42 protein-coding genes and 1 pseudogene are annotated in these 47,364 nt (G+C 74.6%); 26 read left to right on the forward strand and 17 right to left on the reverse strand.

Going from position 1 to position 47,364, the window contains the following annotated elements; all coding sequences use genetic code 11:
• The first annotated feature begins 202 nt into the window (after window positions 1-202).
• The 4 genes from ABZ923_RS26780 to ABZ923_RS26795 all read left to right on the forward strand — a co-directional run bounded on the left by ABZ923_RS26780 (window position 203) and on the right by ABZ923_RS26795 (window position 3,767).
• Complete coding sequence (locus ABZ923_RS26780) at window positions 203-1,291, forward strand: S-(hydroxymethyl)mycothiol dehydrogenase (protein WP_361476247.1); 1,089 nt, start codon at window positions 203-205, stop codon at window positions 1,289-1,291.
• Window positions 1,291-1,920, forward strand: coding sequence for an MBL fold metallo-hydrolase (locus ABZ923_RS26785; protein WP_030348408.1), 630 nt, complete (start codon window positions 1,291-1,293; stop codon window positions 1,918-1,920). The genes ABZ923_RS26780 and ABZ923_RS26785 overlap by 1 nt, the downstream gene beginning before the upstream one ends.
• Window positions 1,921-2,029: 109 nt before the next feature.
• Window positions 2,030-2,944 carry an SDR family oxidoreductase gene (locus ABZ923_RS26790; protein ID WP_361476249.1) on the forward strand — a complete coding sequence of 305 codons (915 nt, stop codon included), beginning with the start codon at window positions 2,030-2,032 and terminating at the stop codon, window positions 2,942-2,944.
• Window positions 2,945-2,975: 31 nt separating this feature from the next.
• Window positions 2,976-3,767 carry an SDR family NAD(P)-dependent oxidoreductase gene (locus ABZ923_RS26795; RefSeq protein WP_361476251.1) on the forward strand — a complete coding sequence of 264 codons (792 nt, stop codon included), beginning with the start codon at window positions 2,976-2,978 and terminating at the stop codon, window positions 3,765-3,767.
• Between the two features lie 3 nt (window positions 3,768-3,770).
• Here the strand turns inward: ABZ923_RS26795 and ABZ923_RS26800 are convergent, their stop codons facing one another.
• The gene (locus tag ABZ923_RS26800) at window positions 3,771-5,159 is read right to left on the reverse strand and encodes an aminotransferase class I/II-fold pyridoxal phosphate-dependent enzyme (RefSeq protein ID WP_361476253.1); all 1,389 of its coding nucleotides are present in this window, start codon (window positions 5,157-5,159) and stop codon (window positions 3,771-3,773) included.
• A 76-nt stretch (window positions 5,160-5,235) separates the two neighbouring features.
• Here ABZ923_RS26800 and ABZ923_RS26805 point away from each other — a divergent pair, with 76 nt between their 5' ends.
• The 3 genes from ABZ923_RS26805 to ABZ923_RS26815 all read left to right on the forward strand — a co-directional run bounded on the left by ABZ923_RS26805 (window position 5,236) and on the right by ABZ923_RS26815 (window position 7,877).
• Window positions 5,236-6,624, forward strand: coding sequence for a PLP-dependent aminotransferase family protein (locus ABZ923_RS26805; protein WP_361476255.1), 1,389 nt, complete (start codon window positions 5,236-5,238; stop codon window positions 6,622-6,624).
• Between the two features lie 173 nt (window positions 6,625-6,797).
• On the forward strand, window positions 6,798-7,493 hold the full coding sequence (locus tag ABZ923_RS26810; protein WP_361476257.1) for a L,D-transpeptidase: 696 nt from the start codon (window positions 6,798-6,800) through the stop codon (window positions 7,491-7,493).
• Between the two features lie 198 nt (window positions 7,494-7,691).
• Complete coding sequence (locus ABZ923_RS26815) at window positions 7,692-7,877, forward strand: hypothetical protein (RefSeq protein ID WP_361476259.1); 186 nt, start codon at window positions 7,692-7,694, stop codon at window positions 7,875-7,877.
• 81 nt (window positions 7,878-7,958) lie between these two features.
• On the opposite strand, the gene ABZ923_RS26820 is transcribed toward ABZ923_RS26815, so the two are convergent.
• The 3 genes from ABZ923_RS26820 to ABZ923_RS26830 form a co-directional block, all read right to left on the reverse strand.
• Window positions 7,959-9,323: a S1 family peptidase gene (locus ABZ923_RS26820; RefSeq protein ID WP_361476261.1), complete on the reverse strand. Its 1,365-nt coding sequence runs from the start codon at window positions 9,321-9,323 to the stop codon at window positions 7,959-7,961.
• Window positions 9,324-9,447: 124 nt separating this feature from the next.
• Window positions 9,448-10,278, reverse strand: a complete 831-nt coding sequence (locus ABZ923_RS26825; protein ID WP_361476263.1) for an SAM-dependent methyltransferase — start codon at window positions 10,276-10,278, stop codon at window positions 9,448-9,450.
• Between the two features lie 56 nt (window positions 10,279-10,334).
• Window positions 10,335-11,591: an MFS transporter gene (locus tag ABZ923_RS26830; RefSeq protein WP_361476265.1), complete on the reverse strand. Its 1,257-nt coding sequence runs from the start codon at window positions 11,589-11,591 to the stop codon at window positions 10,335-10,337.
• Window positions 11,592-11,725: 134 nt separating this feature from the next.
• Here ABZ923_RS26830 and ABZ923_RS26835 point away from each other — a divergent pair, with 134 nt between their 5' ends.
• The 3 genes from ABZ923_RS26835 to ABZ923_RS26845 all read left to right on the forward strand — a co-directional run bounded on the left by ABZ923_RS26835 (window position 11,726) and on the right by ABZ923_RS26845 (window position 13,826).
• Window positions 11,726-12,667: a LysR family transcriptional regulator gene (locus tag ABZ923_RS26835; RefSeq protein WP_361476267.1), complete on the forward strand. Its 942-nt coding sequence runs from the start codon at window positions 11,726-11,728 to the stop codon at window positions 12,665-12,667.
• 123 nt (window positions 12,668-12,790) lie between these two features.
• Window positions 12,791-13,279, forward strand: coding sequence for a hypothetical protein (locus ABZ923_RS26840; RefSeq protein WP_361476269.1), 489 nt, complete (start codon window positions 12,791-12,793; stop codon window positions 13,277-13,279).
• 103 nt (window positions 13,280-13,382) lie between these two features.
• Window positions 13,383-13,826 (forward strand): NUDIX domain-containing protein, encoded by a 444-nt coding sequence (locus tag ABZ923_RS26845; RefSeq protein ID WP_361476271.1) that lies wholly within the window; start codon window positions 13,383-13,385, stop codon window positions 13,824-13,826.
• A gap of 9 nt (window positions 13,827-13,835) precedes the next feature.
• Here ABZ923_RS26845 and ABZ923_RS26850 read toward each other — a convergent pair whose 3' ends face one another.
• A complete protein-coding gene (locus ABZ923_RS26850) occupies window positions 13,836-14,753 on the reverse strand; it encodes an aminoglycoside phosphotransferase family protein (RefSeq protein WP_361476273.1) in 918 nt (305 codons plus the stop codon).
• Between the two features lie 252 nt (window positions 14,754-15,005).
• On the opposite strand from ABZ923_RS26850, the gene ABZ923_RS26855 reads away from it, so the two are divergent.
• Both ABZ923_RS26855 and ABZ923_RS26860 read left to right on the forward strand, forming a co-directional pair.
• A complete protein-coding gene (locus tag ABZ923_RS26855) occupies window positions 15,006-15,392 on the forward strand; it encodes a PPOX class F420-dependent oxidoreductase (protein WP_361476275.1) in 387 nt (128 codons plus the stop codon).
• Window positions 15,393-15,546: 154 nt separating this feature from the next.
• On the forward strand, window positions 15,547-16,356 hold the full coding sequence (locus tag ABZ923_RS26860; protein ID WP_361476277.1) for a hypothetical protein: 810 nt from the start codon (window positions 15,547-15,549) through the stop codon (window positions 16,354-16,356).
• A gap of 63 nt (window positions 16,357-16,419) precedes the next feature.
• Here ABZ923_RS26860 and ABZ923_RS26865 read toward each other — a convergent pair whose 3' ends face one another.
• The 3 genes from ABZ923_RS26865 to ABZ923_RS26875 form a co-directional block, all read right to left on the reverse strand.
• The gene (locus ABZ923_RS26865; RefSeq protein ID WP_361476279.1) at window positions 16,420-19,179 is read right to left on the reverse strand and encodes a hypothetical protein; all 2,760 of its coding nucleotides are present in this window, start codon (window positions 19,177-19,179) and stop codon (window positions 16,420-16,422) included.
• Between the two features lie 236 nt (window positions 19,180-19,415).
• Window positions 19,416-19,829 carry a zinc ribbon domain-containing protein gene (locus tag ABZ923_RS26870; protein WP_361476281.1) on the reverse strand — a complete coding sequence of 138 codons (414 nt, stop codon included), beginning with the start codon at window positions 19,827-19,829 and terminating at the stop codon, window positions 19,416-19,418.
• Window positions 19,830-19,993: 164 nt separating this feature from the next.
• The gene (locus tag ABZ923_RS26875; RefSeq protein ID WP_361476283.1) at window positions 19,994-20,767 is read right to left on the reverse strand and encodes a TetR family transcriptional regulator; all 774 of its coding nucleotides are present in this window, start codon (window positions 20,765-20,767) and stop codon (window positions 19,994-19,996) included.
• Window positions 20,768-20,976: 209 nt separating this feature from the next.
• Here ABZ923_RS26875 and ABZ923_RS26880 point away from each other — a divergent pair, with 209 nt between their 5' ends.
• Window positions 20,977-21,819, forward strand: a complete 843-nt coding sequence (locus tag ABZ923_RS26880) for a hypothetical protein (RefSeq protein WP_361476285.1) — start codon at window positions 20,977-20,979, stop codon at window positions 21,817-21,819.
• Window positions 21,820-21,888: 69 nt separating this feature from the next.
• Here ABZ923_RS26880 and ABZ923_RS26885 read toward each other — a convergent pair whose 3' ends face one another.
• Window positions 21,889-22,500 carry a TetR/AcrR family transcriptional regulator gene (locus tag ABZ923_RS26885; RefSeq protein WP_361476287.1) on the reverse strand — a complete coding sequence of 204 codons (612 nt, stop codon included), beginning with the start codon at window positions 22,498-22,500 and terminating at the stop codon, window positions 21,889-21,891.
• A gap of 125 nt (window positions 22,501-22,625) precedes the next feature.
• On the opposite strand from ABZ923_RS26885, the gene ABZ923_RS26890 reads away from it, so the two are divergent.
• The 6 genes from ABZ923_RS26890 (at window position 22,626) to ABZ923_RS26915 (ending at window position 29,988) form a co-directional block, all read left to right on the forward strand.
• A complete protein-coding gene (locus ABZ923_RS26890; protein ID WP_361476288.1) occupies window positions 22,626-23,417 on the forward strand; it encodes an alpha/beta fold hydrolase in 792 nt (263 codons plus the stop codon).
• 94 nt (window positions 23,418-23,511) lie between these two features.
• Entirely contained in the window at window positions 23,512-24,774 is a 1,263-nt protein-coding gene (locus ABZ923_RS26895) for a hypothetical protein (protein WP_361476290.1), read from the forward strand.
• Window positions 24,775-24,882: 108 nt separating this feature from the next.
• On the forward strand, window positions 24,883-27,315 hold the full coding sequence (locus ABZ923_RS26900; protein ID WP_361476291.1) for a SpoIIE family protein phosphatase: 2,433 nt from the start codon (window positions 24,883-24,885) through the stop codon (window positions 27,313-27,315).
• 84 nt (window positions 27,316-27,399) lie between these two features.
• Complete coding sequence (locus ABZ923_RS26905; protein WP_361476293.1) at window positions 27,400-28,560, forward strand: permease; 1,161 nt, start codon at window positions 27,400-27,402, stop codon at window positions 28,558-28,560.
• A 126-nt stretch (window positions 28,561-28,686) separates the two neighbouring features.
• Entirely contained in the window at window positions 28,687-29,421 is a 735-nt protein-coding gene (locus ABZ923_RS26910; RefSeq protein ID WP_361476295.1) for a peptidoglycan-binding domain-containing protein, read from the forward strand.
• 54 nt (window positions 29,422-29,475) lie between these two features.
• Window positions 29,476-29,988 (forward strand): flavin reductase family protein, encoded by a 513-nt coding sequence (locus ABZ923_RS26915; protein WP_361476297.1) that lies wholly within the window; start codon window positions 29,476-29,478, stop codon window positions 29,986-29,988.
• Window positions 29,989-30,104: 116 nt separating this feature from the next.
• Here the strand turns inward: ABZ923_RS26915 and ABZ923_RS26920 are convergent, their stop codons facing one another.
• The 6 genes and pseudogenes from ABZ923_RS26920 to ABZ923_RS26945 form a co-directional block, all read right to left on the reverse strand.
• The gene (locus tag ABZ923_RS26920) at window positions 30,105-32,408 is read right to left on the reverse strand and encodes a SpoIIE family protein phosphatase (RefSeq protein WP_361476323.1); all 2,304 of its coding nucleotides are present in this window, start codon (window positions 32,406-32,408) and stop codon (window positions 30,105-30,107) included.
• Between the two features lie 201 nt (window positions 32,409-32,609).
• Window positions 32,610-32,990 (reverse strand): hypothetical protein, encoded by a 381-nt coding sequence (locus ABZ923_RS26925; RefSeq protein WP_361476299.1) that lies wholly within the window; start codon window positions 32,988-32,990, stop codon window positions 32,610-32,612.
• Window positions 32,991-33,393: 403 nt separating this feature from the next.
• Complete coding sequence (locus tag ABZ923_RS26930; protein WP_361476301.1) at window positions 33,394-34,311, reverse strand: MurR/RpiR family transcriptional regulator; 918 nt, start codon at window positions 34,309-34,311, stop codon at window positions 33,394-33,396.
• A gap of 78 nt (window positions 34,312-34,389) precedes the next feature.
• Window positions 34,390-36,111, reverse strand: coding sequence for a phospholipid carrier-dependent glycosyltransferase (locus tag ABZ923_RS26935; RefSeq protein ID WP_361476325.1), 1,722 nt, complete (start codon window positions 36,109-36,111; stop codon window positions 34,390-34,392).
• A gap of 346 nt (window positions 36,112-36,457) precedes the next feature.
• Window positions 36,458-37,051, reverse strand: a pseudogene (locus tag ABZ923_RS26940) (twin-arginine translocation signal domain-containing protein); the annotation flags it as partial.
• A gap of 214 nt (window positions 37,052-37,265) precedes the next feature.
• Window positions 37,266-37,907, reverse strand: coding sequence for a nucleoside/nucleotide kinase family protein (locus ABZ923_RS26945; RefSeq protein WP_361476303.1), 642 nt, complete (start codon window positions 37,905-37,907; stop codon window positions 37,266-37,268).
• 85 nt (window positions 37,908-37,992) lie between these two features.
• On the opposite strand from ABZ923_RS26945, the gene ABZ923_RS26950 reads away from it, so the two are divergent.
• Window positions 37,993-38,733: a beta-phosphoglucomutase family hydrolase gene (locus ABZ923_RS26950; RefSeq protein WP_361476305.1), complete on the forward strand. Its 741-nt coding sequence runs from the start codon at window positions 37,993-37,995 to the stop codon at window positions 38,731-38,733.
• Complete coding sequence (locus ABZ923_RS26955) at window positions 38,730-41,084, forward strand: glycosyl hydrolase family 65 protein (RefSeq protein ID WP_361476307.1); 2,355 nt, start codon at window positions 38,730-38,732, stop codon at window positions 41,082-41,084. The genes ABZ923_RS26950 and ABZ923_RS26955 overlap by 4 nt, the downstream gene beginning before the upstream one ends.
• A 282-nt stretch (window positions 41,085-41,366) precedes the next feature.
• Here the strand turns inward: ABZ923_RS26955 and ABZ923_RS26960 are convergent, their stop codons facing one another.
• Together ABZ923_RS26960 and ABZ923_RS26965 are read right to left on the reverse strand one after the other, a co-directional pair.
• The gene (locus ABZ923_RS26960; protein ID WP_361476309.1) at window positions 41,367-42,260 is read right to left on the reverse strand and encodes a M48 family metalloprotease; all 894 of its coding nucleotides are present in this window, start codon (window positions 42,258-42,260) and stop codon (window positions 41,367-41,369) included.
• A gap of 41 nt (window positions 42,261-42,301) precedes the next feature.
• Window positions 42,302-42,685, reverse strand: coding sequence for a BlaI/MecI/CopY family transcriptional regulator (locus ABZ923_RS26965; protein WP_361476311.1), 384 nt, complete (start codon window positions 42,683-42,685; stop codon window positions 42,302-42,304).
• Window positions 42,686-42,846: 161 nt separating this feature from the next.
• On the opposite strand from ABZ923_RS26965, the gene ABZ923_RS26970 reads away from it, so the two are divergent.
• The 5 genes from ABZ923_RS26970 to ABZ923_RS26990 all read left to right on the forward strand — a co-directional run bounded on the left by ABZ923_RS26970 (window position 42,847) and on the right by ABZ923_RS26990 (window position 47,227).
• Window positions 42,847-44,415 carry a hypothetical protein gene (locus ABZ923_RS26970; protein WP_361476313.1) on the forward strand — a complete coding sequence of 523 codons (1,569 nt, stop codon included), beginning with the start codon at window positions 42,847-42,849 and terminating at the stop codon, window positions 44,413-44,415.
• A complete protein-coding gene (locus ABZ923_RS26975; protein WP_361476315.1) occupies window positions 44,412-45,359 on the forward strand; it encodes a lysylphosphatidylglycerol synthase domain-containing protein in 948 nt (315 codons plus the stop codon). The genes ABZ923_RS26970 and ABZ923_RS26975 overlap by 4 nt, the downstream gene beginning before the upstream one ends.
• A gap of 72 nt (window positions 45,360-45,431) precedes the next feature.
• Window positions 45,432-46,286, forward strand: a complete 855-nt coding sequence (prcB, locus tag ABZ923_RS26980; RefSeq protein WP_361476317.1) for a proteasome subunit beta — start codon at window positions 45,432-45,434, stop codon at window positions 46,284-46,286.
• Window positions 46,287-46,406: 120 nt separating this feature from the next.
• Window positions 46,407-46,592: a hypothetical protein gene (locus ABZ923_RS26985; protein ID WP_361476319.1), complete on the forward strand. Its 186-nt coding sequence runs from the start codon at window positions 46,407-46,409 to the stop codon at window positions 46,590-46,592.
• A gap of 146 nt (window positions 46,593-46,738) precedes the next feature.
• The gene (locus ABZ923_RS26990) at window positions 46,739-47,227 is read left to right on the forward strand and encodes a DUF5709 domain-containing protein (RefSeq protein ID WP_361476321.1); all 489 of its coding nucleotides are present in this window, start codon (window positions 46,739-46,741) and stop codon (window positions 47,225-47,227) included.
• Window positions 47,228-47,364: the final 137 nt, after the last annotated feature.

The following is a 47,364-nucleotide window of genomic DNA, read 5'->3' on the forward strand; positions in this document are numbered from 1 at the left end:
CGGGCGCGCTGGGTGTGGTTGTGTCGTTGCTCACCGAGCGCGCGGCCGGCCGCGGGTGGGGGGCGCGGGGGGGGGGGGGCCCCGGCCCGCGTCCGCCACCGGGGTGGCGCAAAGATCGACGATCACCCTCGTGGACCGTCCCGCCACCCCCCGGTCGCGCGTAGGGTCGGCGGCGAAGGCATTCGACGGAAGGGACCAGACCATGGCGCAGGAAGTACGCGGCGTGATCGCACCGGGCAGGAACGAGCCCGTACGGGTCGAGACGATCGTGGTGCCGGACCCGGGACCCGGCGAAGCCGTCGTACGCGTCCAGGCCTGCGGGGTCTGTCACACCGATCTGCACTACAAACAGGGCGGCATCTCGGACGACTTCCCGTTCCTGCTCGGCCACGAGGCCGCCGGCGTGGTGGAGTCGGTCGGCGACGGCGTCACCGACGTGGCCCCGGGCGACTTCGTCATCCTCAACTGGCGTGCGGTGTGCGGCCAGTGCCGGGCCTGTCTGCGCGGCCGGCCCTGGTACTGCTTCGACACCCACAACGCGCGCCAGAAGATGACCCTCGCCGCCACCGGCCAGGAGCTGTCCCCGGCCCTCGGGATCGGCGCGTTCGCGGAGAAGACGCTCGTCGCGGCCGGCCAGTGCACCAAGGTCGACCCGTCCGTCTCCCCGGCGGTCGCGGGCCTCCTCGGCTGCGGGGTGATGGCCGGCATCGGCGCCGCGATCAACACCGGGAACGTCGGCCGGGGCGACGCGGTCGCCGTCATCGGCTGCGGCGGTGTCGGCGGCGCGGCGGTCGCCGGGTCGAACCTGGCCGGCGCGGCGAAGATCATCGCGGTGGACATCGACGACCGCAAGCTGGAGAAGGCCCGCACGCTGGGCGCCACCCACACCGTCAACTCCAAGGAGACCGACCCGGTCGACGCGATCCGCGAGCTGACCGGCGGCTTCGGCGCCGACGTCGTCATCGAGGCCGTCGGCCGCCCCGAGACCTACCAGCAGGCCTTCTACGCCCGCGACCTCGCCGGCACCGTCGTCCTCGTCGGCGTCCCCACCCCCGAGATGAAGCTCGAACTGCCCCTGCTGGACGTCTTCGGCCGCGGCGGCGCCCTGAAGTCCAGCTGGTACGGCGACTGCCTGCCCACCCGGGACTTCCCCATGCTGATCGACCTGCACCTGCAGGGCCGCCTGCCGCTGGACGCGTTCGTCACCGAGACCGTCCAACTGGACCAGGTGGAGCAGGCGTTCGAGCGGATGCACCACGGCGACGTGCTGCGTTCGGTGGTGGTGCTGTGATGACCGTACGCATCGAACGCCTCGTCACCGCCGGGCAGTTCAGCCTCGACGGCGGCACCTGGGACGTGGAGAACAACGTGTGGATCGTCGGCGACGAGCGGGAGGTGATCGTTATCGACGCCGCCCACGACGCCGAGGCCATCGCCCGCGCGGTCGACGACCGGCGCCTGACCGCCATCGTGTGCACGCACGCCCACAACGACCACGTCAACGCCGCCCCGGCCCTCGCCGACCTCACCGGCGCCACCATCTGGCTGCACCCCGACGACCTGCCGCTGTGGAGGCAGACCCACCCGCACCGCGACCCCGACCGGCACCTGCTCGACGGCCAGGTCATCGAGGCCGCCGGTGCCGACCTCACCGTCCTGCACACGCCCGGCCACGCCCCGGGCGCCGTCTGCCTGTACGACCCGGGCCTCGGCACCGTCTTCACCGGCGACACCCTCTTCCAGGGCGGCCCCGGCGCCACCGGACGCTCCTACTCCCACTTCCCGACCATCATCGACTCGATCCGCGACCGCCTCCTCACCCTGCCACCGGAGACCAAGGTCCTCACCGGCCACGGCGACGGCACCACCATCGGCGCCGAGGCCCCCCACCTGGAGGAGTGGATCCGGCGCGGGCACTGAGCCCCGCGCCGCGCGCCACCCGACCGCGCGCGCAAAACCCGACAGGAGATGTCCGGCTTCCCGGGGACGGTGGACGACGACAGCAGTCGCACCGCACAGGAGGCCGGACATGTCAGGACCGCTCGAAGGCAAGGTGGCGCTGGTCGCCGGGGCGACCCGGGGCGCCGGACGCGGCATCGCCGTCGAACTCGGCGCGGCCGGCGCCACCGTCTACGTCACCGGCCGCAGCACCCGCGCCCACCGCTCCGAGTACGGCCGGCCCGAGACCGTCGAGGACACCGCCGACCTCGTCACCGCGGCCGGCGGACGGGGCATCGCCGTTCCGACCGACCACCTGGACCCGTCCGCGGTACGGCACCTGGTGGACCGTGTCGCGGCCGAGCAGGGCCGCCTCGACGTCCTCGTCAACGACATCTGGGGCGGCGAGAACCTCTTCGAGTGGGACACCCCCGTGTGGGAGCACGACCTCGACAACGGGCTGCGGTTGCTCCGCCTCGCCGTCGAGACCCACGCCGTCACCAGCCACCACGCCCTGCCGCTGCTGCTGCGCCACCCCGGCGGCCTGGTCGTGGAGGTCACCGACGGCACCGCCGAGTACAACCGCGACACCTACCGCGTGAACTTCTTCTACGACCTCGCCAAGACGTCCGTGCTGCGCATGGCCTTCGCCCTCGGCCACGAACTCGGCCCGCGCGGCGCCACCGCCGTCGCCCTCACCCCCGGCTGGATGCGCTCCGAGCACATGCTCGACGCGTACGGCGTCCGCGAGGAGAACTGGCGGGACGCCCTGCGTCGCGAACCCCACTTCGCCATCTCCGAGACCCCGCGCTACACCGGCCGGGCCGTCGCCGCCCTGGCCGCCGACCCCGACGTGGCCCGGTTCAACGGCCGGTCCCTCTCCAGCGGCGGCCTCGCCCGGGAGTACGGCTTCACCGACCTCGACGGCAGCCGGCCCGACGCCTGGCGGTACCTGGTCGACGTACAGGACGCGGGCAGACCGGCGGACGTCACCGGATACCGGTGAACCGGCGCCCGCGGAGCCGTACCGTCGGCCCATGACTGATCCGACTCGCTTCGCAGGACACGGAGTTCTCGTCACGGGCGGCGCCCGCGGCATCGGCGCGGCCGTCGCCCGGCGGCTCGCGCAGGAGGGCGGCAGGGTGCTGGTGACCGACCGTGACCTGCCCGAGGCCGAGCGGACCGCCGCCGCGCTGCGCCGGCAGGGCCTGGCCGCCGAGGCGTTCGCCTGCGACGTGGCCGACCGCACCGCCGTCGAGGCGGCCGTCGCCCGTGCCGTCACCGCGTTCGGCTCGCTCGACGTGCTGGTCAACAGCGCCGCCCACTGCACCCCGGACGTCCCGCGCTACGAGGACGACCCCGACGAGGCCTGGGCCCGCGACCTCGACGTCACCCTCACCGGCGCCCACCGCTGCTGCCGCGCCGCGCTGCCGTACCTCGCCGCCTCCGGACGCGGGGCGATCGTGAGCATCGGCTCCGTCAACGGCCTGCAGGACTTCGGCAACCACGCCTACAGCGCCGCCAAGGCCGGCCTCGGCTCGCTCACCCGGACCCTCGCCGGGCACGCGGCGGCCCGGGGCGTCCGGGTCAACCTCGTGGTGCCGGGCACGGTCCGCACCTCGGCCTGGGAAGGGCGCGACGACGACCTCGACGCCGTCCGCGCCCTGTACCCGCTGGGCCGGGTCGGCGAGCCGGAGGACATCGCCGCCGCGGTCGCCTTCCTCGCCTCCCGCGACGCCGCCTGGATCACCGGGACCAGTCTCGTCGTCGACGGCGGCCTGACCGCCGTCCACACCGGCTTCCGCGCGGCCGTACGACGCTCCGGCTGACCGTCAGCCCGAGGCCGCCGCCAGTACCCGCAGCACCCGGTCGGCGTCGGCCTCGGTGGTGCGCCAGTTGCTGAACGCCGCGCGCAGCCCGGGCACCCCGCCGTACACCGTCGGTGTCACGAACGCCTCCCCGGAGTCCGCGACCGCCCGGGCCAGCGCCGCCACCCGCTGCGGCGACGGCTCCCCGGCGAGCGTGAAGCAGACCACGTTGAGCCGGACCGGGGCCAGCAGGCGCAGGCCGGGCAGCGCGTCGACGCCCGCGCCGAGCCGGCGCGCCAGGGCCACACCGCGCTCCACGATCTCCCGGTGCCCGGCCCGCCCGTAGGCCACCAGCGAGAACCAGGCCGGCAGGGCCCGCAGCCGGCGCGAGTTCTCCGGGGTCAGGTGCAGGAAGTCCGGTTCGCCCTCGGGCCCGCCCAGATACGGCGAGGCGTTGTGGAACACCGCCACCTGCAGATCGCGCCGCCGGGTGAACTGGACGGCCGCGTCGTAGGGGACGTTGAGCCACTTGTGCAGGTCCACGCAGACCGAGTCGGCCGCGTCCAGCCCGTCGACCAGCGCGGCGTGCTCCGGGGAGAGCGCCGCGAAGGCACCGAACGCCGCGTCCACGTGCAGCCAGAAGTCGTACCGCTCCTTCAGCGCCGCGATCGCCCGCAGATCGTCGAAGTCGACGGTGTTCACGGTGCCCGCGTTCGCGACGACGATCACCGGCCGGCCGGCCCGCTCGGCCAGCGCCGCCTCCAGCGCGGCCACGTCGACGGCCTCCCGGTTGCCGGGCAGCAGCGGCACCTGCCGCAGCCGGTCCCGGCCCAGGCCCAGCACCGACATCGCCTTCGTGATGCTGGAGTGCGGGCTGCCGGACAGCACGTCGAGCGGCCCCAGCGCGGCGGCGCCGGCCCGGGAGACGTCCACGCCCAGCCGTTCGCCGGCCCACTCCCGGCCGATCGCCAGACCGACCGTGTTCGACATGGTCGCGCCCGTCACGAACGCCCCGCTGTGCGCCTCGCCCAGCCCGAACAGCTCGCGCAGCCACGCCACCGTCTCCCGCTCCAGCTCCTGCGCCCAGGACCCGCCCGCCCCGGACAGGTTCTGGTCGAACGCGGACGTCAGCCAGTCCCCGGCGACGGCCGCGGGCGTCGCGCCGCCGGTGACGAAGCCGAGGTAGCGCGGGCCGGCGGAGCCGGAGAAGCCGGGCGCCCACCGCTCGGCGAACCGCGCGAGGGCGCCGTCGCCGCCCGCGCCCGCGTCCGGGAGCGCGGCCCGCCCGGACGGGGGTGCGGGCGCGGCGACCGGCCGCTCGGCCAGCCCGGCCACCTCCCGCACGGCGAGATCGCGGGCAGCCTGCAGCAGGTCGGGGAGCCGGGAGAGATCATCGGCGAGAGTACGGTGCATGCGCCGCAGCGTAGACCGCGGCGGCCACCGCAGACCTGGTCCACTTCACCACAACTGGACCAGCGAAACTGGACCGGTGGACACAGGATTCGTCGCCGCGCTCGGCGACTGGCGCGACCGCCCCGGACCCCTCGCCCGCACCCTCGCCGCGGCGGTGCGCGACGCCGTGGTCGACGGCCGGCTCCCGGCCGGCACCCGGCTGCCCTCGGAACGGGAACTGGCCCGCACCCTGCGTCTCAGCCGCGGCACCGTGGTCACCGCGCTCGGCCTGCTGCGCGCCGACGGCTGGCTGCACACCCGGCACGGCAGCGGCAGCGCCGTACGCCTGCCCGCCCGCCTCACCGAGCGCACCACCCCCTGGTCCCTGGACCGGGGCGGCGCCCCCGACGCCGACCTGGACCTCACCCTCGCGGTGACCGCCGCGCCCCACGAGGCCTACCGCGCCGCCCTCGCCCGCGCCGTCGAACGCAGCGCGCCCCTGCTCGTCGACTCCGGCGTCGCCACGGCCGGCCTGCCCCGGCTCCGCGAGCTGATCGCGGACCGCTACACCCGCGCCGGCCTGGCCACCCGACCCGAACAGATCCTGGTCACCGCCGGCGCCCAGGCCGCCCTCACCCTGCTCCTGGACCACCTGCACACCGACCGCAGGGCACCCGTGGTGGTGGAGAACCCCGCCTACCCGGGCGCCCTCGCCGTGCTGCGCGCCCGCCGGGCCCGCCTGCTGCCGGTCCCCGTGTCCGCCCAGGCCGGCTGGGACCTGGAGCACCTCGCCGCCGCCGTACGCCGGCACCGCCCCCGGCTCGCCTACCTGGTCCCCGACTTCCACAACCCGACCGGCGCCCACATGGACCCGGCCGCCCGCCGGACGCTCGCCGCGCTCGCCGACCGCCACCGGCTGACCGTCCTCGCCGACGAGACCATGCGCGACCTGGACCTGAGAACACCGCCCGGCACCGAACCCCACCTCGCCGGGGCCCGGGTCGTCCAGATCGGCTCCGCGAGCAAGACCCTGTGGAGCGGCCTGAGGGTCGGCTGGATCCGGGCCACCGCGGACCTCGTACGACACCTGCAGCTCACCCCGCTGCAGGCCCAGCTGTCACCGCCGCCCCTGGAACAGCTCATCGCCGCCGAGCTCCTCGGCGCACCGCTGCCCGCCCTGCTCGCCGACCGGCGCGCCCGGCTGCGCGCCCAGCGCGACCATCTCGCCGCGCTGCTCGCCGGCACGGGATGGACGTACACCGTCCCGGCGGGCGGGCTGACCCTCTGGCTGCGCCTGGGCGACGCCGGCCCGCACGCCACCGACCTCGCCGCCAGGGCCGCCGCACGCGGCCTCGCGATCACCCCGGGCCCCCGCTTCGCCGCCGACCGCACCACCCTGGCCCGCCATCTGCGCCTGCCGTTCACCGCGACACCCGAGACCCTGACCCGGGTGGTCGGGCTGCTGCGGGAGTGCTGGACGCCCTGACGCCCCGAGTGCCGTACGGCCTGAAGTTCACCGTTTCGTCACAGCCTGACCGGAACCACAACCCTCGCCGGCCCGGCCGGGTCTAGTAGTCCGAGACCGCGGGAACCGCGCCGGGGAGGACCGGGGGAGGCCCGGGCGAACGACGGGACACAAGGGGAAGGGGACGAGGCCGCATGGGGGTCATAGGCAGACGAGGTGTGGTCGCGCTGGGTGTGACGGGACTGGTGGCGCCGCTCGCGCTCGCGCTGACCGCGACGCCGGCCCAGGCCGCGAGCTGCACCACGCGGACGGGGCCGTACCAGAAGCAGGTGGAGAAGTTCCTGGGCCGGCCGGTCGACGGCAGGCAGTCCGCCGCGGACTGCAAGGCCGTCCAGGCCTTCCAGACCAAGCACGGCATCATGCCGAACATCGGCTACGCCGGTCCGGTGACATGGGGCGTGATGGACCTCATGAACAAGCAGAAGGCCGTCGGGAACAAGCCGAACAAGGACGGCAAGTGCCCGGTGAACAAGGGCCGGATCGCCTGCGTGAACCTCACGCTCCAGCTCAGCTGGATCCAGGACGGCAACCGGCTCGTCTACGGCCCGGTGCCGGTGCGCACCGGACGCGACGGCTACGAGACCCGCACCGGCCTGAAGAAGATCTACTGGCGGGACATCGACCACCGCTCGACCATCTACGACGTGCCGATGCCCTACAGCCAGTTCTTCGACGGCGGCCAGGCCTTCCACTCGGTGGGCCTGAGCATGTGGAACCCGCCGGGTTCGCACGGCTGCGTCAACATGACCACCAAGGACGCCAGGAAGTACTGGTCGCTGCTGAGGACCGGGGACGACGTCTTCGTCTACGGCCGCAAGCCGGGCACCTGAGCCCGCACCCCGCCCTGCCGTGCCGACTCGCGCGCGAGGACGCCCGGCAGGGCGCGGCGGGCGGCGGGTACGGGCCCGAAGTGAACGCGCGCGGAATGAACTTCCCCCTCCGGTTGACACATTGACGTGATGAGTAACACGGTCCGGAATGTCCGTATCGCGGGTACTTACTCACAGTGTCTTCACGTCGGTCGGCATATGCTTCACAGCATGTCCACCACTGTTGCAACCGCCTCCGAGCGATCGGCCGCGGAGGTCAACGAGGAGATCCGGGCCCTGTGGCGCCGGTCGGGCGGGACACTGACCACCGAGCAGCGCGCGGAGTACCAGCGCCTCGTGATGGAGTGGGCCGCCGCGGCCCCGCGGGCGCGCCGGGCGGCCTGACCGACCCCGCGCCACGCCGAACCGTCCGGGGCACCCGTGAGCACACGGGTGCCCTTCTCGTCGTACCCCCGGCCGTTTCCGTCAGCCCCACGTCGCCGAGTAGTACCGCTGGTACGCCTTGCGGTCCTGCTCGGCCCGGATGAACCGGGTCGCCACCAGCGCGATCAGACTGCCCGCGATCACCAGCAGCCCGGGCCCGATGTTCCGGGTGTCCGTCAGCCGCGCCAGCAGGGTGCTGCCCTCCGACGCGCCCGTCACCGGAGCCGAGGAGCCCGGCGAGGCCGCGCTGGGGGCCGCCGCCCCCTGGTTCGCGGGCGCCGACGTCGCGGGGGAGGGGGCGCCGCCCGCGTTCTGCGCCGACACGATCAGCCGGACCCCGAGCGCCGTCAGCGCCTTGGTGACCGGCTGGAAGAACGTCGTCCCGCCCGTCGTGCAGTCGCCGTTCCCGCCCGAGGTGACACCGAGCGCGACCCCCTCGGAGAACAGCGGGCCTCCGCTGTCCCCGGGCTCGGCGCACACGTTCGTCTCGATGAGCCCGGTGACCGTCCCCTCCGGGTAGTTGACCGTCGCGTTCAGCGCGGTGACCTGGCCGTCGTGCAGGCCGCTGGTGCTGCCGCTGCGGAACACCCGCTGCCCGACCGCCGCATCGGCGGACCCCGTGATCCGCACGCCCTTGCCGCCGCCGATCGCGACGACGTCGGCGCCCGCACCGGCCTTGCCCGCGGCGTACTGCACGAGCGAGAAGTCACCGCCCGGGAAGGAGCTGTTCACCGTCCGGCCGAGCTGCCGATCGCCCTGGTTGTCGGCGAACCAGGTCGATCCGACCGGCCCGCAGTGCCCGGCCGTGAGAATGAAGTCCGACTGGCCGTTGGTGACGTTGAACCCGGCCGAGCAGCGACCGCCCGTCGACAGGATCGGCTGGGCGCCGTTCAGCCGGGTGGTGAACGTGCCCTTCGTCCGCTCCATGTGCACGAAGCCGCCGATCTTCGCGGCGACCCCGGTCAGCCGGGACCAGTCGCCGGCGGACACCGTGCGGTCCGCCCGCACCACGACCTGGTTGGTCCGGTAGTCCACGGCCCAGGCCGTGCCCGGCACCCGCGGCGCCGAACGCAGCGTCGCCGTCGCCGACTTCAGCTCGTTCATGCTGTGCGACACCATCTTCGCCTCGGCCCCGGCCCGCCGCACCGTCCGCGCCGCCGCCTCGTCGGTCACCGCGACGACCGGACGCCCGTCCGCACCGATCCAGTTGCCCGCCGTACGGGCCGTGCCGAGCCGCGCCACCAGCGCGGCACCGGGGTCGTCCGTGGCGGCGAACGGCCGGGCGGAGGCGGGCGGGGGCTCGCTCGCCATGGCCGCCTGGACGACCATCGCGCCCCCCAGGAGGAGTCCGCCGACCGCCGCCAGCCGTGTCACTCGCCGGACGACCCGTCGTCGTGCGTGCCGCATGCATGGCTCCCGAAGCCGAACCCGAACGCGCGCTGCCTCCACAGGCACCGCGGAGCCCTCGGATCGTCGGGGGCCCGCATCTCCATACGGGCCCCGGGGCGGCGGCGTTCACCGACGGCCGGGCTCAGATCTTCCGGGCCACCCCGCCGAACATGGCGACCTCCTCCGGCTCGGCGCCGGCCGCGTCCTCCGGGCGCCACCGGGAGCAGGACACCACACCCGGCTCCAGCAGCTCCAGACCGTCGAAGAACCGGGCCACGTCCGCGGGCGTGCGCTGCGTGAGCTTCGGAGTGCCGTGCTCGTTCCAGAACTTCACCGCCTCGTCCACGTCCGGCATCGACGGGCTGGTGACGGTGTGCGACAGCACCAGATGGCTGCCCGCCGGCAGCCGGTCCGTCAGCCGCCGCACCAGACCGTACGGGTCCTCCTCGTCGCCGATGAAGATGACCACGCCGAGCAGCATCAGCGCGACCGGCTCGCTGAAGTCCAGTGTCTTCGCCGCGTGTTCGAGGATCGCGTCGACATTGCGCAGGTCCTCGTCCAGATAGTCGGTACGGCCCTCCGGCGTGCTGGTCAGCAGGGCCCGCGCGTGCGCCAGGACCAGCGGGTCGTTGTCGACGTACACGATCCGGGACTCCGGCGCGATCCGCTGCGCCACCTCGTGCGTGTTGTCCGCGGTGGGCAACCCGGTACCGATGTCCAGGAACTGCCGGATGCCCACCTCGCCGACCAGGTGGCGCACGGCGCGGCCGAGGAAGAGCCGGTCGGCGCGCGCGTACTCCCCGATGCCCGGGTGCAGTTGGCGGATCTGGTCACCGGCCGCGCGGTCGACCTCGTAGTTGTCCTTGCCGCCGAGCCAGTAGTTCCAGATCCGGGCGGTGTGCGGCTGGCCGGTGTTGATACGGGCGCGCAGCGACACGGCCACGTCGTTGGTGGCTGCCGGGTTGTCGGTCACGTGGGTCAGCTCCTGGATACCTGATGAGTGAAGAGATGCACCGTGCAGGACGCAATCTAGACGCCCGAGTTGAGGTGCGCCGACCGCCCCGGGGTTTCCCCGGCCGGAGCGGGGGCGCGGCGGGGGAGCAGGAGCGGGGTGGCCAGCAGGAGCACCCCGGCCAGGGCGATGGCCGTGCGCGGGCCGAGCAGGCTGCCCAGCACGCCCCAGAGGGCCGTCAAGAGCGCGGTCGAGGCCCTGGTGGTCACCTGCCAGGCGGTGAGCGCGCGGGTGACCCGGTCCGGCGCGGTGCGTTCGAGGCGGTAGGTGGCGTAGACGGGATTGAAGACCCCGCAGCAGAAGATCAGCCCGAGTTCGACGCCCATCACCAACAACAGCCCTCCGGTGCCCGGCCCCAGGAAGGCCAGCCCGAGGGGCCAGAGCGCGCGCAGCGCCCCGGCCGCGACCAGGACCCGGTGCTGCCCGAACCGGGTGGCCAGCGGCCGGGCCAGCCGCGAACCGAGCAGTCCGCCGATCGAGGGCGCGGCGAAGGCGAGGCCGTACTGCCACGGCGCGAAGTGGAGCCGCCCGAGCATCAGGACGGCCAGCAGCGGCTCGGCGGCCATCACCAGACCGTTGAACGCAGCGGTGTTGAAGAACAGCGGACGCAGCGTCGCGTCGGCGAGGATGTACCGCCAGCCGTCGAGCAGGTCTCCGGCCCGCATGCGCGCCGCCCGCCGGTGCTCCGGCGGGGACTCCGGACCGGCCGTCGCGCGGATGCCCAGGGCGGAGAGCAGGTAGCTGACCGCGTCGGCCACCACCGTCACCACCGGCCCGAGCAGCCCGATCGCGGCGCCGCCCAGCGGGGGTCCGACGATCGTGGTGGACCAGGCCGTGGACTCGAACCGGGCGTTGGCGACGAGCAGGTCCCCGGCCGGCAGCAGCGTCTTCAGGTACGCGCCGGAGGCGGCACGGAAGATGATGTCGGCCGCCGCGACGACGACCGAGACCAGCAGGAGCTGAAGGAACGTGAGCGCGCCGAGCACGAACGCGGCGGGGATCGTCAGCAGCGCCGCGCACCGCACCAGGTCCATCGCGATCAGCACCGGCCGCTTGCGGCGGAACTCCACCCACGGGCCGAGCGGCACCGCCACGGCCGCGCCCACCGCGGTCCCCACGGCGGAGAGCGCGGCGACCTCCGCCGGCCCGGCGTGCAGCACCCGCAGGGCGATGAGCGGGAAGGCGCCGAAGGCGAGCCACGTGCCGAGCGCGCTGGTCCCATAGGCCGCCCACAGCCACCCGAACCGCCGCCCCAGCCGGTGCCCGCTCCTCATCTCCGACGCCCCCCGCCCCTCACCCGTACAACCGATCCGCGATCGGAGACATCCAAGCGAGCGCCGTACCCCGGGATCAAACAACCATGGAGCCGCCAGGCACAACCGATCGTTGTGGCCGTAGGCTGCCCGGCATGGACCTCGACGCCGTCCGCACCTTCGTCGCCGCCGCCGACGCGGGCCGGTTCCAGGAGGCCGCCGCCGAGCTGGCGATCACCCAGCAGGCCGTCTCCAAGCGCATCGCCGCGCTGGAGCGCCACCTCGGGGTGCGCCTGTTCACCCGCACGCCGCGCGGCGCCCGGCTCACCATCGACGGGCAGGCGTTCCTGCCCCACGCGCGCGAGCTGCTGCGCATCGCCGAACGCGCGGTCGCCTCCGTGCGCGCCGGCCGCCGTCCGCTGCGCGTCGACGTGATCGCCTCGCGCGGTGCGGGGTCGGGCCTGATGCGCGGCTTCCACCGCGCGCACCCCGACATCGACCTCGACGTGGTGTGGCTGTTCGACATCGAGACGGCCCTCGCCGCGATCCGCTCCGGTGAGATCGACGCGTCCTTCCGCGCCGTCGCCGCGCCCGGCCGCCCCCTCCCCGAGGACATCGAGTCCGTCCGGGCGCTCGACGAACCGCTCCAGCTCCTCACCGGCCCCGCCCACGCGCTGGCCGGCGCCCGGTCGGTGCGCCTCGCCCAGCTGGCCGGGCACCGGATCTGGATGCCCGGCATCGTCCCCGGTACCGAGTGGGCCGCCTACTACGACGACCTCGTCGCCGAGTTCGGCCTCACCATCGAGGCGACCGGCCCCAACTTCGGCTCCGACGCGCTCCTCGACACCATCGCCGACACCCCGGCCCTGGCCACCTTCATGGGGGAGCAGACCCGCCTCGTGTGGCCCGCCGGCCACGGCCTGCGCCGCATCCCGGTGACCGATCCGACGCCCGTCTACCCGCACTCGCTCCTCTGGCACCGCGACAACGCCCACCCGGCGCTGGCCGCCCTGCGCGCCCACCTCGCCGCCACCACGGCCGGCCACGACGCCGCCGGGACCTGGACACCGGACTGGGCGCTCCCGCGCCGAACGTGACGGCGAGGCGGGAACAGGCCGTCTGACATGCGGATCTGACGCTGCCGAGGGACACTGGAACCAGTGGTCCTGATCGACGCTGCTCCGGCGAGCACCCGGCCCAAAGTTGATGAGGGGGACCCCATGGGTGTGCTGGCCGTCCTGATCCTCGTCGCCGTCCTGGTCCTGGTCGGCCTCGTCATCTGGCTCCTGGTCCTGACGAAGAGGCGTCGCGGAGCCGCTCAGGGCGAGGAGCAGCCCGGCGCGGACGTGACGCGGTCGTGGACCGGACTCCTGGCCGTCATCGCCGGTGACGTCGCCATCGCCGTCGCGGGAATCTGGGGCATCACGAAGACGGGGAGCCAGGCACAGCAAGTGGTGCCCCTGCTCACCAGCGCGTTCACCGCGATCACCGCCATCACGACGGCGTACTTCGGGATCAAGGCGGTGGCCAACACGGCCAAGGAAGCCATCGAAAGCCCGTCGCCCCCGGGTCCGCAGGGCACTCAGGGCCCGGCAGGCCCCCCGGGACCGCCGGGGCCCCCGGGACCGCCGGGACCGGCGGCGGCCACGGACCGGCCCCCCGCGGTCGCGGCGGAGGGCCGGGGCGGGGCCCGCGCAGGGGGGCCTTGAGGGTTAGAGTCTGCGCTGTGACCGTCACATCGCACGACGAGGGGCCGGGGGCGGGCCGGACACACCTCGAACTGCCGCCGGAGATGCCCCCCGTCACGGAGACATGAGCGGACAGCCGGCAGCACCCGTCATCGACACCCACGTCATCGTCCGCGACGGCGACACGGTCCTGTTGTCCCGGCGGGGCAGCCCGTACGGCTACGGCCGGTGGCACCTGCCGTCCGGAAAGCTCGACCGGGGCGAGCCGCTGCATGCCGGCGCCGCTCGCGAACTGTTCGAGGAGACCGGGCTCACCGTCGACCCGGACGATCTCCGGCTCGTCCACGTCGTCCACCACCGCCAGGAGACCGAAGGGGAGCGGATCGGCTTCTTCTTCGAAGCCCTCGCCTGGGAGGGGGAGCCCGTCAACAGGGAACCGGACAAGTGCCTGGCGCTCACCTGGTTCCCCGTGCACGAACTCCCCGACGACATCATCGAGTACCCGAGGGCCGGCCTGTTCGGCTACCTCGACGGCTCCGGTCCGCTGACGATGCACAACTGGACGTAGCGCCGTCGCTCACCGGCGGACCGCTGCGGTGAGGCGGCGCAGTGCGGCGTGGGCGGGCGGGCCCCAGGTGGGCTTGCCCCCGGGCCGGCCGTGGACGCCGGCGTGTCCGATGTGGAGGCAGGCGAGGGCGCGCAGCACCGCCCAGCCGCGGGCGCGGCGCAGGGTCGCGGCGTCCGGGCTCGGCCGGTACGTCTCGTGGAAGCGGTCGATCGCGCCGTCCGGCAGCAGGATCCAGGCGGCGGCGAGGTCGCAGGCCGGATCGCCGGCGAAGAGGTCACCGAAGTCGATCACGCCGGAGAAGGTGCCGTCCGTGGTCAGGACGTTGGCCGGATGCAGGTCGCCGTGCAGCCACAGCCGCGGGCCCGTCCAGTCCGGCGCGGCGGCGGCGTCCTCCCAGACCGCGCGGACGGCGTCCGGGTCGTGAACCAGGCCCAGTTCGGTGGCCGAGGCGAGCCCGCCGGCGAAGTGTCCGGCGGTGCCGGCCAGCGGGCCACCGCGGTCCCGGCCCTCGGGCGCACCGTCGGGGGCGGGGCGGTGCAGGGCGGTCAGGAAGGCGGCCAGGGCGACGGCCGCCTCCGCGGCGCGCGTGGCGGGGGCGCGGTCGGCGGGCTCGCCCGGGACCCAGGTGGTCACCAGCCAGGGCCGGGGAAACCGCTCGGAGGGTTCACCGAGACGCTGCGGCACGGGAACCGGGAGAGGGAGGCGCGGGGCGAGGCGGGGGAGCCAGGCGTGTTCCTTGCGCAGCAGCGCGTCCGCGGACCGCGTCGCCCAGGGCAACCGGACGGCGAGGTCGTCGCCGAGCCGCCACACCTGGTTGTCCCAGCCGAGCGCTCCGAGCCTCAGGGGCCGATCCGCCAGGTCGGGGTGCTGCTCACGCAGCAGACCCCGGATCAGGTCCTCGGTGATGCCGTTCTCGGTGATCGTCATGCGGAGCAACGGTAGCCGGGCGGTGGCCCGCTTCGGTCACCGCGCCAAGTCCGCGCTCCGAGAAGGTGGTTCGCCCTGCGCCGCCGTCGGGGCGGCAGGCGTTCACGCCCACCGCTCGTCGGCGTGGGCGTTGTCGTACACCACGATTGTCTCCGCCGCGACGTGGCGCGGCAACTGCCCGCTGCCCGCCGACAGTCCGGTCGGCGTCGTCCGGCCCTCCTCCCGCGGCGCGTCGCCTCCTAGACTGCGGGTATGGACGACACGCGGCTCGACCGGCTCGGTTCCGGCAAGTACCTGCTGGTGACCAGCTACCGTCAGAACGGCACACCCGTCGCCACCCCGGTCTGGGTGGTCCGGGACGACGGCGCCCTCGGGGTGTGGACGGTCGCCGACAGCTGGAAGGTGAAGCGGATCCGGCGCCGCCCCGACGTCCTCGTCGGCCCCTGCGACGTGCGCGGCAACCCCACCGGCGACCAGACGCCGGCCACCGCCGAGATCACCGACGCGGCCACCACCGCCCGCTACCGCAAGCTGATCGCCCGCAAGTACGGCGTCGTCGGCCGCCTCACCCTGCTCGGCAGCCGGCTCCGGCGGGGCCTGGACGGCACGGTCGGGATCCGGGTGACCCTCGGGGAGTGAGCGCGTCGCCCCCTCCACGAGCGATGCGCACGGCCGGAGTTGCATCCCCCGCTCCCCGGTCACAGCCTGGAAGGGCGAGAGCGACTCCCCCCCCGAGGCGATCGCGGCTCCGGCAGGGGTTTCGCGCAGCGTCACCGCCGACCAAGGGGCAGCTATGGACAGGCACCAGGGACTTCATCACCACGGCGACGGCGACCCGACCCTCGGCTCGCACGGCATGCTGCTCCTCGGCGGAGAGTTCTTCCACATGTCGCACCTGCCGATGTTCCGGTCGCCGCACAACTTCCGGGTCGTCCTGGAGGTGGGCTTGGCCGACACCGCCGCCTCGGTGGTCCGCTCCCACCGGCATCTCGTGCCCGAGGAACCGTACGACACGTACGTCCCCGACGACTTCCCGATGAGCGAGCTGGATCCGCGGGGCTCCGGTCCCCGGCGCACGTCGATGACCGGCAAGCTCGTCTGCGGGCACTTCGAGCGGGAGGGCGGCCAACACCCGCCGCTCGCCGAGCGAACCGTCGTGACCGTGCAGAACGTCGTGCACTTCGCGGAACTCGATGTGCGGGCGAAGCACCGCGACGACGGCGAGCTCGGCTACCTCTGCTTCGGCCGCGGAGGGCGGCTGTACCTCGCCCACGTGATCACCGGGGCGCCCGACTTCGACCAGGTGCTCACGGTCCGAACCGTCCCCGGCACCGCGACCGACCCGCTCGGACAACGGCTGCCCGACGACGACGCCACCCTGGAGAAGTTCTTCGCGGAGCGCTTCGCCGTGGCCGAACGGGTCGGCATCCTCGGGCGGACCGACGAACCGGACCGCCGGGTGGTTCCCCCGCAAACCGTGGACGGGGCGTTCTCCGTCGCGCCCCCGAGCGGCGTCCACGGGTTCCGGGTCCGGCTGGAGGCGCAGCGGGAGGTGTACATGGAGACCGGCGACCTTCGCGAACCCGGCCATCACCACGGCTGATCGGGGGCGCCGGTCCGGATCCGGGCGGCCCTCGGGGAGTGAGGGCCACCCGGGGGACGCGTCCTACGACGCGTTCAGCACCGAACCCTTCAGCTCCAGGCCGCCGGTCCGCGGCTCACCGGTCCCCAGGTCGGCCTGCCGGAACCGCACCGACTCCGTGGACTCCCGCACCCCGTCCCTCACCGTCGGCAGGGTGATGTCCGCGGTGGTACGCCCCGCGGGGATGTCCACCCACAGGTAGAGCCCGTTCACCTTGGACAGCGGGCGCTCCGGGTCGGGCTTCTCGCCGCTCATCTCCCGCAGCCAGCTCGCCGGGACGTCCTTGGTGGACACCTCCGGCGCGGTGGCCGGTGCCACCACGAACAGCGCGCCCATGTCCACGTCGACCGCCTCGGACAGCGACACCCGCCACTTCAGCGACTGCCCCTCGGTCACCTCGCCGGCGACGGGCGTGACGGTCATCGTGGGCGCCGGGTCGTCGTCGTGGACGGTGACACCGCCCCGGTAGGAACCGACGACCGCACCGCGGACCGCCTTGACCAGCACGTCGTACGACACGTCGGTGCCGTACCGGGTGTTGCCTTTCACCTCGACCGGTACGTCGATGTCGTGACCGCCCGGACGCACCGTCACCAGCCGGTCGGTGGCCTTGCCGGTGACCGGGTTGATGACGTACACCCGGACCTGACCGCTGCCGCCCCGGCCCGTCACCCGCGCCGGGACCCGGTAGGTGCGCACACCCGAGTCGCCCTCGGCCACGGTCGTCCGGCCGATGTCGACCCGCGGCAGCGCCTCGGTCCGCACCGCCGGCGTCCCCGGCCGCCAGCCCCACGCGTCCATGAGCCAGGCCCGCCCCGACGACGAACGCGGTGTCAGCTGGAGCGACTTGACCGACCCCAGGTCCACCCCGGTGCGGCCGGCCGCCGGCAACGGCACCCGGATCTCGCGGGCCCAGTAGGAGGCGGTCCGCTGGCTGCCGGGCAGCCCGTCCAGGGCGACCCGGCCGAGCTTCGCCTTCTTGCCGGCGGTGTCGGTGAGGGACACGTCCAGCTGCGTACCCTTGGAGTTCGGCGGCACGAACATCCGGAGCGCGAGGGCCTTGGCGCCGGACAGGGACACCGGCTTGCGCACGGTCACCCGGGCCGGGGTGCCGGTGCGCGTCCAGTGCAGCGCGATCGCGTGCCGGCCCGCCTCCCGGCCGATCTCCCACTGCGCGAAGTGCGGCGAGGACCCCTTGGCCCCCTGCCCCAGACAGGCCTGGGCCGGGCTCGGGTCGACCGCGGCGCACAGCGTGCCGCCGGTCACCGACACCCCGCCGTCCGGCAGGAACCCGCCGGACCGCCGGGCACCCACCGCGTGGGTGAGGACCCGCGCCGGGTCCGCCGACGGCGCCCGCCTGCCGGAGCCGTCCAGCAGCGGCCGTACCCGGTCGTCCCCGGCGAGGAACAGCCGGGCCGCTGCGGCGATGTACGTCGAACCGGCCCGGTGCTGCCGGTCGGCGGTCAGCCGGGTCGCCGCCCGCTTGCCGCACACCTTGTCCGGGTGCTGCGGCTCGTCGTAGAAGTCGTCCTCGGCGGGCGCCGCGGCCTGGCCGGGCGTCCACTCCGAGTTGAAGAAGTTGTGGTTGGCGCCGATGACGTACACCGCGCTGTGCAGCGCGGCACCGTTGCCGACCCCGCGCGTGCCGTCGACGTACACCTCGCCCTGCAGGTCGGAGACGTCACCGTCGCAGCCCGGCAGGATGGTCACCGACGGCACGTCGGGCACCGGGTTCTGACCGAAGACGGTCGGGCCGATCAGGACGGTGCCCCGGACGGTCCAGCGCACCGGCCCGTGGTAGCCGTCCTGCTCGGCGGGCGGCGCGGCGAGGCTGTCCAGCGCGGCCCGGTTGACGCCCTCGCCGCCCCGCGAGTGCCCGACCAGCAGCACCCGGGACAGGTCGGCGCGGGGCGCCTCACGGACCACCTTCGGGGCGGCCCCGGGGTGTTCGGCCCAGTCGGCCCAGTGGGCCAGGTGCAGCCGCACCAGGGACGAACGGGCCTGCGCGCCGCCGTCCTCCGCCGCGAAGTCCTGACCGTTGATCCCGTTGGCCGAGACCGACACGGTCACATAGCCCTGGGAGGCGAGCAGCCTCTGGTCCCGCAGATAGCCGCGGTGGCTCGGGACCGGCTTGGTCCCGGCCGGGCAGGGCCAGGTGCCGCTGCTGTCCATGCGGCCCTTGTAACACGTGTAGTGGCGGCCGTGCAGGAACAGGGCCAGCGGCCGCTTGCCGGTGGCGCCGACCGGGGCGACGACCACCGCGCGCATCTCCACCGGCTTCGCAAAGCCCGGCAGCCGCACCGACTTCAGCCCGTACTCGCCGGTCCTGGTGCGGTACGCGCCGGGCTTGCCCGGGTCCACGCCGTTCGCCGGCAGCGGGGCCGGCAGCCGTGGCGCCGACGCGGCACCGGCCGTCTCCCGCGCGTCCAACCGCCGCCCGCCGGACCAGACTTGCAGCCCCTGGAGCCCGGTCGCCCGCCGTCCGTCGAGCGGGAGCCGGAAGGTGTGTCCGTCGGCGGCCGGCCGCGGCACACCCAACAGCTCGTCCCCCGCGCGGAACTCGACTCGCGCGTCGCCCATCGGCACCGGCTCGCGGGACCGCCACACCAGCTGCGGCGCCGAGCCGCCGCCGGCCAGCCGCCACCCCGGCGGCAGCGGCGCGTCACCCGTCGGCACGCCTGGTCTCGCGGGCGGTTGGGAGTGGGCGACCGCCACTCCCGGGGATGCTCCCGCCACCGCGAGCAACGCGGCGGCGGTCACCCATATGCGCCGGGCACGGACCACAGTTCCTCCTCGAACCCCGAGCACGGACGTCCCGGCCCTCCCGGGCGTCCCTCGTCCCGGGAGGATGAGAAGCGGAGGCTGTGGGTTGCTTGTGAAGGAAGGGTGATCGCTCACATCGGCGAGCGGGGTGTACCCCAACAGGGCCGAGCCGGCGCCGAGTTCGGCCCCGGACCCCGTGCGCGGCGGCCGAACGCGACGGACCGCTCGCCGGCCGGCCGCTCAGCGGAGTACGGCGGTCAGGTCCAGGCCCGGTACGGCTCGTCGATCAGCTGGAAGACCGGCTCACCGCGCACCGGGTCCTTGGCGGTGGACAACCGGACCCGGTCGCCGCTGTGGATCCCGACCGGCGGGCCCATGACCCTGCCGCGTACGACGAAGCCCTCGGCCATCTCTATCAGCGACACGTTGCGCGCCGCGGGCGTGTTGCGATGCACCACGGTGGAGTGGCGGACCGTGCCGACGCCCTCGCTGCGCTCGGTGCGCAGCTCGCTGCCCTGGCAGACCGGACAGAGCAGCCGGTGGTACATCGCGGTGCCGCACCAGGTGCAGCGCTGGAAGAGGATGGCGTCCTTGGAGTCCGCGGCGGGATCGAGAACACCCGCAGCGGAACCGGCCGCCGGATGCGAGGTGCTTGCTGAGTGGTGGTACACGCTGGTCAACTCCCTGCGCTCGGCCGGATCCCGTGTGCCCGGCGCAGACCGGGCACACGTGTGCGCGGTTGCCGTGCCACCGTGCACGCCGTCAGGGTATGGCACTCAGTGTCACTCGTAAAGGCACTCCGTACCCCAAATTTGCGTCGGCAGTGGCCCGCGGATCAGCCGCGGCCGAGCGCCGTCTCCAGTTCCTGCACCACCCGCCACAGCGGGGCGTCCCGGCGGGCCACCAGCACCACCACGTCGTCGGACTGCGCCGGTCCCGCCTCGGCGTCGCCGGCGCCGAGCCAGGCGGCGGCCACCGGAGTGGCCTTCGGCGGGGTGGCCGCCTGGGCGGCCGTCGTCCGGCCGAACGTGCGCTGCACGAGTCCCAGCGCGTGGTCCACCGCCGCACCCGGGTCGTCCTTGCCGTCCGACCGCAGCCAGGAGCGCAGCGCGTTGTTGTGCGCGGCGACGACCGCGGCCGCGATCACGTCGGCGTTCAGGGTCCCGTCGGGACGCCCCGCGAACCGCGCGCGCAGGTACTCGGCGAGCGCCCGTTCGTAGCGCCAGACCACCGAGAGCTCGTAGGCCCGCAGGCCCGGCACCTGCCGGGTGAGGCGGTAGCGCTGCACGGAGAAGGTCGGGTTCTCGGCGTACATCCTGAGCACCAGCCGGGCCGCGTCGCAGACCCGCCGCACCGGATCGTGCTCCGGGCCGCCCGCCGCGAGGAATGCGGTCATGTCGGCCAGGCAGCGCTCGTGGTCGGGGAAGACCACGTCCTCCTTGGAGGGGAAGTAGCGGAAGAACGAACGCCGGCCGACCCCGGCCAGGGCCACGATGTCGTCCACCGTGGTCTGCTCGTACCCGTGTTCCAGGAAGAGCCGGAAGGCCGCCCCCACCAGGGCGTCCCGGATCGGCGGCTTCGCGGCCGGCGCCGCGCTGCTGGAGCTCATGGACGGGAACGTAGCATCCTGGGCCGGTTTCGTGACACTCAGTGCAGAAAGAGCGGCCCTTTGAGGGAACTGAGTGCTTCCGAGATCACCCCGGTGGACGGGGCTGGCCGAAAACCGCCGTACTCTGCGGCGTAACCTTTCTCCGCCGTCGGCGACGACGACGACCCGTACCGCACTTCCCCGACCCCGCGCCGTCCCGAGGAGCCCCCATGCCGGCCGCCCGCCCCCGCCTGCTCTACGTCACGTACCTGGCGTACCAGGCCCGCGGGCGCCGCTACTGCGACGAGGACGTCCACCTCACCTCGCGGCTGCGCGACCACTTCGACCTCGCCCTGTGCCATCCGCTGGACGCGGCGGCCCTGATGGACGGCTTCGACGCCGTCGTCGTCCGCAACAGCGGTCCGGTCCTCGGCTACCAGCGGGAGTACGACGCCTTCCGCGCCCGCGCGCTCGCCACCGGCGCCCTGGTGTACAACCCGCTCACCGGAAAGGCGGACATGGCCGGCAAGCAGTACCTGCTGGACCTGACGGCCGCCGGCTACCCGGTGATACCGACCGTCGACCGCGTCGAGGACGTGGGCCGGCTGCCCGCCGCCGGGCAGTACGTGGTCAAGCCGAAGCTCGGCGCGGACTCCCTCGGCCTGCGCGTCGTTTCGGGCAGCCGGCTCGCCGGACTCACCGCCGGGGACATCCTGATCCAGCCCCGCGTCGACTTCGTCCACGAGGTGTCCTTCTACTTCGTCGACGACGACTTCCAGTACGCCCTGTACGCCCCCGACCCCCGGCGCCGCTGGGAGCTGGTGCCCTACGCGGCCACCGCCGCCGACCTGGAGTTCGCCCGCCGGTTCGTCGACTGGAACGACCTCGGCCACGGCATCCAGCGCGTCGACGCCTGCCGCACCCCGGACGGCGGTCTGCTCCTGGTGGAACTGGAGGACCTCAACCCCTACCTGTCCCTGGAGGCGCTCCCGGAGGAGGCCAGGGACGCCTTCGTCACCGCCTTCACGGCATCCCTGAGCCGGTTCGTGCAGGGGGCGCTCAGCCCCGCCTGACCGGGGAAGGATTCCTCCCAGGTCGGGTTGCCCCCCTGTACCTGGGCGTCACCGGGCTCGCCCCGGACGTCAGCCCGCCGGCCAGGCCGCCATCGCCGCGTCGGCCACGCGCTCCAGGGTCTCCCGGGTCGCCCCGTCGACCGCTTGCTGGTTCATCCCCTGGACGACCGCCGCGTAGAAGGCCGCCAGCCCGTCGGCGTCCGTGTCGGCGGGGAGCCGCCCCGCGTCGACGTCGGTGCGGATGCAGGCGGCGAGCGAAGCCTTGGTCTCCTCGCGCATCGCACGCAGCTTGTCCTTCACGTCCTGGGAACCGGGGGAGCAGTTGGCCGCCCCGGTGATGATGACGCAGCCGGGCGGGTGGCCCGGGTCGGTGTAGTCGGCGGCGAGCTGCCGCAGCAGCGTGCTGATCGCCGAGCGGGCGTCCGGACCCTGCGGCAGCCGGGCCCCGTAGGTGCGCCGGTACAACTGGACGGCCTCGTCGAACAGTTGCCGCTTGTCACCGAAGGCGGCGTACAGGCTCGGCGGGTTGATCCCCATCGCCTCGGTGAGGGAGGCGACGGACGTCGTCTCGTAGCCGTGCGTCCAGAACTCGCGCAGGGCGGCGGCCAGGGCCTGATCGCGGTCGAAGGCGCGCCGGCTCCGCCTGGAAGGGGCCTTGTCCCGGCTGTGTCCGGTGCTCATGGCCCCAGCCTACCGTCATCTGTAGCGACCGCTAAAGATGCTCTGCTATCGTCGCCGACGCCCTGGCTTTAGCGATCGCTAAAGTCGGCTGGCCGAGTCGCCCGACACCACGAAAGGCACCCGAGATGGCTGCGCCCACACCCCCCGCCTTCGCCCGCACCGTGCGCGGCTCCGGCCCCGGTCTCCTCCTCGCCCACGGCGCCGGCGGCGGCATCGAGGCCAACTACGGGCCGATCCTGGAGGAGCTCGCCGCACGGCACACCGTCGTGGGCGTCGACTACCCGGGCACCGGCGCCACCCCGAGGGCCGAAGGTCCCCTCGATCTCGACGAGTTGGCCGATCAGCTGGTCGCGGCGGCCGACGCCGAGGGCCTCGACACCTTCGCGGTCAGCGGGTACTCGCTGGGCGGCCCCGTCGCGATCCGCCTCGCCGCGCGTCACCCCGAACGGGTCGGCTCACTGGTGCTGAGCGCGACGTTCGCCCACGCCGACACGCGAACCGCCCTCGCCGCCTCCCTCTGGCAGCAGCTGTTCGCGAGCGGCCGGCACGACCTTCTCGCCGAGTACCTGACCCTGATGACGCTGGGCGAACCGGCCTTGAACGCCCTCACTCCCGCCCAGGTCCGCGCCTCCGCCGAGCAACTGGCCTCGTCCCTCCCCGCCGGCACCGGCGACCAGGTCGACCTGGTGCGCAGGGTCGACGTCCGCGGTGACCTCGCCGGGATCGCGGTACCGGTCCTCGTCGTCGTCACCACCGCCGACCCGCTCGTCTCCCCGTCCCTCCAGCGACGGCTCGCCGCCGGCCTGCCCGCCGCCGAGACCGCCGAACTCCCCACCGGGCACCTGCCGTTCGTCGAACGACCGCGGGACTGGTTCGGGCTCATCGACGATTTCCTCACGAAGCACCGGGGACGGTAGCGGGCCGCCGTCGATGCGCCGGTGCGCCCAGGCCGTCGACGGAGCGAGCTCCCGCCCGGGGCGCCGTCGGTGGTCGCCGGTACCGTCCTGCCGTATGAAGATCGAATCCCTTCTCGAAGACCTGGAGAGCGGCGACGCCGCGCGCGCGGAGGCCGCGGTCGAGCAGGCCGGCGGTGCGGTGCCGACGCTGCTGCGGGGGCTGGCCGGGGTGCGGCGAACCGCTGATCTCCAGCCGGTCATGCGGGTGTTGGCGCGCCTCGGTTCGCCGGCCTTCGACGCCGTGCTGGCGGCCTGGGACCGCCAGGAGGTGACGGACTGGCAGGCGGGCCGGCTCCTCGGCGTGTTCGACGAGCGCTGCGCCGACCGGTACGCGGCCCTGGCGGCCGATCCGGACCACGGCAGGTCGTCCCACGGCTTCCAGGGCCTCGTCCGGCTGCGCGCCGACTCCGAGGCCGGACTGCGGGCCCTGGTGGAAAGCCATGCCCGCGGCCGCCTCGTCCCGTACCGGGCCGCCGACTACGCCCGCCTGCTGCACGAGTCCTTCCGGCCCCGGCTGCGTTCCCTGCGCCGCGACCCGGCCGCGTCCCCGCGGACCCGGCGGGGCGCGATGGCGGCGCTGCTGGCGGGCGGCGGCGCCGACGCACTCGACGACCGCGACCGCGCGGCGATCGAGCGGCTGATCCGGGTGAAGCTCCCGCACGAGACGCCCAGGCTCCCGTCGCCGACCCTGAGCGGCTGGTGGATGGCCGTGCCCGGGGCGACGTACGAGGGTGTCTTCGAGGCACTGGGCCTGCACGACCGGCGGCCCGTCACGATCTCCGCCGGTCTCCACGCGGCGGAGGGCCGGGAGATCCGCGTGCCCGGACCGGACGGCGCCGACCGCACCGTGGGGCGGGCCTTCGTCACCCCGGAGCTGGACGGCTGGCGCTTGGTCTTCGGTCCGTTCGACCTGCTCGTCGGCGACCCCTGGGACGGCATGATCGAGACGGTCGAGCGGGTCAGCGACCACTGCGGCCAGGCCCAGTTCTTCTTCCTGGACGACGCCGGCGGCTCCGACGTGTGGATCGTCGCCGAGAACGGCCGGGTGATCCGCCAGTACGCCGCCGAGGGCGACCCCGAGTGGGAGGGCGACCCGCTGCCCTGGGAGACCCTCGCGGTCGACGACCCGGACTTCGACCCCGAGTACGACGAGGCCCCGCCCAACGCGGGCACCACGGGCGCCCGGTCCGCCTGCGGGTACCTCTCGGTCGACCCCGGCGAGGTCGGCCCGGACACCGGCGTACGCGGCCACGGCTGGCTGGCCGTCACCGCACCGGGTGTCGGCCACGGTGCGTTCCCCGGCACGCTCCCCGTCTGACCGGCGCCCATAGCACCCCCTCCCTTCGATAGCAAGACTCGACCTATGCGTGAAGTTTGAACTAGTTTCGTGGTACCTACCACATTCATCCGCAAAGGTGACGATCCGGTGACACGTAGGCAGGAGGCCCAGGGCGTGCCGTTCCGCGGCCCCGCCCTGGCCGCCGCGCGCACCCTGGCCCAGGGCGCGTCCCTGCTCACCGCCCTGCTCGGCGCGGTGGGACTGGCTGGATGGATCTTCGGCGTCGACCTCCTCAAGAGCGCACTGCCGGGCGGTGCCCCGGCGATGAAGACGAACGCCGCTGTGGCCTTGCTCGTGCTGGGCCTCGCACTGGTCGTGCTGGCGCGCCGGCCGGTGGCCGGGAAGGCGGTGGCCGGCGCCCGTGCGGGCGCGGTGCTGGCCACGGCGATCGGCGGACTGACCGTGGCGGAGTACGTCACCGGAGCCGGCCTGGGCATCGATCAGCTTCTGTTCCGGGACGACACCGTGGTGGCGGGGACCGGAACGGCCGGGCGGATGGCACCGAGCGCGGCCGCCGCGCTGACGCTCGCGGGGGTCGCCGTGCTGTGCATGAGCATGCGCCGGCTGCCCGCCTGGACGAGCCAGATCGCGGGCCTGGCCGTCCTCTGCCTGGGCCTGCTGCGGCTGTACGGCCTCGCCTACGCCGCACCCGAGCTCGAACGGTTCGGTGCCTACATGGCCCTGCCCACCGCGCTGGCCCTGGTGCTGCTGGGCGGCGCCGTCTTCCTGGCCCGCCCGGACGAAGGACCGGCCGGCCTGCTGATGAACGCGGGCACCATGGGGCCGCTCGGGCGCCGGCTGGTCGTCGCCAACCTGGTCGTCCCGCTGCTGCTGGGCTGGGCCGTCCTCGCCGGCCGGGACGCGGGGCTGTACGGCGGCCGGCTGGCCACGGCGCTGCTGGTGTGGGGACACGCCACCGTCTTCACCGTCCTCGTCCTCGCCGCCCTTCCCGTGGGCCGCCGCGTCGAGGTGGCGCACGCCCGGGCCGAGTGGCAGGTACGGCAGAACGAACTGCTGCAGGCGTTCATGGACCACACGCCCGCGGAGGTGTTCATCACGGACCTGGACGGTCGCTTCCTGGCGGTCAACACCCGCTTCGAGGAGAGCACCGGCCTGCCGTACGAACGGGTGGTGGACCGGCGGGCCCCGGACGTCCTGCCGCCCGCGCTCGCGCGGCACCTGGGGGCCGACGACCTCGGCGCACTGGCGCGCGGCAGCGCGGTGCAGCGCGAGGAACGCCTCCCCCTGCCGGGCGGGCCCCGGGACGTGCTGACCACGCTGTTCCCGTTCACCGACCCGTCCGGCCGGCCCTACGCCGCCTGCGGGGTCGTCCTCGACGTCACCGAACGCGTCGCCGCCCAGCGGGAGGTCCAGCGGGCCCACCGGCGCTTCCACGCGCTGCTGGAATCCGCACCCGACGCCACCCTGATCACGGACGGCGACGGCATCATCGTCATGGCCAACGCCCAGGTGGAAGGGCTCTTCGGCCACAAACCGGACGCCCTCGTCGGCACCAGGGTCGTCGACCTGGTGCCCGGTCCGCGGCACCGGCGGCACAGCGCGCTGCTGAACACCTACCTGCGGCGGCGCGACGGGAAGCCGATGGTCCTGGACCGGGACCTGTACGGGCTGCACGGCGACGGCGGCGAGTTCCCCGTCGAGGTCAGCATCAGCACCCTCCAGGCCGAACAGGAGACGCTGGTGTTCCTGACCGTCCGGGACATCACCGAGCGCAGACAGGCCGAGGCCGACCGCGCCCAGCGCTACGAACACCAGCGGCACATCGCCTACACCCTGCAGCACAGCCTCATGGGCGAGCCGCCCCGCCTGCCGCACCTGCCCAGCGCCCACCGGTACCTGGCGTCCGTCCAGGACCCCGGGGTCGGCGGCGACTGGTTCGACATCATCCCGCTGGACGCACACCGCACCGGCATCGTCATCGGCGACGTGATGGGCCGGGGCCTGGAGGCGGCGGCCGTCATGGGCCAGCTGCGCGCCGCCTCCCACGCGCTGGCCCGTACCGGCATACCGCCCGGCCGGCTGATGACCGGGCTGGACGCGTTCGTCGGCGACCTGGCGGACCAGCTCGTCACCTGCACCTACCTGGTCATCGACCAGGACGCCCGCGAGGTCACCCTGTGCTCGGCCGGACACATGCCGGTCATCGCCCTCCCCCCGGACGGGCCCGCCCACCGGCTGCGGACCCCGGTCGGCGTACCGCTGGGCGTCAACGGCCTGTCCGGCACCGCGGTCCCGTTCCGGGAGACGACCCAGCCACTGCCCTCGGGCAGCACGCTCGCGCTCTACACGGACGGACTGGTCGAGCGGCCCGGCACCGACATCGACGCCCAGATCGACGTCCTCGCCCGCACCCTCCACGGCGCGCTGAAGGACGATCCCGCCGGCCCCGACGCCCTGGACGAGGCCGCGTCCCTCCTGGTCGGCACCCTCATCCCGGACACGACCCTGCACGACGACGACGTGACGCTGCTCCTGGTCGGCCTGCCGGCCCCGGGCTGAGCACCGGCGCCCGCCCCCGGCCGGCAGCGGCGGCCACCGGTACGGCGGGGCCGCACACCGTGCCCCGGCGGGAAGGCTTCACAGATGCACGCCGTACTGCACGCACTGTCGATCACCGGATCCATGACCTGGGAGATCACCTGGGCCCTGATCCTGGGCTTCGCCCTGTCCGCCGTCGTCCAGGCCGTGGTCCGGAAATCCACCGTCGTCTCCCTGCTGGGCGACGACCGGCCCCGCACCCTCGCCGTCGCCGCGGGCCTGGGCGTGGCGTCCTCCTCCTGCTCCTACGCCGCGGTGGCGCTGGCCCGCTCGCTGTTCCGCAAGGGCGCGGACTTCACCGCCGCGATGGCCTTCGAGATCGCCTCCACCAACCTCGTCGTCGAGCTGGGCGTCATCCTGGCGCTGCTGATGGGCTGGCAGTTCACCGCCGCGGAGTTCGCCGGCGGCACCGTCATGATCGTCGTGCTGGCCGTCCTGTTCCGCCTGTTCCTGAGCGAAGGGCTGCTGCGTCAGGCCCGTGAACAGGCAGAAAAGGGGCTGGCCGGGTCGATGGAGGGCCATGCGGCGATGGACATGTCCGTGTCCCGCGAAGGCTCCTTCGCCTGCCGGCTGTTCTCCCGCGAGGGCTTCACCGCCACCAGTCACGTCTTCGTCATGGAATGGGCGGCGATCCTGCGCGACCTCGTCGTCGGACTGCTCGTCGCCGGTGCGATCGCCGCCTGGGTCCCGGACTCCTTCTGGCGTGCGTTCTTCTTCGACGGCCACCCGCTGGCGGCCAAGCTGTGGGGTCCCGTCGTCGGCCCGCTGGTGGCGATCGTCTCGTTCGTGTGCTCCATCGGCAACGTTCCGCTGGCGGTGGTGCTGTGGAAGGGAGGCATCAGCTTCGGCGGCGTGGTGGCGTTCGTCTTCGCCGACCTGCTGATCCTGCCGATCCTCAGCATCTACCGGAAGTACTACGGCGCGAAGACGGCCGCCTTCCTCCTCGGCACCTTCTACCTGGCGATGGTCGTGGCCGGATACCTCGTGGAGTTCGCCTTCGGCAGCCTCGGCCTGATCCCCGACCAGGCCGCCGCACGGCTCCCCACGGAGGGGATCGGCTGGAACTACACCACCTGGCTCGACATCGCCTTCCTCGTCCTCGCCGCCGTGCTCGTGGTGCGGTTCCTGCGCACCGGCGGGCTGCCCATGCTGCGCATGATGGGCGGCGCACCCGCGAGCGGCCACGGTCACGGCGACCACGGGTGACCGCCACCGCCCGACGCGCCCGGCGGGCCGGCGCGCGGGAGGTACCTGAACGGGGCCGCGGCGGGCGCCGTATCTCAGCTCGGGGCGTGACAGCCCCGTATCCGCGGGACGGAAGGAGAGAGCCAGGTGCCGACACCGCCCGACCCCGAACAGCCGCCGCCCGGAGGGGTGCTGGAGCCCGTCCGGGTCCTGCGGCCCCGCCGTTTCGACGCCCTCGCGGAGCTGATGCGGGAGTTCCGGCCCGACCCGGTGACGTTCGAGCCCCTCGGCGCGGCACCGCAGGCGCGGACGGCCCACCCGGCCGAGGCCGACACCCAGGAACTCCCGCCCGTCCCCCCGCCCCGGCCGGCTCGCTCCCGTCCCGCGGCCACCCCCGCCACGGGCACCCCCGGCTCCCGCCCCGGGCCGCGCCGGGCCGCCGTCGCCGTGGCCGTGGCCGCCGCGGCACTCGTCGGCTTCGGCGGTGCCCTGCTGCTCCCCGGCCGCCAGCAGGCCGCCGCCACCGCCGCCCCGTCCCCGCCGGCCACGACCGCACCGCCCGCCACCGCCCCGTCCCCGCCGGCCCCCGGCGCATCGGCCGCCGCCCCCACCGCGCCCACCGCCGCGACCGACCCGGACGGCCCCGGCACCCTCCGCCAGGGCGACACCGGCCCCGAGGTCACCGACCTCCAGCAACGCCTGCTGCGCATCCCGGACGTCTACCGCGACGGCACCGCCAGCGGCACCTACGACGTCACGCTCACCGAGGCCGTGGCCCGCTTCCAGCTCTGGTACGGCATCAGCGGTGACGAGACGGGTGTCTACGGGGACGACACGCGCCGCGCGCTGGAGTCCCGCACCGGCTTCGGAGACGATGCATGAGCGCGCGGGGTACGAGCACCCGTAACCCAGTGGCGGCGGACGGGAGCGGACGGCATGGCGGACGAGAGCGGCGCGCGGGACGAGACGGCGGAGCCGAGCGGCTTCTTCGACCGGCTGGACCCGGACATGTGCGTGGTCACCGTCTCGGCGAGTGGCGAGCGGGACGGCTGCCTGGTCGGCTTCGCCTCGCAGTGCTCCATGAAGCCGCCCCGGTTCGCCGTGTGGCTGTCCAAGGCCAACCGCACCTACCGGCTCGCCCGGGCCGCCCAGTTCCTCGCCGTCCACCTGCTCACCCGGGACCAGCGGGAGCTGGCGGAACTCCTCGGCGGGGAGACGGGCGACGAGACCGACAAGTTCGCCCGGCTGCGCTGGCGGGAGGGACACGGCGGCACCGCCGTCCTGACGGACGCGGCGGCCTGGTTCGTCGGCACCATCCTGCACCGCACCGACGGTGGCGACCACGTCGGCTTCGTGCTCGACCCGGTCCAGTGGGGCGAGGGGCGGGGCGGGCCGCTGCTGCGGCTCTCCGACGCCATCGGCATCGAGGCCGGCCACCCCGTGGACTGAGCGGGCCCCGCTCCCGGACGGCACCGCCAGGCCCCGTCGTGCGGATCGTCCCGGCGTCGCGGGGCCCGGTGCGGAGGCACCACAGCTCGCAGCCGGCCCGGTGCCGGCGACAGGCCCTAGCCGTCCGCGCCCGGCTCCTCCTCCAGGGGCATCCGGATGTCCACCACACACACGTCGTCCCGCCGCTCCTCGGCGAGCATCGAGGCGAGCAGTGCGTCCAGGGAGTCGGACTCGCCGCAGCCCTGGCTGCGCACCGCCTCGGCCAGCCGGGCGAAACCCGCGTCGAGACCTTCGCCGGGGCGCTCGACCAGGCCGTCGGTGTAGAGCAGCAGCCGGTCCCCGGGCTCCAGCCGCAGTTCCCGCGCATCGTAGGCGGGGGTCGACATCGCGCCGAGCAGCATGCCGCCGGGCCGGTCCAGGAAGCGCACCTCGCCCCGGCGCACCAGCAGCGGCGGCGGGTGCCCGGCCTGCGCCCAGGCCAGGACGTGCTGGTCGGGGTCGTAGCGGGCCAGCATCATGGTGGCGGTGATCTGGCCGTCCCGGGAGTGCAGCAGCAGCTGGTTCAGCCGCGCCAGGGCCCCGGTGAGCGAGGAGCCGGTGCTGACCATGCCCTTCGCGGTGAATCTGAGCTGGGCCATGGTGGCCACGGCGTCGATGCCGTGGCCCGCCACGTCGCCGACCACGAACAGCGCGTCGGAGTCGGGCAGTTCGATGGCGCTGAACCAGTCGCCGCCGACGTGGATGCCGGCCTGCGCGGGCAGGTAGGCGACCTCGACGCGCAGCCCGGCCAGCCGCACCGGCTTGCTGGGCAGCGGCAGCAGGGCGTGCTGCAGCCGGGCCGCCAGGGCCCGTTCGGCCTGGAGGATGCCGCGCTGGAGGAGCATCGCGCGTTCGCTCTCCACCAGTGCCAGTTCCGCGCTGCGCTGCGCGGTGAGGTCCTGGACGAAGCCGTGCACCTCGACCGGGGTGCCGTCGGGCGCCGTGACGGCCTCCGCGACCATCCGCAGGTGCCGGACGCCGGCGGGCGTGTCGATACGGAACGGCACGTTGAACGGCCGTCCCCGGGAGACGAGCTCGGCGATGGCGTGGGCCAGCGGGCCGGTGTCCTCCGGCAGCGCCAGGTCGGGCAGCTGCTCCAGCCGGACCGGTTCCTGGCCGGGGACCAGGCCCAGCACGGCGTACGTCTGCGCGGCCCAGGAGATCTCCTGGGTGACCAGGTTCCAGTTCGCCCAGCCCAGGTTGCCGAGCCGCTGCACGTCGGCGAGGCGCTGCTCCTGCCGGTCCACGGGGTCGTGCCGCAGCCAGGTCACCACCAGGCCCTCGCCCAGCGGGGCCGCCCGCACGGTGTAGGTGGCGGTCACGGGCACCCCGCCGATCACGTCCTGGTAGGCGAACGGGTCGCCCTCGAAGGGCACGCCGGTCTCCAGGGCCTGCAGATAGCCCTGCCACAGCGGTTCGCCCGCGACCGACGGGTAGCTTTCCAGGATGAGGCTGCCGACCATGTCCCGGCCGGTCCGGCCGAACACGTCGACCGCCTCCGGGGTGGCGGCGTCGATGCGGTAGTCCTCCACCTCGCCGGAGGGTCCGCGCAGCGGGGTCAGCAGGGTCGCCGCGCCCGGCAGCGCGTCGAACACCGCCTGCACGGTGGGGGAGAGGTCTCCGGGCGCGCCGTTCTGCGGGCTGTCGAAGGCCCGCAGCCGGCCCGCGCACAGCCGGCTGACGGCCCGCAGCAGCTCCCGCTCGCGCGACGTGAACGGTCCGTCCCGGCGGCGCAGCAGCCCGAGGACGATGTGGGCGGTCTCCCCGGCCGGCAGGGGCAGCCAGGCGCGGGTGGGCCACCGCTCCGGGGGATCCCCGATGAGCAGGTAGCGCGTGCGGTCGACGGCGAGGTCCTCCAGCCAGCGGGGCTCCCCGGACCGCAGGGCGTCCATCGCGGCCACGCTGGTCACCGGGGGCAGTTGGCGCCACTGGGCGGCGAGGGTGGGGTCGATGCCGGCGTAGGCGATCAATCTCAGGCCGCCCTCGGGCAGCCGCTCGTACAGCATCACCGCGTCGCCGCCCACCTCCTGCGCCAGGTGGTCCAGCAGGCATCCGGCCAGTTCGTGCGGCGAGCCGACCCGGACGAGGTCGCGGGCGATGTGCGCGAGGACTGCCGAGAGCTCCGCGGTGCCGGCGGGCGCGATCCCGGCGGAGCCGGTCTCGGCGGCCGGTGCCGTCGGGGTGGCGGCGGGCCGTTCCATGGGCGGCAGGGCACCCAGGGTGAGCCAGCACTGTTCGAGGAGGGTGCGGTTGCCGTCCTTGGCGCGCTGGGTCAGCTCCTCGTGGGCCGCGTCCGGCGTACAGCCGGTGAGAGCCATCAGCACGCCCTTGGCCCGCTCCAGGACGGCCGAGGTCGCGGCCAGGTCCCGCAGCCGTTCCATCTCCGCGCGCTGCCGGGCGACGACCTTGGCCAGCGCCGCCACATCGGCGCTGGGGTCGCGGTCCACCGGGGGCAGAGGCTCGCTCGTCACGCGACGAGCATTGCACACCTCGGGCCGTTCGATCACTCGTCTGCCGGGTCCGGATTCGTACGACCTTCAGGCAAGCTGTCCACAGGGTGGAAAGCGCAGGTCAGGAGGGGTTCAGCGGCCCGCGCCACGGGCCGCCAGGGCCTCGCTGACCGCACGGACACTGCGCGCGATGTGCTGCAGCTGGAGTACCTCGGCCGCGTACAGCTTGATCGTGTGTTCGATGACCGACTCGGGCAGTCCCAGCACCGGAAGCTCGGCCCGGGCGGTCTGCAGGGCGGTCCGCGCGACCCGGATCTCCTGCTGCACCTGGATCTGCGCGTGCCGGGCGAGCAGGACCGGGTGCCGGATGAGCGCCGGATAGCTGGCGTAGCGCGCGGGGATCAGTTCGCGCAGCCACTTGGCCGCGGAGCGTTCCCAGTCGTACGAGCCCGGCGTCTTGACCTGACAGGGCCAGTCGGGGCTGATGCGCGTGCTGGTCAGGGGCATGATCATCGCTTCCGGTGTGCGGCGTCGTGAGGGTGATCGACGGATTCGGGGCGGCCCCGGCCTAGGGGATGGCCGGGGGCGCCACGGGCGCGTCGCCGCGCAGACGGCGCGCCCCGGTACACCCCGGGCGCCGACGTGGGTAGGGGACGGCGGCAGGGGGTGTCCGTGCGGGGGCCCCGGGCGCGGGGAACCGGCGCTGCGTGCGGAGGTGCGTGCGCATGGGCGGTCCGTCGGCTTTCTCGGGGCGGTGTAGCGGGTGGTGCGCCGAGCAGTATTTATATATACCGACCAGTTTGCAAGACGTATGAAAACATTCATCCGCGATATGCGGTGAATCATCCCCGTCCAGGGGGGTGGAGGACCGCAGGATCTTCACGTCTCGCCCGGCGCGCGCGGGAGGATCGGCCGGTCAGTCCCGGAGGAAGAACTGGTGCTGCTCGGAAAGCTGTTCGTACTTCTCCAGCCGGGCCTGGGTGCGCTCCGGGTCGGCGTCGGTCATGGCCTGCAGCAGCGCGGCGGCCAGCACACCGGGCGCTGCATAGGAGTCGAACACCAGCCGGGAGCCGGTGCCGGTGGCGAAGGTGACGTCGGCTTCGTCGGCCAGCGGCCCCAGGGCCAGGTCGGTCACCAGGGCGACCTTCAGACCCGCCCCGCGCGCCACCCGGACCGCCTGGAGCGTCTCCTGGGAGTGCCGGGGCATCGCGAAGGCCAGCACCCAGCTGCCGCCCGCCTCGCGGGACTGCAGCAGCGCGTCGTACGCCACGCTGCCGCCGCGGGTCACCAGCCGCACGTCCGGGTGGATCCGGCGGGCGGCGTAACCGAAGTACTCGGCGAGCGACACCGAGATGCGCAGGCCCAGCACGGTCAGCGGGGTGGAGCGGGACAGCTCGCGGCCGACCCGGATGACCCGGTCGGGATCGGCGAGGTCGCGCCGCAGGTTCTCCAGGTTCTCGATCTCGGCGTCGACGGCCGCCTGCAGCTCGTTGGCCAGGTTCTCCTCGCCGGGCCCGCCGGCCAGGCTGCTGAGCGCGATCGCCTGGAGCCTCTCGCGCAGCGCGGGGTAACCGCTGAACCCCACGGCCGCGGCGAAGCGCGTGACGGAGGGCTGGCTGACCCCGACCCGGTCGGCCAGCTCGGTGATCGACAGGAACGCGGCCTCGGTGATGTGCTCGATCAGGTACTGGGCGATGCGCCGCTGCCCCGGCGACAGACGCGGGCCGTCGAAGAGTTCCCTGAGCCGCGAGGTCGGCGCGGCCTCGGCCTCGGGCACGGTCTTCCCCGACGTGATCGCTGATGCCTGTGCGCGTGCCTGCTGCGGCGAGGGCACCGGTCGGCCTCCTTTGTCTGCCACGAGCACTCAACATAGCTCACCGACCGTCGTGACCAGGGGGTTGGAGCAGGTGGCTCACCGGCGGTACAGGGTGATGGAATGGCCCACTTCGCCGACCGGGCGGCTGCCCGCGATCAGCTCGGCCAGCCGCCCGCGCGCCTTGGCGGCGGCGGAGTCCGACACCACCAGCAGCCCGTGCACCCGATCGGGTGGCACGGACCGCGGATCGGTGGCGTGGATGCCGTAGTACGACGGCACTCCGCTGCCCTTGTACACCAGCCACACCCGCTCGCCGGGGTACCGCTCCCGGAGCCGGTCGGCGAGCCGCCCCAGGTCCTGGCCCCAGTCCACGTTCGAGTCGTGCAGCAGCCGGTACGTGTGCGCCGGGCCGCCGAACGCCTCGTTCGCGTACGGCAGGTAGTACGGGAACGTCCGCGCCGAACTCACCGCCACCCACAGCACCAGCGCACCGGTCAGGAGCCCCGCCCCCCGCCGGCGCAGTGTGAGCACCCCGGCCGCCGCCACCGCCAGGAACACCGGCACGAACAGCGCGTACCGGGTGCCGAAGTCCCGCGACCCCGTCATCGCCGCCGCCAGCAGCACCGCCGGCGCCGCCAGCAGGTACGGCGCCGCGGGCCGCAGCCGGCGCCGCGCCACGACCGCCACGGCACCGGCCGCGCCCAGCGCCAGCAGCCCGAGCGGGGTCTTCACCAGCAGGGCGGCCGGCAGGTAGTACCAGAGCGAACCGGTGTACAGGTGCCCGAACAGATACCCCTGCCAGGGATAGTCCTCCAGCCCGAACTGCACCCGCATACCGGCCAGGTACGCCGGCGGCACCGGCAGCAGCTCCACCAGCCGCCCCCGCAGCCCGTGCACCCCGGGCACCGGCTCCGCGGGCACGAACCGCAGCCGCGGGTCGACGGCCAGGTACGCGGCCCACACGACGGCGACGGCCACGACCGCGACGACGACTGCGCCCACCAGCGCCGACACCGCCGGCCGCCGCGCCCCGGGCCAGGGGAGGGGCCGCCAGGAGACCGCCTCGGACCGGTGGGCCGCCACGGCGGACAGCGCCGCCAGTGCCATCAGCACCGGCACCGCCGGCAGGGCGCTCATCTTGGTCGCCGCGGCCGCGCCGAGCGCCGCGCCCGTGAGGGGCAGGTACCGGGCGGGGCGGCGGCGGGCCCGCCAGGCCAGCCAGCACGCCGTCAGGACGAGGGCGACGGCCGGCATGTCCAGCGTGGCCAGGGAACCGTGGGCGATCACGTCGGGGGAGAACGCGTACAGGGCCAGCGCGGTCAGGCCGCCCGCCGTGCCCGCCAGGTCCCGGGCGAACGCGAACACCACCAGCCCGCACAGCAGGGTCAGCGCGATCACCGGCAGCCGCGCCCACAGCAGCAGCCGCCCGGGGTCGTTGCCCGAGCCGTACAGCAGGTGCCGGCCCACCTCGCCCTGGTCGCCCGGGTACGACGGGTCGTAGCGCGGGTCCGCCACCGCCACCCCGGCCGCGATCAGCAGTTTCCCGAGCGGCGGATGCTCGGGGTTGTAGCGCAGCCGGTGCTCGCGCAGGTAGTCGGTGGCCGTGGCGACGTACACCGGCTCGTCGATCGTCGGGGTCTGCTGGACCGCCGTGGTGACCATCGCCGCGGCCATCTGCGCGAGCAGCAGCGCGACCAGGACCGGCGGCAGCCACCGCCGGTGCCGGCGCAGCCGGGCGAACCGGCCGGCCGGGGCCTGCCGTACCGGCCCCGTGGGGGCCTCGGGTGTGAGGACCGGGTGTTGTGCGCGCGCCATCATCCGCCCCGCGGCGGCACCGGCCGTGCGGCGGCGGGAGGGCGCGGAGGCCGGATCATGGCCCCACTGTCGCACCGCTCCCGCCGCCGCGGACGTCACCGCCGCTCGAGTCGTACCGACAGACCTTCTGCCGTGTACACGGGTACGGCCCGCAGCGCGTCGGAGTTCACCTCGATCCGGTCGAACCACCCGGTCAGCCGGGGCGCGTCCAGGACGGGCAGACGTGCCGCCCGCCGCCGGCGGCCGCTCGGGGTCCAGCCGCAGCGCCGGCGCCGCCGAGCACGACCCGGCGCCCGGCCGTCAGCGGGGCCTGGCCGCCGGCCCGCACGGTGACCGGTGCCCGCCTGCCGGCGTACTGGGCCGGGTTGCCCGAGGCGTACGGGCCGCGCACGGTGTCGACCAGCTCGGCGACCTTGCCCAGCCCCGAGTCGTGCGCGCCCGCGCCGAGGGCCGATCCCGCGGGGGCGCCTGCGGGCACCGCGTCGCCGACGGTGGTCGCGGGGGTGCCCTCGGGTGCGCTCGGGATCGACGTGACCGCCCTGGCGCCCGCCCGGTACACCTCGGCGAGCGGGCCGAGGCCGACGATCACGGCGTAGCTCTGCTGCCGGCGGTCGTACACGAACGCCTCCGCGGCCTGGGCGGCGGTGCGTCCGGCGGTGATCCGCGCGCAGTGGCGCAGGCCGGCGCGGAGGATGTCGGGCCGTAGCGGCATGCCGGTGTGCCACGCCGAGCCGGTCCTCCACAGCCGGCCGAAGCCCCAGGGTGTCGGTCCGGTAGTCGTCCACGAACGCGGCCGGCGCGGTCGCGGCCTTCGCGTCGGCCGCCGGCGGCCAGGCGGCGACGGCCGGCACGGCGAGCACCCCCCCACCGACGCGGCCGGCGAGGTGGTGAGGAACCCACGCCGGTTGAGAACGGGGGTGCGGTGCCCGGCGGTTGACGGCATGCCTGTGCCTCTCGGAGAGCGAGCCCGGGAACGGCCGTGCCGCTGTGCGAAGTTGTGCGGTCCCGGGGGAAACGGCGGGGCGGGAAGGTGAACGGGTGCAGGTCCAGGGCCGGTTCGTGTCCGGCCGCGGAGGACCCGGCGGCCGGCGGGTGCGGCGGGCGAACGCGCGGCCCGCGGCGCACAGAACCGGACGCCGCCCCCCGCACCCCGCGCGTCAGCGCAGCACGCCGGCCGGCACCACCAGGTCCGCGCGCTCCCGTGTCGTCGCGACCAGGTCGGCGTTGCGCTGGTCGGTGCCCAGCACCCAGGACACGGCCGCCGCGCGCTCCTTGCCGAACTCCTCGTGCCGGGCGACCAGCCGGCGGATCCGCTCGTCCTCGTCGGTCTCGCAGAACCACACCTCGTCCAGGCACGGCCGCACCCGTGCCCAGGAACCCTCCCGCAGCAGAAGGTAGTTGCCCTCGGTCACCACCAGCCGGACCTCGGGCGGCACCGGGATCATGCCGGCGAGCGGCTGCTCCAGCACCCGCTCGAACCCCGGCGCGTACACCACCTCGCCGGTCTCCTCGCGCAGTCGCCGCAGCAGTGCCGCGTACCCGCCCGCGTCGAAGGTGTCCGGCGCGCCCTTGCGCCCGCGGCGACCCAGCCGGTCCAGTTCGGCGTCGGCGAGGTGGAAGCCGTCCATGGGCACATGGGCCACCCAGGGCGGCCCGTCGCCGTTCAGGGCGGCCACCAGGCGCTCGGCCAGTGTCGTCTTGCCCGCGCCGGGGCTGCCCGCGATGCCGAGCAGGGCACGCCGGCCGCCGCGGGGCAGGGCGCGGGCGCGGTGGAGGAGGTCGTCGAAGGTCAGCGGCACACAGCAGAGTGTGTCACCGCCCGCCCGCGCGGCATGTGGCGTGCGCCACCCACTGGAGCGCTCCGGACGGGGAACAGTCCTGAGTATGACTCAGCTCGGTCTGCCCGACAGCATCCAGGCCTGTCTCTTCGACCTCGACGGGGTCGTCACCCGGACCGCCGTCGTGCACGCGGCGGCCTGGAAGGAGACGTTCGACGCGTTCCTGCGCGACTACCAGGGCGAACAGGGACGGCCGTTCGACGCCGGCGCCGACTACGACGAGTACGTCGACGGCCGCCCCCGCGCCGACGGCGTCCGCTCCTTCCTGGCCTCGCGCGGCATCCGGCTGCCCGAGGGCGACCCCGGCGACCCGCCGGACGCCCGGACCGTCCACGGCCTCGGCAACCGCAAGAACGAGCTGCTGCTGGAGAAGATCCGCACCGGGGGAGTGGAGGCGTACGAGGGCACCCTGCGGTACCTGGAGGCGGTGCGCGCCGCGGGGCTGCGCACCGCGATCGTCTCCTCCAGCGCCAACTGCCGGGACGTACTGCGCTCCGTCGGCGCCGAGCACTTCTTCGACGTCCGGATCGACGGTGTGGTGGCCGCCGAGCGGGACCTGCCGGGCAAGCCGCACCCCGACACCTTCCTCGCCGCCGCCCGCGACCTGGGCGTCGAGGCGTCCCGCGCGGCCGTCTTCGAGGACGCGCTGGCCGGCATGGACGCGGGCCGCGCGGGCGGCTTCGGGTACGTCGTCGGCGTGGACCGGGCCGGCCAGACCGACGCGCTGTACGCACACGGCGCCGACACCGTGGTGAAGGACCTCGCCGAACTGGGAGGCAAGCAGTGATCACCGACCGCTCGTACGCCGTCGAGCCGTGGACCGTCCGCGAGACCGCCCTCGACCTCGATGTCCTCGCCCAGAGCGAGTCGGTGTTCGCCCTGTCCAACGGGCACGTCGGCTGGCGCGGCAACCTCGACGAGGGTGAACCGCACGGCCTGCCCGGCAGCTACCTCAACGGCGTCCACGAGGTGCACCCGCTGCCGTACGCGGAGGCCGGCTACGGCTACCCGGAGTCCGGGCAGACCGTCATCGACGTCACCAACGGCAAGATCGTGCGTCTGCTCGTGGACGACGAGCCGTTCGACCTGCGCTACGGCCGGCTCGTCTCCCACGAACGCGTCCTGGACCTGCGCCGCGGGGTGCTGGAGCGGACCTGCGAGTGGACCTCGCCGGCCGGCTCGACGGTCCGGGTGCGCTCCACCCGGCTGGTGTCGCTGACCCAGCGGGCGGTGGCCGCCGTCGCCTACGAGGTGGAGGCCGTCGGCAGCCGCAGCCGGGTGGTGATCCAGTCGGAGCTGGTCGCCAACGAGAGCCTGCCCGAGCCCGACGGCGACCCGCGCGCGGCGCGGGCGCTGAAGTCCCCGCTGGAGCAGGAGGACCACTTCGCCTCCGGCACCCGGCTGCGGCTGGTCCACCGCACCCGGCGCAGCGGCCTGCGGGTCGCCGTGGCCGCCGACCACACCGTCACCGGTCCCGAGCGGACCACCACCCGCAGCGAGAGCGGCATCGACGTCGCCCGGCTGACCGTCACCTCCGTCCTGGAGCCCGGACAGAAATTGCGCCTAGAGAAGCTGGTCGCGCACGGCTGGTCCGGCACCCGGTCGCTGCCCGCGATGGCCGACCAGGTCGACGCCGCGCTCGCCGCCGCCGGCCACGACGGCTGGCAGGGCCTGGTCGACGACCAGCGGGCCTGCCTGGACGACTTCTGGGCCCGGGCGGACGTCGAGGTGGAGGGCGACGAGGAGATCCAGCAGGCCGTACGGTTCGCGCTGTTCCACGTCCTGCAGGCCGGCGCCCGCGCCGAGCAGCGCGCCATCCCGGCGAAGGGCCTGACCGGCTCCGGCTACGACGGGCACGCCTTCTGGGACACCGAGATGTTCGTGCTGCCCGTGCTCACCCACACCGCGCCCCAGGCCGTCGCCGAGGCGCTGCGCTGGCGGTACAACACCCTGGACGAGGCCCGGGAACGCGCGGCCCAGCTGGGGCTCGCCGGGGCCGCGTTCCCCTGGCGGACCATCGCCGGCCCGGAGGGCTCCGCGTACTGGCCGGCCGGCACCGCCGCCTTCCACGTGAACGCCGGCATAGCCGACGCCGTCGTCCGGTACGTCGAGGCCACCGGCGACACCGCCTTCGAGCGGGAGACCGGCGTGGAGCTGCTGGTGGAGACCGCCCGGCTGTGGCGGTCGCTGGGCCACCACGACCGGCACGGCGTCTTCCACCTCGACGGCGTCACCGGGCCCGACGAGTACAGCGCGGTCGCCGACGACAACACGTACACCAACCTGATGGCCCGGCAGAACCTGCTGGCCGCGGCCGACGCCGCGGAACGCCATCCGCGTGAGGCGCGGCGGCTGGGCGTGGACGAGGAGGAGAGCGCGGCCTGGCGGGACGCCGCCGGCGCGATGCACGTGCCCTACAACGAGGAGCTGGGCGTCCACGAGCAGCACGCCGGCTTCACCCGCTACCAGCGCTGGGACTTCGACGGCACCCGTCCCGACCAGTACCCGCTGCTGCTGCACTTCCCCTACTTCGACCTGTACCGCAAACAGGTCGTCAAGCAGGCCGACCTGGTGCTGGCCATGTACACCTGCGGCGACTGGTTCGAGCAGCGGTGCGACGAGGAGCAGATCGCCCGGAACTTCGCCTACTACGAGCCGCTGACCGTCCGCGACTCGTCCCTGTCCGCCTGCTGCCAGGCCGTCATGGCCGCCCGGACGGGCCACCTGGACCTCGCCTACGCCTACACGTCCGAGGCCGCCCTGATGGACCTCCAGGACCTGGAGCACAACACCCGCGACGGGCTGCACATCGCCTCGCTCGCCGGCACCTGGATGGCGCTGGTCGCGGGCTTCGGCGGGATGCGCCGCGACGGTGAGCGGTTGCGGTTCGCACCCCGCCTGCCCGAGCGGCTGCGCCGGCTCGCCTTCCACGTCCAGTTCCGCGGGCGCCGGCTGCGCGTGGACATCGGCGCGGACAAGGTGACGTACGCGCTGCTGGACGGCCCGCCGCTCCGGCTCAGCCACCACGGCGAGCCCCTCACCGTCGGCACCGACGAGCCCGCCGTACGGCCCATACCCCCGGCGCCCCGCCGCCCCGCCCCCGAACAGCCACCGCACCGCGTCCCGAACACCGCCTGAACGACCACCGCTCAGCCGGGGCTGCCCGGGAGGTCGCCGGTCGCGTCGGTGGCGGGTAGTGCCGGGAGGGCGCCGGGGGCGACGGCGGCGGGCCGCGGGCATGGGGGCGGGCCGCCGCGCTGGGTCCGAAGCGGCGGTGAGCGGCTGTCGTTCACTTGAGACGCCCAGAGGTCGCCGGTCGCGTCGGTCGCGAGCAGCGTCGGAAGGGCGCGAGGGGGCGGCGGCGGGCCACAGGTACGGAGGCGGGCCGCCGTGCCGGAACCGCGGCTGCGTGGCTGTCGTTCAGGCGAGGATGCCGGACAGCAGTCCCAGGAGGTCGCCGGTCGCGTCGGCGGCGAGCAATGTGGGGAGGGCGCCGAGGGCGAGGACGGTGACGGCGGCGGGCCACAGGCGCGGGGGCGGAGCGGTCTGCAGGGCCGCGATGCGGCGGGTGACGGCCCGGTCGGTGAACTGCAGGGCGCAGACCGGGGCGGCGCGGCCCGCGGTGAGCGCGGCCCGGGCCAGCGCACGCGCGGTCACCCGCCGGTCCCCGACCGCGGTCGCCGCCCGCTCGTCGGCCCAGCGCTCCACCAGGAAGAGGACCGCCGTGCGCACCGGGCCCAGCAGCGGGTCGGCCGCAGCGGCGAGCGTCACCGCCGTCACCACCAGCCCGTGCCGGTGCGTGAGATGGGCCCGCTCGTGCGCGAGGAGCACCCGCCGTTCGGCGGGTTCCAGCGCGCCCAGCATCGCCGAGGTCACCAGGATCCGCCCCGGCCGGCCGGGGATCGCGAACGCCCGCGGCACCTCGGAGGCGGCGACGATCAGCTCGGTGTCCCCCGGCTGCCCCGCGGCGAGCCGCCGCAGCGCCCGCCGCGTACCCCGCTCGGCCCGCACGGCCCGGCGTAGCCGCAGGGCGACGACCGCCAGCGCCAGGCACGCGGCGAGCCCGATCGCCTCCGGCACCGGATCGGTGAACGGACGCCCGTTCTCCCGGGCCTCGCGCACCAGCGGCGGCACGTCCCCCAGCAGCGCGGCGGCCAGAAGGACGAGCGACCACACGGTGGCCGCCGCCGTCAGCACGGCGGCCGGGGCCAGCACGCGCGCTGCGAGCGCCGGCTCGGCCCGCCGGGCGAGCACGGGAGCGAGCGCCGACAGCAGTGCCGACAGCACCAGCGGGGCGTACACGGCGAACCTCATGCGCCGTACCTCACGCGTCGCTTCCGTTCATGGGCCCGGCCTCACGCGCCGCCTCCGGCGAGCAACTCGCGCAGCGCCCGCTCCTCCTCGGTGCTCAGCCCGGTCACGAACTGCTGGAGCGCGGCGATCGGGTCCGGTCCCCGGTCCAGGGCCTCGTGCATCGCCTGCGCGGTCAGCTCCGCGGCGTTCTTGGCCGGCCGGTACGCGCCGCGCCGCCCGTCGGCGTCCCGCAGCACCAGCCCCTTGTCGTACAGGCGTTTGAGGATCGTGTGGACCGTGTTGTACGCGAGTCCGCCCCCGATCTCATGCTGGATCTCGGCCGGTGTCAGCGGCCGCTCGGTGCCCCAGAGCGCGGCCAGCACCTCGCTCTCCAGCGCCCCGGCGCTGCGCCGCTCCGCTCTGCCGCGGGACCCTGTGCCAGCCATGTCCCAACCTTACAGCGCGTAGGGCCGTCGGCCGGATGGCCCCGTCGGCCGGGCACCGCCGGGTGCTCCGGGTTAGGTTGGGCCGTGTTCCCCGGGCTCCGGCCCTACAGGCCGTAGGGTGACAGCGAGCCCTACAACCTGTAGGGGACAGAGGGGTGGTCATGGCCGGCAGTGCGCACGCGACACTCGACACGGCGAGCCGCGCGCGTGCGCGGCTCGCGTCCGCCGGTCCGTCACGCGCCGCCTGGCCGCTCGTGGCCGTCGCCGCGGCCTTCACCCTGGCCCAACTGCTCCTGGTCCGGCCGGGCATGGGCCTCGGCTGGGACGAGACGGTGTACGTCAGCCAGGTCAGCGGCCACGCCCCCGCGTCCTTCTTCAGCGCACCCCGCGCGCGGGGCATCTCCCTGCTGGTCGCCCCCGTCGCGGCCTGGTCGTCGTCCACCGCCCTGCTGCGGGTCTACCTCGCCCTGCTCTCCGGCCTCGCCCTCTACCTGGCCCTGCGCGCCTGGCGCGGACTGTTCCCCGCCCGCGTCCTCGCCCTCGGCGGCGCCCTGTTCGCCTCCCTGTGGGTGACCCTGTTCTACGGCCCCCAGGCCATGCCCAACTACTGGGTCGCCGTCGGCGCCCTGGCCGCCGCCGGCTGCTTCCTGCGCTCCCGCACCCGGCCCGGCGCCCTGTGGGGCCTGGCGGGCAGCGCGGCGCTCATGGCGTGGATGCGGCCGGTGGACGCGGTCTGGGCGACGCTTCCCCTGCTCGTCCTCGGCCTGGCGCGCCACCGCCGGCGCGCCCTGCCCGCCCTGCTCACCGGGCTCGCCGCCGGCGCCGCCGAGTGGGTGATCGAGGCGTACGTCAGCTACGGCGGCCTGGCGCGGCGGCTCGCCGACGGCTCGGCGATCCAGGGCGGCCTCGGCTGGCACATCGCCGTCGTGGACCAGCTGCGCAGCCTGGGCGGACGCACACTGTGCCGGCCCTGCACCGGCGCTCTGCCGCACCCGCTGCTCACCCTCTGGTGGTTCACCCTGCCCCTGCTCGCCGCGCTCGCCCTCGCCGTCGCCGTCCGCACCCGGCGCACGACGGCCACGGCACTCCCGCTCGGCTGCGCGGCGACCGCCGCCTTCCCCTACCTCTTCCTGATCGGCTACGCGGCCCCCCGCTTCCTCCTGCCGGCCTACGCCCTGCTCGCCCTCCCGGTCGCGGACGCCCTCCTCCACCTGATGACCGCCCCGCCCCGGGCACCCCGCCGGCCCCGGCGCTCCACCCCGCGCACCGCCCCCCTCCTGGCCCCGCACCTGCCCCGGCGCCCGGCCCTGCCCCCGGCCCCGCCCCGGGCCGTCCGGCCGGTCGCCGTGGTGCTGGTCTGCGCCGGGCTCGCCGCCCACCTCGCGGTGCAGCTCGCCGTGCTCCTGCACACCGTGGGCAACGCCACCGCCGCCCACCGGGAGTGGGCGCGCACCGCGGACGCCCTGCACCGCAACGGTGTACGCCCGCCCTGCCTGGTCGCCGGTCACGAGGCCCTGCCGACCGCGTTCGCCGCCGGCTGCGGCTCCGTCGCGACGACCGGGCCCAACGCCAACACCACCGAGGACGAGATCGCCGGGGCCGCGCGGCGCACACCGGTCGCCGTGCTGGTGCCGCCCGGCTCCGCGCCGCCCGGCTACGCCCGCGACTGGCCCTCCGTCCCCGCCGGAACGGTCCGGATCTACTACGCCGTACCGGGCGCCGGCTCATGACGGCGCCCGCCGAACTCACCACCTCCCTCGGCCGCCGGCACGCCCGCTGGCAGGCGGGCGTCTGCCTCGCCGTCCTGCTCGGCGCGGTGTACCTGGCCCGCCGGCACTGGCCCGCCGTCGAGAGCGGGGCCGGGCGGCTGGCGGTCGCCGACCAGGGCTGGCTGCTGGTCGGCGCGGCGGCGGCCATGGGCACCTGGGCGGCCTCCGCGCTCGCCCAGCAGGGCGCCGTCGTCCCGCGGCTGCCCGGGCCCCGGCTGGTCGCGGCCCAGTTCGCCGCCTCCGCCGCCAACCACCTGCTGCCCGCGGGGCTCGGCGCGGGCGCGGTGAACCTGCGGTTCCTGATGCGCTGCGGGCTGCCGGCCGGACGCGCGGCCGGCGCGCTCGCCGTCAAGGCCACCGCCGGCGCCACCGCCCGCCTGACGCTGATCGCGCTGCTCGCCCCGGCCTGCCCGGGCCTGCTGCGCGTCCCGCGCATCTCCCCGACGGCGGTCGCCGTCGCCGTGGGCGCCGCCGTCCTCGCGGCGGTCCTGCTCGCCAGCCCCCTGTGGCCGCGCTGCCGGCGGCCGCTCGCCGCCGTCCTGGCCGACATCCGCGCGCTGCACGCCTGCCCGGTGCGCGCGGCGGCCCTGTGGGGCGGTTCCGTGGCCTTCGCCCTGCTGCACGCCCTGGTCCTCGTCGCCGTCACCCGGGCCGTCGGCCTGCCTCTCGCCCCGCTCCAGGTCGCCCTGCTGTACCTCGCCGCCAGCAGCGCCGCCGCCCTGCTGCCCACCCCGGGCGGATTCGGCTCGCTGGACGCCGCGCTGGCCCTCGCGTTCACGGCCGCCGGCACCCCCGGCGCCGCCGCCGCGTCCGCGGTGCTCGGCTACCGGCTGCTGACCGTGTGGCTGCCGCTGCTCCCCGGCCTGCTGGTGCTCGGGGTGCTGGTGCGCCGCAAGGCCCTGTGAGCACCGGGGAGTTTCCCGCGCGCCCGGGTCAGGTAGGAGACGGGTACTGCCGGCGGCACCGGAGGGGGAGTCATGCAGGGGAACGACAGCGCGGGACTGCCGGACGCGGCCTTCTTCACACCGGGGTCGTCGTCCTTCACCGAGTTCCTGGCCGCGCACCGCCCCCGGCTGCTGCCGACCGCGCCCCCGCTGCCGGCCGGCGCCCGGGTCGCGCCCGACCGGTTCCCGCACGGCACCACCGTGCTCGCCCTGACCTACCGCGACGGCGTGCTGATCGCCGGGGACCGCCGGGCCACCATGGGCAACCTCATCGCCCAACGCGACCTGGAGAAGGTGCACCCCGCCGACGACCACACGGCCGTCGCCTTCGCCGGCACCGTCGGCCTCGCCCTGGACATGGTGCGGCTCTACCAGGTCGAACTGACCCACTTCGAGAAGGTGGAAGGCGTCCCGATGACCCTCGGGGCCAAGGCCGCCCGTCTGGCGGCCATGATCCGGCAGAACCTCGCCCAGGCCATGCAGGGTCTCGTCGTCGTCCCCCTGCTCGTCGGCTACGACCTCACCGCACCCGGCGGCGGACGCGGCCGGATCTTCAGCTTCGACGCGGCCGGCGGGCTGTACGAGAAGCGGCACTTCCACGCCGAGGGCAGCGGCTCCCCGTACGCCCGCGGCGCGCTGAAGAAGCTGTACCGTCCGGACCTGACCCGCCGGGAGGCGGCCCTCGCCGCGCTCCAGGCGCTGTACGACGCGGCGGACGACGACTCGGCCACCGGCGGCCCCGACCTGAACCGCCGCATCTTCCCCGTCGTCTCCGTCATCACCGAGGACGGCTTCGAGCGGCTGCCGGAGCCGGAGACCGAGGAACTCAGCCGGGAGACGGTCCGGCAGCGCGCCGGCCGCCCGGACGGACCCCACGCCCCGGCCTGATCCGGCTTTCCCTGCTCATGGGGAAGGCCTGCCGCACCCTTTACTGCACACAGGTTGCAGGTACGCAGTGATGGCACAAGGCTGTGGAGGGCAGCCGCACCACCGAAGGAAACGCCCCCCGTGACGGCCGCCCCTGATTCCGCTCCGCCCCTCCCCGCTCGGACCGGGGCACCGCCCTCGGCCCGGCACCGCGTCCGCGGCTCCGTGACGCGGCAGGAGCGGATCAGGGCCGACGGGACGGCCGGCTCCGTGCCCGCCCCGCACGTCATCCGTCCCGCCGGCTGGGCCGTCGCCCTGCCGGTGTGAAGAGGCGCGCCGCATCGAGGAGCGGTGGAGGGCACCGGGGCGGCCGGGCGGCCCGCGGACCGATCCGGCCGGGCGCCGACGGGGTTAATGCTCCGGCCACGGGAAACGCGGACCTGGACCGTCCGAGAACCCCGCAGGAGGCGACCATGAGCGACCAGCAGTCCGAGCAGACCCCCATGGCGGACGACGTCTACCAGCCCACGGGCACCAACGAGGAACAGGAGGACGCCGGGCCCCTGGACCTGCAGGACGCGGTCGGCGAACGCACCTACGACGACATGCTCGACGAGGGCTACTCCCCACCCGAACGCCCCCTGGGCGTCACCCGGCACGGCACCACCGCCGCGGAGCAGCAGGCCGGCGAGACCCTGGACGAACGGCTCGGCCAGGAGGTCCCGGACGTGACCGCACCGCCCGGCGATGACGTCGGCGACCTGCCCGGCGGCGAGGGCGAGCCGGTCGACCCCGAGGCCGGCGGGTCCCGCGCCGGACGTCTCGTCGCCCCGGACGAGGGCGCCCACACCGACACCACCAAGGAAGAGGTCGCCCGGGACGTGGGCATCGACGGGGGAGCGGCCGGGGCGGAGGAGGCCGCGATGCACGTGGTACCGGACGAGACGGAACTGCCGGAGTAGGCGGACCACCGCGGGCGGCCGGCAGGGCGCCGCGCACACACCACCGGCCGGGCGTGGTCGCCGAGCCCCCCGAGGCCGCCTCCATGCCGACGCTGGCCCAGCTCACCACCGCCGAGCAGCGGTGGGCCGACCGGGAG

Origin of the sequence: Streptomyces sp. NPDC046881, from assembly GCF_040645015.1 — a bacterium.
Classification (GTDB): domain Bacteria; phylum Actinomycetota; class Actinomycetes; order Streptomycetales; family Streptomycetaceae; genus Streptomyces.

Coding starts and splice junctions, on each gene's coding strand:
- ABZ923_RS26830 (WP_361476265.1), bottom strand. CDS start 11,591: ATGAGGAGCGGGCACCGGCTGGGGCGGCGGTTCGGGTGGCTGTGGGCG.
- ABZ923_RS26920 (WP_361476323.1), bottom strand. CDS start 32,408: ATGGAACGGCTGCGGGACCTGGCCGCGACCTCGGCCGTCCTGGAGCGG.
- ABZ923_RS26915 (WP_361476297.1), top strand. CDS start 29,476: ATGGCGGACGAGAGCGGCGCGCGGGACGAGACGGCGGAGCCGAGCGGC.
- ABZ923_RS26965 (WP_361476311.1), bottom strand. CDS start 42,685: ATGGCTGGCACAGGGTCCCGCGGCAGAGCGGAGCGGCGCAGCGCCGGG.
- ABZ923_RS26990 (WP_361476321.1), top strand. CDS start 46,739: ATGAGCGACCAGCAGTCCGAGCAGACCCCCATGGCGGACGACGTCTAC.
- ABZ923_RS26935 (WP_361476325.1), bottom strand. CDS start 36,111: ATGATGGCGCGCGCACAACACCCGGTCCTCACACCCGAGGCCCCCACG.
- ABZ923_RS26795 (WP_361476251.1), top strand. CDS start 2,976: ATGACTGATCCGACTCGCTTCGCAGGACACGGAGTTCTCGTCACGGGC.
- ABZ923_RS26960 (WP_361476309.1), bottom strand. CDS start 42,260: ATGAGGTTCGCCGTGTACGCCCCGCTGGTGCTGTCGGCACTGCTGTCG.
- ABZ923_RS26975 (WP_361476315.1), top strand. CDS start 44,412: ATGACGGCGCCCGCCGAACTCACCACCTCCCTCGGCCGCCGGCACGCC.
- ABZ923_RS26800 (WP_361476253.1), bottom strand. CDS start 5,159: ATGCACCGTACTCTCGCCGATGATCTCTCCCGGCTCCCCGACCTGCTG.
- ABZ923_RS26895 (WP_361476290.1), top strand. CDS start 23,512: ATGAAGATCGAATCCCTTCTCGAAGACCTGGAGAGCGGCGACGCCGCG.
- ABZ923_RS26845 (WP_361476271.1), top strand. CDS start 13,383: ATGAGCGGACAGCCGGCAGCACCCGTCATCGACACCCACGTCATCGTC.
- ABZ923_RS26890 (WP_361476288.1), top strand. CDS start 22,626: ATGGCTGCGCCCACACCCCCCGCCTTCGCCCGCACCGTGCGCGGCTCC.
- ABZ923_RS26875 (WP_361476283.1), bottom strand. CDS start 20,767: ATGAGCTCCAGCAGCGCGGCGCCGGCCGCGAAGCCGCCGATCCGGGAC.
- ABZ923_RS26905 (WP_361476293.1), top strand. CDS start 27,400: ATGCACGCCGTACTGCACGCACTGTCGATCACCGGATCCATGACCTGG.
- ABZ923_RS26885 (WP_361476287.1), bottom strand. CDS start 22,500: ATGAGCACCGGACACAGCCGGGACAAGGCCCCTTCCAGGCGGAGCCGG.
- ABZ923_RS26820 (WP_361476261.1), bottom strand. CDS start 9,323: ATGCGGCACGCACGACGACGGGTCGTCCGGCGAGTGACACGGCTGGCG.
- ABZ923_RS26790 (WP_361476249.1), top strand. CDS start 2,030: ATGTCAGGACCGCTCGAAGGCAAGGTGGCGCTGGTCGCCGGGGCGACC.
- ABZ923_RS26880 (WP_361476285.1), top strand. CDS start 20,977: ATGCCGGCCGCCCGCCCCCGCCTGCTCTACGTCACGTACCTGGCGTAC.
- ABZ923_RS26970 (WP_361476313.1), top strand. CDS start 42,847: ATGGCCGGCAGTGCGCACGCGACACTCGACACGGCGAGCCGCGCGCGT.
- ABZ923_RS26785 (WP_030348408.1), top strand. CDS start 1,291: ATGACCGTACGCATCGAACGCCTCGTCACCGCCGGGCAGTTCAGCCTC.
- ABZ923_RS26835 (WP_361476267.1), top strand. CDS start 11,726: ATGGACCTCGACGCCGTCCGCACCTTCGTCGCCGCCGCCGACGCGGGC.
- ABZ923_RS26950 (WP_361476305.1), top strand. CDS start 37,993: ATGACTCAGCTCGGTCTGCCCGACAGCATCCAGGCCTGTCTCTTCGAC.
- prcB (WP_361476317.1), top strand. CDS start 45,432: ATGCAGGGGAACGACAGCGCGGGACTGCCGGACGCGGCCTTCTTCACA.
- ABZ923_RS26855 (WP_361476275.1), top strand. CDS start 15,006: ATGGACGACACGCGGCTCGACCGGCTCGGTTCCGGCAAGTACCTGCTG.
- ABZ923_RS26860 (WP_361476277.1), top strand. CDS start 15,547: ATGGACAGGCACCAGGGACTTCATCACCACGGCGACGGCGACCCGACC.
- ABZ923_RS26840 (WP_361476269.1), top strand. CDS start 12,791: ATGGGTGTGCTGGCCGTCCTGATCCTCGTCGCCGTCCTGGTCCTGGTC.
- ABZ923_RS26850 (WP_361476273.1), bottom strand. CDS start 14,753: ATGACGATCACCGAGAACGGCATCACCGAGGACCTGATCCGGGGTCTG.
- ABZ923_RS26810 (WP_361476257.1), top strand. CDS start 6,798: ATGGGGGTCATAGGCAGACGAGGTGTGGTCGCGCTGGGTGTGACGGGA.
- ABZ923_RS26925 (WP_361476299.1), bottom strand. CDS start 32,990: ATGATCATGCCCCTGACCAGCACGCGCATCAGCCCCGACTGGCCCTGT.
- ABZ923_RS26815 (WP_361476259.1), top strand. CDS start 7,692: ATGCTTCACAGCATGTCCACCACTGTTGCAACCGCCTCCGAGCGATCG.
- ABZ923_RS26780 (WP_361476247.1), top strand. CDS start 203: ATGGCGCAGGAAGTACGCGGCGTGATCGCACCGGGCAGGAACGAGCCC.